The organism is Mucilaginibacter sp. 320_HR, assembly GCF_059691875.1.
On record NZ_JCAWAI010000003.1, the window covers coordinates 519,045 to 576,715 of the forward strand.

Annotated in this window: 50 protein-coding genes, 1 tRNA gene and 1 pseudogene (2 of these 52 cut by a window edge); 24 read left to right on the top strand and 28 right to left on the bottom strand. The window is 44.3% G+C overall.

Features of this window, described 5'->3' with window-relative positions:
* The 6 genes from AC59GT_RS12885 to AC59GT_RS12910 all read left to right on the top strand — a co-directional run.
* Window positions 1-686, top strand: partial view of a GMC family oxidoreductase gene (locus AC59GT_RS12885; RefSeq protein WP_497238017.1) — the 3' portion only. It extends 1,048 nt beyond the left edge of the window; only the last 686 of its 1,734 coding nucleotides appear in the window; the start codon falls outside the window, past its left edge; the stop codon is at window positions 684-686.
* 3 nt (window positions 687-689) lie between these two features.
* Window positions 690-1,322, top strand: a complete 633-nt coding sequence (locus AC59GT_RS12890) for a gluconate 2-dehydrogenase subunit 3 family protein (protein WP_117383394.1) — start codon at window positions 690-692, stop codon at window positions 1,320-1,322.
* A gap of 499 nt (window positions 1,323-1,821) precedes the next feature.
* Window positions 1,822-2,565 (top strand): YdcF family protein, encoded by a 744-nt coding sequence (locus tag AC59GT_RS12895; RefSeq protein WP_497238018.1) that lies wholly within the window; start codon window positions 1,822-1,824, stop codon window positions 2,563-2,565.
* Between the two features lie 2 nt (window positions 2,566-2,567).
* The gene (locus AC59GT_RS12900; protein WP_497238019.1) at window positions 2,568-3,554 is read left to right on the top strand and encodes a glycoside hydrolase family 43 protein; all 987 of its coding nucleotides are present in this window, start codon (window positions 2,568-2,570) and stop codon (window positions 3,552-3,554) included.
* 13 nt (window positions 3,555-3,567) lie between these two features.
* Window positions 3,568-7,368 carry a T9SS type B sorting domain-containing protein gene (locus AC59GT_RS12905; protein WP_497238020.1) on the top strand — a complete coding sequence of 1,267 codons (3,801 nt, stop codon included), beginning with the start codon at window positions 3,568-3,570 and terminating at the stop codon, window positions 7,366-7,368.
* Window position 7,369: 1 nt separating this feature from the next.
* Window positions 7,370-11,242 (top strand): T9SS type B sorting domain-containing protein, encoded by a 3,873-nt coding sequence (locus tag AC59GT_RS12910; RefSeq protein ID WP_497238021.1) that lies wholly within the window; start codon window positions 7,370-7,372, stop codon window positions 11,240-11,242.
* Window positions 11,243-11,295: 53 nt separating this feature from the next.
* On the opposite strand, the gene AC59GT_RS12915 is transcribed toward AC59GT_RS12910, so the two are convergent.
* Window positions 11,296-12,690 (bottom strand): Gfo/Idh/MocA family oxidoreductase, encoded by a 1,395-nt coding sequence (locus tag AC59GT_RS12915; RefSeq protein WP_497238022.1) that lies wholly within the window; start codon window positions 12,688-12,690, stop codon window positions 11,296-11,298.
* 174 nt (window positions 12,691-12,864) lie between these two features.
* Between AC59GT_RS12915 and AC59GT_RS12920 the strand changes: the two genes are divergently transcribed.
* The gene (locus tag AC59GT_RS12920; protein WP_497238023.1) at window positions 12,865-14,769 is read left to right on the top strand and encodes a beta-N-acetylhexosaminidase; all 1,905 of its coding nucleotides are present in this window, start codon (window positions 12,865-12,867) and stop codon (window positions 14,767-14,769) included.
* A 74-nt stretch (window positions 14,770-14,843) separates the two neighbouring features.
* Here the strand turns inward: AC59GT_RS12920 and AC59GT_RS12925 are convergent, their stop codons facing one another.
* The 8 genes from AC59GT_RS12925 to AC59GT_RS12960 form a co-directional block, all read right to left on the bottom strand.
* Window positions 14,844-15,275, bottom strand: a complete 432-nt coding sequence (locus tag AC59GT_RS12925; RefSeq protein ID WP_497238024.1) for a hypothetical protein — start codon at window positions 15,273-15,275, stop codon at window positions 14,844-14,846.
* 33 nt (window positions 15,276-15,308) lie between these two features.
* Window positions 15,309-16,214: a TonB family protein gene (locus AC59GT_RS12930; protein WP_497238025.1), complete on the bottom strand. Its 906-nt coding sequence runs from the start codon at window positions 16,212-16,214 to the stop codon at window positions 15,309-15,311.
* A 62-nt stretch (window positions 16,215-16,276) separates the two neighbouring features.
* Window positions 16,277-16,945, bottom strand: coding sequence for a helix-turn-helix transcriptional regulator (locus tag AC59GT_RS12935; RefSeq protein WP_497238026.1), 669 nt, complete (start codon window positions 16,943-16,945; stop codon window positions 16,277-16,279).
* Window positions 16,897-17,127: a hypothetical protein gene (locus AC59GT_RS12940; protein ID WP_497238027.1), complete on the bottom strand. Its 231-nt coding sequence runs from the start codon at window positions 17,125-17,127 to the stop codon at window positions 16,897-16,899. Before AC59GT_RS12940 ends, AC59GT_RS12935 begins: the two co-directional genes overlap by 49 nt.
* 62 nt (window positions 17,128-17,189) lie before the next feature.
* Window positions 17,190-17,567, bottom strand: a complete 378-nt coding sequence (locus AC59GT_RS12945; protein ID WP_497238028.1) for a DoxX family protein — start codon at window positions 17,565-17,567, stop codon at window positions 17,190-17,192.
* 71 nt (window positions 17,568-17,638) lie between these two features.
* Window positions 17,639-18,022, bottom strand: a complete 384-nt coding sequence (locus AC59GT_RS12950) for a DoxX family protein (RefSeq protein ID WP_497238029.1) — start codon at window positions 18,020-18,022, stop codon at window positions 17,639-17,641.
* A gap of 24 nt (window positions 18,023-18,046) precedes the next feature.
* Window positions 18,047-18,457 carry a VOC family protein gene (locus AC59GT_RS12955; protein ID WP_497238030.1) on the bottom strand — a complete coding sequence of 137 codons (411 nt, stop codon included), beginning with the start codon at window positions 18,455-18,457 and terminating at the stop codon, window positions 18,047-18,049.
* A gap of 26 nt (window positions 18,458-18,483) precedes the next feature.
* Window positions 18,484-18,693, bottom strand: coding sequence for a hypothetical protein (locus AC59GT_RS12960; protein WP_497238031.1), 210 nt, complete (start codon window positions 18,691-18,693; stop codon window positions 18,484-18,486).
* 109 nt (window positions 18,694-18,802) lie between these two features.
* On the opposite strand from AC59GT_RS12960, the gene AC59GT_RS12965 reads away from it, so the two are divergent.
* The 3 genes from AC59GT_RS12965 (at window position 18,803) to AC59GT_RS12975 (ending at window position 20,914) form a co-directional block, all read left to right on the top strand.
* Window positions 18,803-19,789 carry a GlxA family transcriptional regulator gene (locus AC59GT_RS12965; RefSeq protein ID WP_497238032.1) on the top strand — a complete coding sequence of 329 codons (987 nt, stop codon included), beginning with the start codon at window positions 18,803-18,805 and terminating at the stop codon, window positions 19,787-19,789.
* A 71-nt stretch (window positions 19,790-19,860) separates the two neighbouring features.
* Window positions 19,861-20,505 (top strand): DUF47 domain-containing protein, encoded by a 645-nt coding sequence (locus AC59GT_RS12970; RefSeq protein WP_497238033.1) that lies wholly within the window; start codon window positions 19,861-19,863, stop codon window positions 20,503-20,505.
* A gap of 109 nt (window positions 20,506-20,614) precedes the next feature.
* Window positions 20,615-20,914, top strand: a complete 300-nt coding sequence (locus AC59GT_RS12975; RefSeq protein WP_497238034.1) for a hypothetical protein — start codon at window positions 20,615-20,617, stop codon at window positions 20,912-20,914.
* Window positions 20,915-20,967: 53 nt separating this feature from the next.
* On the opposite strand, the gene AC59GT_RS12980 is transcribed toward AC59GT_RS12975, so the two are convergent.
* From AC59GT_RS12980 to metG, 4 genes are all read right to left on the bottom strand, one after another.
* A complete protein-coding gene (locus AC59GT_RS12980; protein ID WP_497238035.1) occupies window positions 20,968-22,071 on the bottom strand; it encodes an acyltransferase family protein in 1,104 nt (367 codons plus the stop codon).
* 87 nt (window positions 22,072-22,158) lie between these two features.
* Window positions 22,159-22,878, bottom strand: coding sequence for a cell division protein ZipA C-terminal FtsZ-binding domain-containing protein (locus AC59GT_RS12985; RefSeq protein ID WP_497238036.1), 720 nt, complete (start codon window positions 22,876-22,878; stop codon window positions 22,159-22,161).
* 64 nt (window positions 22,879-22,942) lie between these two features.
* Window positions 22,943-23,014, bottom strand: a tRNA-Arg gene (locus AC59GT_RS12990).
* A 61-nt stretch (window positions 23,015-23,075) separates the two neighbouring features.
* Window positions 23,076-25,142: a methionine--tRNA ligase gene (gene metG, locus AC59GT_RS12995; RefSeq protein WP_497238037.1), complete on the bottom strand. Its 2,067-nt coding sequence runs from the start codon at window positions 25,140-25,142 to the stop codon at window positions 23,076-23,078.
* A gap of 135 nt (window positions 25,143-25,277) precedes the next feature.
* Between metG and AC59GT_RS13000 the strand changes: the two genes are divergently transcribed.
* The 3 genes from AC59GT_RS13000 to AC59GT_RS13010 all read left to right on the top strand — a co-directional run bounded on the left by AC59GT_RS13000 (window position 25,278) and on the right by AC59GT_RS13010 (window position 27,404).
* Window positions 25,278-26,189, top strand: coding sequence for a S66 peptidase family protein (locus AC59GT_RS13000; protein WP_497238038.1), 912 nt, complete (start codon window positions 25,278-25,280; stop codon window positions 26,187-26,189).
* A gap of 17 nt (window positions 26,190-26,206) precedes the next feature.
* Window positions 26,207-26,614, top strand: a complete 408-nt coding sequence (locus AC59GT_RS13005) for a DoxX family protein (RefSeq protein WP_497238039.1) — start codon at window positions 26,207-26,209, stop codon at window positions 26,612-26,614.
* Window positions 26,615-26,699: 85 nt separating this feature from the next.
* Complete coding sequence (locus AC59GT_RS13010) at window positions 26,700-27,404, top strand: toxin-antitoxin system YwqK family antitoxin (RefSeq protein ID WP_497238040.1); 705 nt, start codon at window positions 26,700-26,702, stop codon at window positions 27,402-27,404.
* Window positions 27,405-27,478: 74 nt separating this feature from the next.
* On the opposite strand, the gene AC59GT_RS13015 is transcribed toward AC59GT_RS13010, so the two are convergent.
* From AC59GT_RS13015 to AC59GT_RS13025, 3 genes are read right to left on the bottom strand one after another with little or no spacing between them, the layout of a single operon-like run.
* Entirely contained in the window at window positions 27,479-28,450 is a 972-nt protein-coding gene (locus AC59GT_RS13015; RefSeq protein ID WP_497238041.1) for a DUF1735 domain-containing protein, read from the bottom strand.
* 22 nt (window positions 28,451-28,472) lie between these two features.
* Complete coding sequence (locus tag AC59GT_RS13020) at window positions 28,473-30,044, bottom strand: SusD/RagB family nutrient-binding outer membrane lipoprotein (protein WP_497238042.1); 1,572 nt, start codon at window positions 30,042-30,044, stop codon at window positions 28,473-28,475.
* 10 nt (window positions 30,045-30,054) lie between these two features.
* The gene (locus AC59GT_RS13025) at window positions 30,055-33,198 is read right to left on the bottom strand and encodes a SusC/RagA family TonB-linked outer membrane protein (RefSeq protein ID WP_497238043.1); all 3,144 of its coding nucleotides are present in this window, start codon (window positions 33,196-33,198) and stop codon (window positions 30,055-30,057) included.
* A 184-nt stretch (window positions 33,199-33,382) separates the two neighbouring features.
* Between AC59GT_RS13025 and AC59GT_RS13030 the strand changes: the two genes are divergently transcribed.
* The 4 genes from AC59GT_RS13030 (at window position 33,383) to AC59GT_RS13045 (ending at window position 38,313) form a co-directional block, all read left to right on the top strand.
* Entirely contained in the window at window positions 33,383-33,718 is a 336-nt protein-coding gene (locus AC59GT_RS13030) for a PadR family transcriptional regulator (protein ID WP_117383360.1), read from the top strand.
* 24 nt (window positions 33,719-33,742) lie between these two features.
* Window positions 33,743-35,413: a PspC domain-containing protein gene (locus AC59GT_RS13035; RefSeq protein ID WP_497238044.1), complete on the top strand. Its 1,671-nt coding sequence runs from the start codon at window positions 33,743-33,745 to the stop codon at window positions 35,411-35,413.
* 4 nt (window positions 35,414-35,417) lie between these two features.
* Complete coding sequence (locus AC59GT_RS13040; RefSeq protein ID WP_497238045.1) at window positions 35,418-35,639, top strand: hypothetical protein; 222 nt, start codon at window positions 35,418-35,420, stop codon at window positions 35,637-35,639.
* A 211-nt stretch (window positions 35,640-35,850) separates the two neighbouring features.
* Complete coding sequence (locus AC59GT_RS13045) at window positions 35,851-38,313, top strand: TonB-dependent receptor domain-containing protein (RefSeq protein WP_497238046.1); 2,463 nt, start codon at window positions 35,851-35,853, stop codon at window positions 38,311-38,313.
* Window positions 38,314-38,486: 173 nt separating this feature from the next.
* On the opposite strand, the gene AC59GT_RS13050 is transcribed toward AC59GT_RS13045, so the two are convergent.
* Window positions 38,487-40,991, bottom strand: coding sequence for a M14 family zinc carboxypeptidase (locus tag AC59GT_RS13050; RefSeq protein ID WP_497238047.1), 2,505 nt, complete (start codon window positions 40,989-40,991; stop codon window positions 38,487-38,489).
* Window positions 40,992-41,446: 455 nt separating this feature from the next.
* Between AC59GT_RS13050 and recQ the strand changes: the two genes are divergently transcribed.
* Together recQ and AC59GT_RS13060 are read left to right on the top strand one after the other, a co-directional pair.
* Entirely contained in the window at window positions 41,447-43,591 is a 2,145-nt protein-coding gene (gene recQ / locus AC59GT_RS13055; RefSeq protein WP_497238048.1) for a DNA helicase RecQ, read from the top strand.
* A complete protein-coding gene (locus AC59GT_RS13060; protein ID WP_497238049.1) occupies window positions 43,588-44,943 on the top strand; it encodes a UDP-N-acetylmuramoyl-tripeptide--D-alanyl-D-alanine ligase in 1,356 nt (451 codons plus the stop codon). The genes recQ and AC59GT_RS13060 overlap by 4 nt, the downstream gene beginning before the upstream one ends.
* Here the strand turns inward: AC59GT_RS13060 and AC59GT_RS13065 are convergent, their stop codons facing one another.
* A complete protein-coding gene (locus AC59GT_RS13065) occupies window positions 44,944-46,086 on the bottom strand; it encodes an NAD(P)/FAD-dependent oxidoreductase (protein WP_497238050.1) in 1,143 nt (380 codons plus the stop codon).
* Between the two features lie 105 nt (window positions 46,087-46,191).
* Here AC59GT_RS13065 and AC59GT_RS13070 point away from each other — a divergent pair, with 105 nt between their 5' ends.
* A complete protein-coding gene (locus AC59GT_RS13070) occupies window positions 46,192-46,920 on the top strand; it encodes a zinc metallopeptidase (protein ID WP_497238051.1) in 729 nt (242 codons plus the stop codon).
* Window positions 46,921-46,985: 65 nt separating this feature from the next.
* Here the strand turns inward: AC59GT_RS13070 and apaG are convergent, their stop codons facing one another.
* Both apaG and dusB read right to left on the bottom strand, forming a co-directional pair.
* Complete coding sequence (gene apaG, locus AC59GT_RS13075) at window positions 46,986-47,372, bottom strand: Co2+/Mg2+ efflux facilitator ApaG/CorD (protein WP_117383344.1); 387 nt, start codon at window positions 47,370-47,372, stop codon at window positions 46,986-46,988.
* A gap of 45 nt (window positions 47,373-47,417) precedes the next feature.
* A complete protein-coding gene (gene dusB / locus AC59GT_RS13080; RefSeq protein WP_497238052.1) occupies window positions 47,418-48,410 on the bottom strand; it encodes a tRNA dihydrouridine synthase DusB in 993 nt (330 codons plus the stop codon).
* 37 nt (window positions 48,411-48,447) lie between these two features.
* Between dusB and AC59GT_RS13085 the strand changes: the two genes are divergently transcribed.
* From AC59GT_RS13085 to AC59GT_RS13100, 4 genes and pseudogenes are all read left to right on the top strand, one after another.
* A complete protein-coding gene (locus AC59GT_RS13085) occupies window positions 48,448-49,371 on the top strand; it encodes a CPBP family intramembrane glutamic endopeptidase (RefSeq protein WP_497238053.1) in 924 nt (307 codons plus the stop codon).
* Window positions 49,372-49,584, top strand: a complete 213-nt coding sequence (locus AC59GT_RS13090; protein WP_117383338.1) for a putative signal transducing protein — start codon at window positions 49,372-49,374, stop codon at window positions 49,582-49,584.
* Window positions 49,581-50,393, top strand: a complete 813-nt coding sequence (locus AC59GT_RS13095; protein ID WP_497238054.1) for a phosphatidate cytidylyltransferase — start codon at window positions 49,581-49,583, stop codon at window positions 50,391-50,393. Before AC59GT_RS13090 ends, AC59GT_RS13095 begins: the two co-directional genes overlap by 4 nt.
* Before the next feature lie 36 nt (window positions 50,394-50,429).
* Window positions 50,430-51,083, top strand: a pseudogene (locus tag AC59GT_RS13100) (phosphatidylserine decarboxylase family protein); the annotation flags it as partial.
* Between the two features lie 229 nt (window positions 51,084-51,312).
* On the opposite strand, the gene porN reads toward AC59GT_RS13100, so the two are convergent.
* The 8 genes from porN to tatC form a co-directional block, all read right to left on the bottom strand.
* The gene (gene porN / locus AC59GT_RS13105; RefSeq protein ID WP_497238055.1) at window positions 51,313-52,542 is read right to left on the bottom strand and encodes a type IX secretion system ring subunit PorN/GldN; all 1,230 of its coding nucleotides are present in this window, start codon (window positions 52,540-52,542) and stop codon (window positions 51,313-51,315) included.
* A gap of 70 nt (window positions 52,543-52,612) precedes the next feature.
* Entirely contained in the window at window positions 52,613-52,960 is a 348-nt protein-coding gene (rplS, locus tag AC59GT_RS13110) for a 50S ribosomal protein L19 (RefSeq protein ID WP_117383334.1), read from the bottom strand.
* Window positions 52,961-53,166: 206 nt separating this feature from the next.
* Window positions 53,167-53,841 carry a tRNA (guanosine(37)-N1)-methyltransferase TrmD gene (gene trmD, locus AC59GT_RS13115; RefSeq protein WP_497238056.1) on the bottom strand — a complete coding sequence of 225 codons (675 nt, stop codon included), beginning with the start codon at window positions 53,839-53,841 and terminating at the stop codon, window positions 53,167-53,169.
* Window positions 53,842-53,894: 53 nt separating this feature from the next.
* Complete coding sequence (locus tag AC59GT_RS13120) at window positions 53,895-54,272, bottom strand: VOC family protein (protein WP_497238057.1); 378 nt, start codon at window positions 54,270-54,272, stop codon at window positions 53,895-53,897.
* 6 nt (window positions 54,273-54,278) lie between these two features.
* The gene (locus AC59GT_RS13125; RefSeq protein WP_497238058.1) at window positions 54,279-54,704 is read right to left on the bottom strand and encodes a VOC family protein; all 426 of its coding nucleotides are present in this window, start codon (window positions 54,702-54,704) and stop codon (window positions 54,279-54,281) included.
* A gap of 118 nt (window positions 54,705-54,822) precedes the next feature.
* The gene (locus tag AC59GT_RS13130) at window positions 54,823-56,382 is read right to left on the bottom strand and encodes a M28 family peptidase (protein WP_497238059.1); all 1,560 of its coding nucleotides are present in this window, start codon (window positions 56,380-56,382) and stop codon (window positions 54,823-54,825) included.
* Window positions 56,383-56,407: 25 nt separating this feature from the next.
* On the bottom strand, window positions 56,408-56,842 hold the full coding sequence (gene rpiB, locus AC59GT_RS13135; protein WP_497238060.1) for a ribose 5-phosphate isomerase B: 435 nt from the start codon (window positions 56,840-56,842) through the stop codon (window positions 56,408-56,410).
* Window positions 56,843-56,899: 57 nt separating this feature from the next.
* Window positions 56,900-57,671, bottom strand: partial view of a twin-arginine translocase subunit TatC gene (gene tatC / locus AC59GT_RS13140; RefSeq protein WP_497238061.1) — the 3' portion only. Its footprint extends 95 nt past the window's final position; the window shows 772 of its 867 coding nt (coding positions 96-867); its start codon lies off the right edge, out of view; its stop codon occupies window positions 56,900-56,902.

Genomic DNA, 57,671 nt, shown 5'->3' on the forward strand with positions numbered 1-57,671 from the left:
GCAGCGTACATATTTATTCGCCCTGGTGGTTGGATAATAAAAAACTAAACTTCCCTCGTGGGTACCACATAGAATACGGCGGCGGCATGCACATGCCATCTTATGGTTTTGGCTTTGGTATGGAAGGCATGAACGGCGCAGTAGCAGGTCGTGATGGTAAAATAAAGCAAGCCGGAGGTTATGGCGCTTCTCTTAAAGATGACTACCGCCGTTTCTTTGGTACAGGCGTTGGCATGGCAGGCCGAGGCACTGCTATAGCCCGTAAGGAGAACTACTGTGAGATTGACCCGAATGTGGTAGATAAGTATGGTATCCCGGTACTGCGCTTTAACTACACCTGGAATAACGACGAAATTAACCAGGCCAAACACATGCAGGACACATTTGAGGAGATACTGCACAATATGGGTGCTATACATGGCCCGAAACAAGGCCCTGAAACCAATTACGGTTTAGAGGCGCCGGGTAAGATCATCCATGAGGTAGGTACTATCCGTATGGGCGACGATCCAAAAAAATCAGCGCTTAACAAGTACTGCCAGGCTTGGGATTGCCCTAACCTGTTTGTGGTAGATGCCGCTCCGTTTGTACAGCAAGGCGATAAGAACGCCACCTGGACCATCCTGGCATTGAGCATGCGCACAGCAGAATACATTTTATCGCAACGTAAAAAACTTAACGTATAAGCCATGAACAGACGCGACTCCCTAAAAGCCCTTGGCTTTGGTACATTATCGGCAACGGTATTGCTTGACGCCTGTAAACCTACAGACAAGAACGCTCCGCAAAGCACCGAACAGGCTAACGAAGCTACTGCCGGCCGCCAGCCCGAAGAAGTAGAACGTGACAAAAAGCTACAGGCAGAGAAATATTTTAACGAGCATGAGATGGCAACTATTGCTATCCTTGCGGATATCATCATTCCTAAGGATGGTAAGTCTGGCAGCGCAACAGACGCTAAGGTGCCCGACTTTATTGAATTTATTGTAAAAGACATTCCCGACCATAAACTGCCAATGCGTGGAGGTATACGCTGGCTGGATACACAGTGCCTGCACAGGTATGGTAAGGCTTTCACCGCATGCTCGGAAGCGCAGCGCCTGGAAATAGTAGACCAGATTGCTTATCCTAAAAAGGCAAAGCCCGAAATGCAGCAGGGTGTCGCCTTCTTTAACCGCATGCGTGACCTTACCGCAACTGGTTTTTTCACCAGTGAAATAGGCATTAAAGACCTGGGATTTGCCGGGAATGCACCTAACCGCTGGCAAGGTGTACCTGCTGATGTATTAAAGCAATACGGGCTGGAAAACTTTGTTATGTAATACTTGCCGCTATGCTAATGGAGGCTTCTTAACAAAAAGGGTGGACAAGTATATTTGTTCCACCCTTTTTAATTTTGACCTTTAGCAAGTAAAAAGACAAAACCCGAAGCTAAAACGCCCTGGGCTTGCCTCTTACATCACCCTCTATTTGATGTTCCTTACCGAATCTATATCAAACTTGTTGTTTTCTGTTTGCGGTTGTCCGGATCAATTATCTATTTTCTGTCCAAGGCTGTATTTATCTTACTTGTTTCTAGCTGCCTTACATCCTCTGAGCTTGTTTACGCATAAACTCATAGAAGGTTTGCTCCGCTGGGCTTGGCTGGTAAATAATCATTTCAGCTCACTTCAACCACTGATAAGTACCACTCCTCGTGTGGATACAATACTCTCATTCACTTAGATTATTACAAGTTTGGCAAGTTTGACGTATAGAATTAATTATTGGTTACATGCAGTTACATAAAAATGAGTTAAATTGTACCGCCAATATAAAATCATGTATTTTATACTCTCCAAAGTGCTCTACATCCTTATACTGCCGTTTTTGTGGGCCTTTGGCATGTTGGTTTACGCCATCATCACCAAAAGTCCTAAAAAACGGTATAAGCTGCTTATTGCCGGCGTGGCATTGTTATATGTGTTTGGCAATCCTTTGCTTTTAAACCTTTACGCACGCGGATGGGATGAGGAACCTTATAATCCCGGCAACAGAAAATTCAGCTGCATTATTTTGTTAGGTGGCTTTGTTTCTGAGGACGAAAGCGGGCATGGTTTTTTAAACGACTCTAAAGATCGTTACACGCAGGCTACCCTGCTGCTAAAAAACAAAACAGCATCTCACTTGCTCATGACCGGCGGCAATGGGAACCTGAACCCTTCGGCTTTTTCGGAAGGGGCGTATGTCCGCGAACTTTTACACAAACAAGGCTTTGTAGACTCTGCCGTTTTGATTGAGAGCAAAGCACGCAATACTTTTGAGAATGCATCTTTATCGCACGCAATTATTAAAAAAGCAGGTTTAAAGCCGCCCTACTTGCTGGTAACCTCTGCTTTTCACATGAAACGTGCTGAACTTATATTTAAAAAGGAAGGCTTACAGGTAGTTGGTTACCCATGCGACTATAAAACATTAAAGAGTGCCTTATCTTTATACGACTTTTTACCCTCCTCTGTCACGTATGATAAGTGGAACCTCTATATAAAAGAGCTAATAGGCTACGTTGTAGCTGTACTAAAATAACTATGAAACGACTATTTATACTCGCTGTCTCGGCTTCAATTTCGTTTAACACTGCGTTTGCACAAAAGCCGGTGAGCAAAACAACATCAGGCAATCCCATTTTTCCTGGATGGTATGCAGATCCGGAAGCTACCATTTTCGAAAAACAGTATTGGATCTATCCAACATATTCAGACAAGTACAACAGCCAGGTACATTTCGACGCCTTCTCCTCGCCCGATTTGGTACACTGGACCAAGCACAGCAACGTACTTGACTCATCAAACGTTAAGTGGGCAAAAAGAGCAATGTGGGCGCCGGCAATTGTAAAAAAAGAAAACAAATACTACTTTTTCTTCGCCGCAAACGACATACAGAATGACGAGACTGTAGGCGGGATAGGAGTAGCTGTAGCCGACAAACCAGAAGGCCCGTTTAAAGACTATTTAGGTAAACCACTGATAGATAAGTTCCACAACAAAGCCCAGCCTATTGACCAGTTTGTGTTTAAAGATGACGATGGGCAATACTACATAATTTATGGTGGCTGGGGTCACTGTAACATTGCCAAACTTAAAGCTGATTTTACTGGGATATCTACCTATAAAGATGATATATCCTATCAGGAGATTACCCCTGAAGGATATGTAGAAGGCCCGGTGATGTTTAAACGCAACAAAAAGTATTATTTCATGTGGTCTGAGGGCGGCTGGACTGGTCCTGACTATCGTGTAGCATATGCTATAGCTGATAACATCAACGGTCCGTTCAAGAGAATAGGCACTGTACTGGCGCAAGATGCTAAAGTTGCAACCGGTGCAGGCCACCATTCGGTAATTAATGTACCAGGAACAAACGACTGGTATATTGTTTATCACCGTCGCCCTTTAACCGAAACAGATGCTAACCACCGGGTAACCTGTATAGACAAGATGATATTTAACGCCGATGGCACAATTAAGCCCGTTATAATTACCAACGAAGGGGTAACTGCCAGAAAGATAAAGTGATGCCTAAAACTTTGTGAGGGGTATATGCAATATTGCCGTATTCATAATTGCCTTAACGGCAGTATGCAACAGCTATGCACAAGCTCCAAACATCACCTATCCGGATCAGAGCTATAAAAAAGGCGTACCAATAACTCCGGTATTGCCTGTTAACACAGGAGGCGCGGTGCCTGCAACGCCTTTTGGCCAGGTGACAAATTACGCCGGCGGAAGCACACTCCCCGGCTTTGTTAATGCGCACCGGCTTGCTGCACGTTTTAACGCGCCTTATGATATTAAACAGGACGCCAGCGGCAATTTGTACATAGCCGATGCGGGAAACAACGTAATACGTAAGATTGATGCCGCCGGCGATGTAACCACCTATGCAGGTACAGGTGTAGCTGGCAGCCTGGATGGTGCAAGGCTCCTGTCAGCTTTCAATGGACCAACAGGTTTGGTTTTTGACAAGGAGGGGAACCTGTTTGTTGCCGACCGCAAGAACCACACTATTCGCAAAATAACACCCGACGGAAGTGTTACAACGCTGGCAGGGCTTGCCAATGCATCCGGGTTAATAAATGCTCAAGGGGAATTCGCGCGTTTTAACCTGCCTACAGGTATAGCTGTTGACGATAACGGAGGCTTGTTTGTAACCGACTATGGCAACAATGTAATACGGCATGTTGCACAGGATGGTAATACCAATGTAACATCGGGAAGTGGCGCCAGTGGGTGGACAGATGGCAGCAATACCATTGCGGCATTCAACAATCCAAACGGCATAGTTAATATTGGTGCCGGCATATTCTACATTACCGATGCATCGCACATACGTTCCATGGACAACGACGGCAACATAGTTACTGTGGCCGGGAACTTTTTTACAGGCAGTGTGGATGGTTATGGTAAAGGAGCACTATTAAACGGTTGCACTGGCATGGTTAAGGATGCTGCAGGCGTAGTGTTCTTCACCGACCGAACAGGTTCTTCTATACGCAGGTTTGATCCTTCCGGTGAAATAAAAACAATAGCAACAGCGCCGTTTGTTGCACCCGCCGGATTAACAATTGACAAAGACGGAGTATTGTACGTTGCCGATGAAGGTGCACATGTTATACGTACCGTTTATACAACGGGTTATTCAATTAGCCCTGCATTACCTGCCGGGCTGATATTTGATCGCACTACAGGTCAGATAAGCGGCACTCCTACAGAGACGAGGCAATTATCCAACTACACCGTAATAGCTTATAACACCACTGGAAAAAGCGTGTTTGGTTTTCAGCTAGAGGTACGCGAAGCAGTGCTTAAACCACAGCAAATAACGTTTGGTCCATTACCTACAGTAACTGTTGGTGATCAGGACTTTCCACCGGGTGCAACAAGCAGCAATCCAAACATTCCCATAGAATACGAGAGTAGCAATCTTAATCTTGCTTTTATATCAAATGGCAAAATACACATGGTGGCACCTGGAAAAGTCACCATTACTGCCAAACAACGCGGCGACGTTGACTATGCTGAAGCTACTCCGGTACCACAAGAGCTCACCATCTTACCACCGCCTGAGCTGGACAAACCCGACGTGGTTGCCAAAGCCGGTCCGTTTGTGTTTGCATTAGATAAGTTTGGAACACTTACTTTAACGCCCGATCAACTAGCTACGATCACGCCGGGCCCTCAAAAACCTGATATCACCAAAACCATCAGACCAACCGGCACTTTTACATGTGAGGATCTCGGTGAGCAGGATATTACTGTCGGCGCGGGTTACGGCCCCGATCCGGCCGACCCGCTTAACGCGCAATTTGACCAGCCCGCGGCACTTGCCTTTGACAGGTTTGGGAACTTTTACGTTACGGATCAGGCTTTTTATAAAGTAAGAAAGTATGATCTCGATACACGCGTTACCACTATAGCCGGGGGCATCTCAGGCTTCAGGGATGGTAATGGCGGTAACGTTGCCTTTGGCAGAGGGTTATCTTCAATCGCTACAGATTCTCACGGGAACATTTTTGTGTGCGACTATTTTAATAACGCCGTACGAAAGATAGACCCCGATGGCAATGCTACAACGTTTGCGTTTAATGAGCTTAAGACAGCTAATGGTGGTAATTTTGCCGCAAATGCCATAGCGGTTGACAAAAACGACAATATATTTGTTGCGAACGCCACTAAAATATTCAGGATAACGCCGGACGGAAGTACAGTAACGTTATTTGCCGGTAGCGGAAACGCAATCAATTTAGATGGTGTTGGCGCGACTGCGAGCTTTAGCGGTATACGAGGTCTGGCGTTTGACGGCTCTGGCTTTTTATACGTAAGTACCAGCGACCTCAATAATGTAAACACAGTAAGAAAAATAGCAGCCAGCGGCGCTACCGCTACAATTATTTCATTGCCTTACGCAGCTAACTTCACTCGCCTTGTAGTAAATAGTAAAGGGGTCATCTTCATTGCATCATCGCTGCCGGTTATATATCGCCTTACCGATGCAGGGGATTTTACTAAATACGCCGGCGGTCAGGAAGGCTTTGCCGATGGGCCGAAAGCTACAGCACAATTCAGGAATCCGCAGGGGATTGGCATAGATAGTAAGGACAATATATACATCGTTGATTCAGACAATCACCGCATCCGGATGATCTCGACAACAGGCAAAGTAACCACCATAGCCGGTAGCGGAGAGCCTGGTGACAAGGACAACACCAATAGGAGCAATGCTACCAAAGTTACTGTAAAAGTAAAGATTGTTAGCGCGCTTAATATAACAGGTACGTATGCCGATGTTAACATGCCGGTAGCTCCGCAGTGCCCTGCACTTTTGCCAGATTACGCAACTAACGCACATGCAGAAAGCACATGTGCACACAATATCACTATAACGCAATCGCCGCAGGCTGGTGCCACAATTGTTGCGGGGCAAACTATAAAAGTAACACTCACCGCCACCGACGATTTAGGCCAATCGTCAACTGCTAATTTTAATGTTAATGCAATACCTGTTGCTTCACCTACGGTGACTATAGCGCCTGTTAGTAGTGCGGTATGCGATGGCTCGCCTATTACATTCAAAGCTACAGCGGCTGATGAGGGAAACAGCCCGACATTTCAGTGGCGCGTTAACGATGCTTTACAAGCTGCAACAGGCAGTACCTTCATTTACAACACGCCGGCCAACGGCGACAAAGTTACCTGCACGGTGTTAAACACCGATTACTGCACCGACATACCATCAGAGCAGCCTGCGCTATACGTAGTTTCTACTGAAGCGTCCATTGTCACCGCTCTGATTATAACGCCTTCTACGACCGACGCGATATGCCCAGGTGTGGCACTTTCTTTTACGGCCGTGCCGTTAAACGTGCAAACCGCAACACAAACACCGGATTATCAATGGAAAGTAAATGGCGATTTAAAAGGCAGTAATTCGGCAACTTTTACCAGCACCACCTTGCGCAATGGCGATATAGTAACTTGCCAGATGGACAGCCATGTAAAATGCTCTGCATTGCCAATAACTATATCTAACCCGATAACTGTACAGGTAAAAACAGATGCCGAATGCGCCATTACCATTGCCAATACTTTCACCCCAAATGGAGATGGGCGTAATGATCTCTGGGATATCCCGGAGCTTGTTAACTTTCCCGACTGCGTGTTCTCTGTATATAACCGCTATGGTAAAGTAGTCTACCGTTCCATTGGCTATACTAAGCCATGGGATGGCACTTACAGCGGTAACCGGCTTGCACCCGGTACTTACTATTATCTTATAGACTTAAAAACAGGCAGGCCACCACTTTCTGGTCCGGTAACAATTCTGAGGTAGTGTGAAGAGGATAGCTTACATATTTACTTTGTTTTTTGTTGTTATAGCAGCACAGCAAACTTATGCCCAGCTTCCTCGTTTTCGCGATCAGCCCGCTCAGCAGTATTTCACAGGCACACCTATCACCCCCGTTGCTCCCATTTACCGGCCTACCAGTGGTACTGTACCTCCAAACATATATGGCGAAGTAACTACTTTAGCGGGCAGCGGATCACCAGGCTTGGTAAACGCAAAGGGCCGAAATGCAGCATTCACATCTCCGTCAGACGTTAAGATGGATGCCGCAGGGAATCTGTACGTGTCTGATGCTGGTAATAATTGCATCCGAATGATAGCGCCCGACGGTACCGTAAGTACCTATGCAGGCAGCGGGGTGGCGGGTTACGCTGACGGAAACGGCACCTCGGCACGGTTTAATAATCCTGCTTATATCATGTTTGATAAGCAGGGCAACCTATTTGTTACTGACAAGGACAACAATGCGGTACGCCAGATAACACCAACCAGAGATGTAAGTGTTTTTGCAGGTATTCCAGGTACAGCGGGGCTGACCAATAACACATTTATGCAACCCACAGGCCTTACATTCAACCTTTCGGGAAGGTTGTTTGTGGCCGATGTACCTCAAATTCGGGAAGTACCCGGCGGCTATGTAACTTTTTTTGCTGGCGGCGGCTATCGTGGCCCGGCTCCCAATTTTAACGGGCCTGGCGTCACTGCCAAGTTTGCTGCGTTATACGCGATGATCACCGGCCCTGATGATATCATGTACGTAGCAGATGGTGAAATGATACGAACCGTTAATCAAAGCGCTATAGTTGGCACGGCAGCCGGCGTTAACTATAACACCGATCCGTTTGAGGGTACTGCAGCAAACGCGACATTCAAAAGAATCATGGGCCTCGCGCTAGATAATGCAGGCAACATGTTTATAGCAGATGGTGGCGGGCATGAGATTAAACGGTTTGGCAAGCGGGAGCAATATATAAGCGTACTTGCCGGAAATAATAAAAACCCCGGGTATGTTGATGCTATCGGCCCAAATGCGCAGTTTGGCAAGCCTATGGGCATGTGTATAGATGCACAAGGCTTTATTTATGTTGCAGATGCAGACAACAACGTAATTCGTAAGATATCTACCACTGGATTTAAGGTAATACCCGATCTCCCACCAGGGTTGGTGCTGGACCAGCGAACCGGCATAATCAGCGGGACACCTACGCAGCCCTGGCCTTCTACAGATTACACCATATTTGGTTACAATACTGAGGGAATGGGGTCGTATACGTTTAACATTCAGGTGAATGAATTAATAAGAAAGCAGCAGGTAATCAAATTTGATCCGTTACCAGTAATGAAAGATACCGATCTGGATTATCCACTTAACGCCACAGCAGTTGGCCCGTCAAATTCCAACCCCATCCGGTACGAATCAAGCGACATTACTGTAGCATCTATTTTCGACGGCAAAATTCACATCTTAAAAGCCGGCACCGTTACCATAACCGCGTATAAAGACGAAGATCCCTTTTATTTCGCGGCTACTCCGGTGGCACGCACCTTTGTTATACAGGAAGTACCCGAAGTTTTTGTTTACCCGGATGTTGTGCCCAAGGGCAACCCTGTAAGGATAAAGCTTGACCCAACCGGGAATACTAAAATAAATTATGACACGGTTGCCAACGTAACGGGCGAATATCAACTTCAGCAGCCATCTACAACCCTGCAGGATAGTTTGTATAGTTGCGCCGATGTAGGTCCGCAAACATCAGTATTGAAGACCGGATTTGGGGCTGACCCTGTCGATCCTTTAAGTGCCAGGTTCAACTATCCATCTAACATTGTGTTCGACTCTCTAAGCGGGAAAATGTACATCTCCGACAAGGGCAATTACCGTATAAGATCAATAGGCGTTGACGGCCGTGTTGGTACACTTGCGGGTAATGGAGGTCCCGGGAAAGTGGATGGAAAAGGCGGTATAGCGAGTTTCTCCAAAGACCTGCTGAGCATTACAACGGATGCACAAGGGAACATATATGTTTGCGACGTTGCTAATTTTTTAATACGGAAGATTACACCTGATGGTACAGTGAGCACCTTTACCACAGAAGCGCTTACCGGCTTAAACGACTTTGATCCTATAGAAGGAGCAGCCATAGCTATTGACAAAAGCGGGTATATTTATATAGCTGATAAAACGAGAATATATAAAGCAGCACCGGATGGCTCCTCGGCAATAGTTTTTGCAGGAAGCGGCAAGCAGGCCTTTACAGATGGGATTGGTGTACTTGCCGACTTTGATGGTATCAAAGGGTTGTATTTTGGACCTGACGGAACTTTATTTGTAACTAGTTCTGCTGCAAACGATGTAAGTAGCGTTCGTAAAATAACACCTGCAGGGGTAGTAACAACGTTATTCCGCAAAACTGATCCGCTTTTACGATTTACACGCCTGGTGGTAGATAGCAAAGGCAACTCGTTTATAGCATCAACAGAGCCTAAGATTTATAAAGTGGCTGTTGATGGCAAGTTTACAATATACGCAGGCAGTGCAAGCAGAATTGGCCGGGCAGATGGAGATGGCGCCACCGTCGCGTCTTTTAACAACCCACAGGGTATCGGCATTGACCCGGCAGATAACCTCTACATAGCCGATCAGGATAATCACATTATCCGCAAAATAACGCCCGCTGGCATGGTAAGCACTATAGCAGGCAGTGGCACTGCCGGCTATTTTGATAACAAAGGTAAAAGCAACAAGAAAACCGTTAATATCCCGATAGTTATTATTAACCCTATCACAATTACCAGCAAATATCAGCCCGTAACGTTGCCTTTTCTTGATGCATGCCCTGCTATATTAGAAGACTACGCTGCAAAAGCAACCGGCACAAGCCCCTGTACAGGTAATATAACTTTCACGCAGGTACCTGCAGCCGGCCGTGTTCTTAAAGACGGTGAGAAGGTTTATGTGAAACTAATTGCAAGTGACGGTTTAAGCCCATATGATACCGTAAGTGTTACGTTTTCAGTTACCGCCAATAAGCTGCCCGCCCCTACAGTAAAGATAACTCCGGACTATTATGCCAGCTGCGAGGGATTGGAAGTAAAATATACAGCCAGCGCAGTGAATGGAGGCAACGCGCCAACCTATCAGTGGTTTGTAAATGGTGCTCCTGTTTATAGTGGCGGCCCTGAATTTACCAGCAGTGCGTTACTTACAGGAGATAAAATTACCTGCATAGTAACCAATCATGATGGATGCGCCGATATATCATCTCTACCGTCGGCACCAGCTACACTTACCGCGAATCCATCTGTAACAACCTCCGTGATGATATTCCCTTCCATTACCGGTGCATTTTGCCCCGGCAGCAAGGTAACTTTCACCGCTGTGCCTACTAACGTACAAACCGCTAACGGTGACCCATCTTACCAATGGCACATTAATGGTAATAATACCGGCACCAACAGCAGTACCTTCAATACTAAAAATCTTGCAGATGGTGATGTAGTTACCTGCACCATGGTAAGCAGTGGTAAATGTGTTGCCAACCCGGCTACAGAATCAAACGCGGTTACCGTTGCTGTGCTTGCAAATACAGCGTGCAATATCATTCCGCCAAACACCTTTACGCCTAATGGCGATGGTATTAACGACTACTGGCAAATTCCTATTTTAAGTAACTACCCTAACAGCACTGTATCTATTTATAACCGTAATGGCCAGTTGCTGTTTCAATCGACAGGGTACAGCAAACCATGGGATGGCACCTACTCCGGCAAGCAAGTACCAGCAGGAACTTATTATTATATGATAGATACCCACTCCAATATTAGCGTGCTATCCGGCTGGGTTGCTGTTATAAGGTAAACAAAAACGGCCGCTGGTATACACCGCGGCCTTTTTTAAAAAAGTAGTTGCTGTTACGCTATGATTTTCATGTTTTCTGCATCCCAGCGGATAACTTTATTCTCAAAATAACTGTCGTTACAAGCCAGGCAAGGTGCGGCGGCTCTGAAACCAAATTTGGCGTCTTCCACTGCAGGTATACCGTTCCGTATTGAGTCAAAAAAGTTTGCGAAATGCTCGTTAGATGAGTTATACCCTTCGGAGGCGCGATAAACGGTATCGGGTTCGCGGGTGCGTTTTTTCTGCTCTTCTGTCCATTTCTTATTATAATCGTCCAGCAAGACTTTCTGCTGCGCTTCGGTATAAGTAAATAGTGAGTCCCATCCGCCAATACCTGGTGCCTCGGGCATTTTATTTCGTTTTATGGTAAAGTTATCTCCGTCGCCAAGATCAATCACACCTTCAGAACCAGTTATTGTAGTTCTGCCGCTTCCGCCATCGCCGCTAACAAAGTTTACCCTTAAGGTTACCTGGAATGCCGGGTGTTCCTTGGTTTCGCCGTATTGCACCACGGCACTCATAACATCAGGCACGTTCCTGCCATCCTTCCAGTATGTAAGACCTCCTATCGAGTATATCTTTTCCGGCCCCTTAGATCCGGTGATAAAATGTATGCCACTGAGCAAGTGTACAAACAGGTCTCCTGCTACACCAGTACCGTATTCGCGGTAGTTTCTCCAGCGGAAAAAGCGTTTAGGGTCATAATCGTGTTTTACCTTGGCATTTGCCTGGTATCGTGCCCAATCTACGTTAGCCAAAGTGGCATCCATAGGTATGGTATACTGCCAGGCGCCTAGTGCATCCTGCCGGTTAAATGATGCTTCAATAGAGTTTATTTTACCGATAGCACCTGCCTGGTACATTTCTTTCGCTTTTTTATAGGCGATGCTGCTCACACGCTGGCTGCCTACTTGCATTACCATTTTGGTATCCTGCTGGGCTTTTATCTCAGCGAGTCCCTGGCTTATCAGGTGCACCATTGGCTTCTCGCTGTAAACGGCTTTCTTGCTGTGCATGGCATCAATGGCTATTTGGCTGTGCCAATTGTCGCTGGTAGCAATAATTACAGCATCTATGTCCTTCCGGCTTAGTATTTCGCGGTAATCCATAGTAGTAAACAGGCTTTGGCCGTAAAGTTCTTTGGCGCGGTCCAGCCGGCCCTTATAGAGGTCGCATACACCCGCCAGTTCCACACCCGATGTAGTCAGCGCCGCACGGGTATCATTAAAGCCCATAATACCCATGCCAATGGTGGCTATACGTATCTTGTCGTTAGGCCCGGCAATTCGCTGTGCGCGTTGCAGCCGTACTTCATTTTCCTCTTTCGCGGCCCAGGAGGTTAGCGAAGCGGAGGTAAGCAGCACCGAAGTACCCAGGTGCTTGAGAAACTTTCTGCGATCAGTTGACATGGTAGTAGTATTAATTGGTTAATAATTGCAGGCGCAATTGTGAGATATACTTAGGCAATTTAGCAAAAAACTTTCTGCATAATCTACTAGTATAAAGCAAAATAAAAACTTTTTAATTTAATTTAAAAAGCCATAAATTGCAGGCGATACCTCGTTAAAACCTCAATTATCTGTATGAAAAAATTTACTGCACTGGCATTGTCCTGCTTATTTGCCGCAACAGCCCTGGCACAAAGCACGCCCAACATTGCCATTATTCCAGAACCTGTTAAAATCACCAAACATCCGGGACTATACACACTGCCAGCTGCTATAACGGTGCAGTCGGCACCACAACAGGAGCTTAACCGCGTGCTGGATTTGTTAAAAGAGAAGTTTGCTACAGCAACCGGTAAACAGATATTGGTTAAAGCCAGTGCGCCTGCCGCAGCAATAAAACTGGTGCTAAACAAAAAAGCAGACGCGGTGCTGGGAAAAGAAGGGTATTATTTATCTGTAAAATCAACCGGCATTACTATAAGCGCAAACGAGCCTGCCGGCTTGTACTATGGCGCACAAACACTAATGCAATTATTGCCCAAGGAAATTGAAGGTTTAAAAGTTGCTAAGGGGGTAACCTGGAGCGTACCGGTTGTAGACATATACGATTACCCGCGTTTTGCCTGGAGGGGATTGATGTTTGATGTATCGCGCCACTTTTTCACCAAGAAAGAAGTAATGCGCTTTATTGACGATATGGTTAAGTATAAGTTTAACCTGCTGCACTGGCACCTTACAGATGACGAAGGATGGAGGATTGAGATAAAAAGCTTGCCAAGGCTAACAACAGTTGGTGCTTACAATGTGAAGCGTGAAGGCACCTTTGGTGACTTTATTCCACCAAAGCCTGACGAACCACGTAACTATGGTGGCTTTTACACGCAAGATGACATCCGCGAGATTGTAAAGTATGCCCAGGAAAGGTATGTAAACATTATGCCGGAAGTAGATGTACCCGGGCACAGCCTTGCAGCTGTTACTGCTTACCCGCAATTATCAGCCACTGCAGGTGCTGACAAATATGTGGTGCGTTCGGGAGAAAAGATAATGGATTGGTCTAAGCCGGGTCATCCCGCGTTGGTAGATAACACGCTAAACCCTGCCGGCGATTACACTTACGAGTTTTTAGACAAAGTTACCACCGAGCTGGCGCAGCTATTCCCGTTTGAGTACATGCACCTGGGCGGCGACGAATGTGCCAAGAACTTCTGGGAGCAGAGTGAACAGGTAAAAGCATTAATGGCCAAAGAGAACCTTAAGAATATGGAGGAGGTGCAGAGCTATTTTGAAAAGCGTTTGGAAAAGATAGTAGAGAGCAAAGGCAAAAAATTTATGGGCTGGGACGAGATACTTGAAGGTGGTCTTGGCCCTAACGCGGCGGTAATGAGCTGGCGTGGCATTAAAGGTGGCATAGAGGCTGCCAAGCAGGGTCACGATGTGGTAATGAGCCCAACAACCTTTGCCTACCTGGATTACATGCAGAGCGACCGTATTATGGAACCACCTGTGTACGCCACCTTGCGCCTGAACAAAACTTACGAGTTTGAACCAGTTCCAGAAGGTGTTGATGCGAAACTGATAAAAGGAGGACAGGCAAATCTTTGGACAGAACAGGTTTACAACTTCCGCCAGGTAGAGTATATGATATGGCCACGTGCGCTCGCAGTATCAGAGTCTGTTTGGTCACCCCCTGCAAAAAAGAATTTTGCAACGTTCTTTCCGAAGGTAGAGAAGCAGTTTGAGCGTTTTGATCAATCAGAAACTAAATATGCGCCAAGTGTATATGATCCTATATTCCAGGTAGGCCGCAACCCTGATAAAACCATTAAGGTTACACTTACTACAGAAGTACCCGGGTTGGATATTTATTACAGCTTCGATAACTCCTACCCTGACAAGTTCTATCCAAAATACACCGCACCTTTAACCGTGCCAATAGACGCAGCGCTGCTTCGTGTGATCACCTACAAGAACGGTAAGCCGGTAGGCCGCATGAACAACATGCCGATAACTGAACTAACCAAGAGAGCTGGGAATTAACCACCTTTAGTGTAAAACAAAGGCCACAGAGGTAAATCTCTGTGGCCTTTGTTTTTATTAGTTGATCGGGACGTTTAGTTGTTAGGCTTCATTCTTGAGAAGGGGAATCCGTTACAACCTGTTTTCGGACGGCTGCGATCAGGCTTGGCCATACTTTCAGCCAGGGCTTGTGTTTTTGCCTCGTAAGCAGTGAGGCAATAGCCCCATTTCCATGGCGACATATTGCTGAACTGCATATAATCTATTTTGGTATACAAACCACCTTCGCCGGGGTTACCGTTGTCGTTGCGGGCAAGCAGATACTGCTCCTCGTTGTTCCATTTAATAATGTGGAATTTTGTTTTTGGCAGCTGTACCCAAAGCGTATCGCTTACTTCGTACTTAATACCATAGTCGTCCTTAAATTTCCCCTTCATAAAATCAGGAGCGGTATCAGCACGATGCGCGTTCTTACCGGTAACAGTAATTACCGAAAGAAGGCCAAATAGCAGCAGCAGTTTTTTCATCGGGCTAATATAGGCCATTCATGCGCAACCATGCTACTTTTGCTTATACGGAAACGGTAGCTTTACGCGTATGGCACGGTCTTCTCCGGTAGCGTTCGTAAACTTAGCGGTCTTCATTATGTTTAATGCTTCTTCATCGCACCCATATCCAAGCGACCTCACAACGGATAGGTCTTTAGGGCTACCGTTCTTATCTACAGTTAGCTCCAGCATCACATCCCCACTTATGTTGTTCTCTTTCGCCTTTTCGGGATAAGCAAGCTTTTTATATAGCGCTTCGTACCCGCCAATCAACTCTATTGATGGCAGCTCCGGGGCATGATAGTAAATGTCCGGCGGGTTTTGGTATCCGCCTGTAGGCACCTTGTATTTGATGTTCCACTCTTTAAGATATTGCTCCAACGGCGGAAGCCCTACCGCTGCGCGCCTAACATTTACATTAGCTTCGTCCTCTATAGGCTGGAGTTTAACGCCTTGTGGGGTTTCATGTAGTTGCGATCCGTAAACCTGCTTTTCGCCTTTATCAACTTTATTACGGTCGATCATGATGGCTACTGACGATGCTCTAAGTTCTCCCTTCTTAGCGGCATCTAACATAAGCGGCAGGTATTTTTCACGTGCCTCCGGCTCGCCATGCTGTACTACCATAAATGCAACCGACATGTACTTTTCACCTACGAGCGATTTGCCAGGATATCCATAACGCGCTATTATCTTGTCTATTTTAGCAAGATTCTCTGCGTCTATACCACCCTGTTTTTGCATGTTTTTGTCATCTTCGTGGGGTGTACGTGCCGCAAGTTGTACTGCCTTACTTCGATATTGCTGATCGGCACGGTTAATACTATCCAACTGTAACATTAACTTTTTATTGGGCGATTGCGCATCTACATTGCTGCTCAAGGCACTTAACAGGGCTATTACTACTATATTTTTCATCGTTGCTGTATATAGTACAAATCAACTGAATAGTAATTCACAAAAATTGTATTTTTCGGACATCAGCTCTCCATAAACCTAAATACCAGCCTTTCATCAGCCAGCGTCTCTATCTCATTATAAAACCGGTGAGGATTGCTACCGGTTAGCTCTTTATAGATTTTATTGAAATAGGCTTGGTCATAATAATTACTTTGATAAGCAAGTTCAGTCATGCGGGTAAATTGGTTTTCTACCAACTTGTTTTGTAACGAATGTCTGAAGCGGGCCACCTTGCGATAGCTTGCAGGAGAGACGCCCAAGTGCTTTCGAAATAGCCGGTGAAGTGTGCGAGTTTGTACATTTAGCTCCCTGCAAATGTCCTCTATGGGCAGGCTTTCGTCAAAATCACTAAGCCGGGAAATGAAACGGCTTAACAGGTCGTGCTCCGGGAACGAACGATAGCGAGCAATCAGAAAACTCTCCAAAATTTCACAGCGGTTATCCAGGTCGCTTTCACCGAAAAAAGCTTTAGTAAAGCTTTCATATGCCGGCAAATTGTCCCATGAGGTAAACAGCTGGCTCGGCCGGGTAATAACGCTGGCAAATGGCTGATCGAGAAAGGCGTTTAAACCCAGTGGTTTAAATAAGATGGTCACCTTATCTATTACGCCTGTAAGATTGACGTCTAAAGGGTGTTCCCTTATACCTTGTACTGAGACAACAGGTTCAAAGCAGCCGGTTCCGTGCACATTTGTGGAATGATAACCAAAGTTTTTATTGCTCCGCGGTGAATATTAAACACCGTGTAGGTATGCGGAAAGGCATAGTAGCGGGAGGCAAAACGGTCGTTATCCGTTTGCATAAAGTAGTAATAAGCAATATGCTTTTGCAGTATGGCACTGCGCGGCTCGCGCGTTACAGGGTTAAGCATTACCGCCTAAGTTAACAAATGCAGTATAGTAAACGGCAGGCCAAGCCTGCCGTTTGCATATATTATTTTGCAGCGAAAAGCGTGGCGTAGTTCCTCCGGTAGTAATAAGCCAAAAAGAACTCTCCAAACAAAAGGAATAAGCCGGGCCCTAATCCTGATGGCATTACCACTCCGTGGAAAAGCACGATGTTGATAACAATAGGAAATATCAGCACTACCGCAAGGGTAACGTACCTCCCTATCAGGAACATTAAGCCGCAAAGCAGCTCAACAGCCTTTACAAGGGTCATTAGCTTTACAATGGCGAGGCCTTCATTGTAAGTTATAGCCGGCTGAGGCATATTTGTTGGCGGAGGTGTGAGGTTAAAAAAATAACTGACCGAGGCAAAGAGCAGCAGCAGGCCCATAAGCGTCCGGATAACAATCATCGCGATCTTCATAATATTAGGGTTTAAGGGTTTACGTATTGGCTTGCTTCTAAACAGTTTAAGTTGATGCGACAAATTTAAAATTACAATGTAGCTTGTGTTTGTTCGTAACGTTTCCAAAAATAATAAGTAACAAAAGTAATCAACAGGAAAACAAGTGGCGGTATCAGCAAACCTATACCGTCACCAATAAACGCTCTTGATGCAAATGCACCAATGGCGTTAATCACAAATCCTGCAAATGCCCATTCTTTAATGGTCCGGAACTTGTTTTGCAGGATAGCCAGCGCGCCTAACACTTTGGCGATCCCGGTAATTACCATCAAGTAAACCGGGTAACCCAGGTGGGCCATTACCTCTCTTCCTGTTTTTTCTTTAGCAATACCAGCGCCGCCATCTGCTAGTGACGAGAGTACAAACAGGGTAATTAGTATCCAATAAATGATCTTGATCGTTTTCGGGCTCATAATTGTTAAAGGTGAGGTAAGTTATTATTTTTCAGCGGTAAATACACCCCACCTTATTCCAAATTTATCTACAAGGTTACCCATCGTTCCTGCAAAAAACACCTCGGGCTGGCAGGTAACGGTACCTCCATCGCTCAGTTTAGCAAAAGCATCAAACATCGCTTCCTTGCTGTCGCAACTCAAGGTAAGTGATACCGGCCCGCCTGTTTTCTCGGCTACGCTCGGGTCCTGCATATCAGATGCAAGCAAGTTCAGGTCACTGGCGGTAAGGTCGGCATGTAATACGGAGTCCTGCATCTCGGCAGGAAACATCTCTGCCATTGGCGAATTTTTAACAATGATGAGTTGCAGTTCGCCACCAAGGCATTGCTGGTAAAAGGTCATGGCCTCACGGCAGGTGTTCTTGAAATTAATGTATGCGCTAATTTTGGACATGATAAATTGTATAATGGTTAATAATCCTAAGTAAGTATTTCGCAATAGTGCCCGTTCAGTTTAATTAGTTCCATTATGCGATTGGGGCAAAACTCCCGGCCTTCTACCCGCAGCACCTTATCGCAGTCCTCCAAATCAAAGTTTATCCGGCACACCGGAAAATGCTTTTTCAGCAAGCCGATCAGCATCTGCGACCGGCCCGCATCATCCACATTCGTTTTAAAAACTTCTATCATAACTTATCCGAACATAACAAAGGTGCAGCGCTTTAACTTAATGACAGGGGTGTAATTACGACATTCTGTGGGGTTGATTACGACAGTACTTCCGCTTACTTTTGATATCATGAAACACGTATCGATACTTATTCCCAGAGGCGAGACCAGCCTGAGCAATATTGAGGCGACCTACAAGATGTTTACCAAGGTAAATGAGGCGATGGACCGCATGAAAAAGCCGCCGGTGTTTAAGGTTCAGCTGGTAGGGTTAAGTAACGAGACCACACTCACCAACGGCTTGTTCATTATCAAGCCCGATCTCACCATTCACGAGGTAAGCAAGACAGATATGGTGATCATCCCGGCGGTACACGGCGATATGGCAAGAGTAATAAACGACAACGCCGATTTTGTACCCTGGATGATCAAGCAATACAAAGCCGGTGCCGAGCTGGTATCATTATGCATCGGCGCGTTTCTGCTTGCCTCTACAGGCCTTTTAAAAGGCCGCAGCTGCACTACGCACTGGCTGGCGGCAGATGAGTTCAGGCTGATGTTCCCTGACGTTAAAGTGATGCCGTACAAGATAATTACGGACGAAGGTGGCATATACACCAGCGGCGGAGCATATTCTTCACTCAACCTTATCCTTTACCTGGTAGAGAAATTTGCGGGAAGGGATATGGCTATAAAATCATCAAAAATGTTCGAAATAGATATTGAGCGGAACAGCCAGTCGTTGTTTATGATGTTTCACGGCCAAAAAGATCATGATGACGATGTTATAAAACGAGCGCAGGAATTTATAGAACACAATTATTCCGGGAAGATAACGGTTGACCAACTGGCATCTAACCTGGCGCTCAGCCGCCGGCACCTGGAGCGACGGTTTAAAAAGGCGACATCAAATACAGTGGTAGAATACATGCAGCGCGTACGTATAGAGGCCGCTAAAATGAGCCTCGAGACCATGCGCGAAAATGTTAATGAAGTTATGTACAATGTTGGCTATACCGATACGAAAGCATTTCGCGAAACTTTTAAACGCATAACAGGCGTATCACCTATAGAATACCGTAACAAGTACAATAAAGATGCAAAAGCGACTGTTTAGCCTCTCAATTTTAAAATGGAATATTAACACGCCCTTAATATCCCTTGCGTATGTTTACAACAAACATACCTATGGCATCTAAGCTCCTTAAATTTTTTATACCGAAAAACCAGCTGTTCTTCAACTTGTTCAACCAGTCGTCTGCAAATAATCTTGAAATGAGCAACCTGCTTTACAAGATAGTAAGCGGCGAAAACAAAGCCGACAGTACTAAACAACTGTACGATTTAGACAGGCTGAAACAAACCGGTAACGAACTTAAACATAAAGTTTACCTGGCGTCTGCAAAGGCGTTTGTGTCGCCGTTTGAGCGTAACGATATGTACGCGCTTGCCTCATCCATCAATCATATTTGCGATTATATACATATTTCCTCGCGCCGGTTTAGCCTTTACCAGGGCGATATGGCTGCACCTGCAATTAAAGAGCTTTCGGGCATTATAATTGAGACCAGCACAGAGTTGGACAATGCTGTAAAAGGCCTAAGTAATTTAAGCAACGCCGACAGCATAAAACAGAGCTGTAACAAGGTTAAAGAGCTGGAAAATTACGCTGACAGGATTTATAGCAAAGCTGTTGGTTCTATTATGTCTTCAGACGGCGATTCCATAGAACAAATAAAATTTACCGAAATCTTAGCTGCACTGGAACGCACAACAGACAAGTGCGAAGACGCCACTAACGTGATTGAAAGCATTATTATTAAGAACCAATAGCATCGCCCCTACTATTTGCTTCAATGTTAACCACTTATGCGGCAGTTAACACAATGATAACATTGCACTAACCTTGGCTTCACATATCTTTGCGCTGTAATTTACAGATATGAAAAAAAATAAACTTAAATCTTTGGTCAAGTCCGCGCGTAAATCAGCTAAAGAAAGCATAAGGCAAACCATCCTGTCACAGCTAAAAGAAACAACAGAGAAGCTGGGCGTTGCATCTAAAAAAAACGAGAAAGAAATTGCGAAAGCCTCGCGAAAGCTGGCAAAAAAACTTTCTTTAGAGGTTAAAATAGACAAGGAAACACTAGCAAAAACAGTTGCCGAAAAACCTGCAAAAGAACCCGCTGAAGCTAAGCCTGAAGCCACTGCGGAATCAAAAGAAAAAAAGAAATCAGCTTAACTTAGTTGATCGCTCCCGACCGGCATCATACTAATTGGTCGGTCGGTTATAAGCTACTTGCCAGCATTTGCCGTCTGTTGCTTTCCTGAAAGAAATCGTCTTAGAGGGATATCATAAAACACCATAACCACCCAGGCGAAGCACAGCAACAAGAGCACCCCTGCTACTATTACCATTGCCAATGTGCCTGTTGCCGGCTTATACGCGGCATAGTAGTTGGCAAAGGCCCATATGGCGGTATAGTGGGTCATGTAAAGGGGATAGGATATATCTCCCGAGAACTTACAAAGTTTTTGCAAGCCTGAAGAAACTGCAGATCCGGCACCTAATGCAACCAGCAGCGGGAAGTAGGCTATTACAACCAGCGGCTCGGTTAACCAGTTGTAAGCAGAAAAGGGTATAACAAAGCCCAACGCCACCAGCACACCTAGGCCAAGAAAGCCGAGCTTATTCTTAATGATCAGGTTATACCGGTAAACCAACATCCCTGCGGTAAAAGAATAGCAGACGCGCGCGCAACCGTCCCAAAAGTTGTCACCGCTCCAGCCGCCCATTAAGGAACCCGACTTGTACACAACAAAACAGAGCCAGGCTGCTGATGCTATAAGTAAAGGTATCAGCCAGCGCCTGTTAATACGCGATAGTACCAAAGCGTATACTATATTGGCTATATACTCCCAAAACAAAGACCAGGCTGGCGCATTCAGCCCGAAATTGTTAAATGCGCGGTCCTTCATCACGGGGAAGGGTATTAAGAATACGGAACAAAGGAATATCACCACCATCCTTCCGGTGCTGTATAGCCCGGCATTGCCAACAAACGGATCAAACAATAAGGCTAACAACCCAAGTACGCTGCCCAGGATAACTAACGGGTGCAGCCTGATAAGCCGCGCCTTAAAAAAGTTTAGCATGCCGATGCTTGCTATCCGGCTGTCGTATGCGTAGGCAATTACAAAGCCCGACAAACAAAAGAAAAAGTCGACAGCCAGGAAGCCATGGCCAATAAAGTTTTTGGTGTAATCAGTATACGCCACCTCCATAAAATGGAAAGTGACCACGCTGATGGCGGCTATACCGCGCATGCCGTCCAGCACTTCAAAGTGTTGTTTGCTTTTAAGTAGTGAAGCTTTTGGCGATTGAGTTACGTTATTCATTGGTACCGCAATATAGCCATGCTGTTGTAAAAGGGAAGGTATTTTTGCTAAAAGCCGGGGTGCTAAAAGGTATTCGCTACAACTAGGTTAATAGCTTAGTAAAGCAGGGTTTGATCCCGGCACAATTCCTTTACTTTTCAGGTCCATAATTAGCGCATTTAAATTCCTGCTGGCTGATAACTCGTCAAGCGGGTGCATATTTGCATCCAACATTTTACCACCCAAACGTTTTTGGCAATACTTAACAGCTGCGGTCATTACCTTAAATACATTTTCCGGGTCAGCACTCCTCGGTACAGAAAAGCCAAACACCAGATCATCAGGGTTCATTTGTCCTTGCTTTACACTTTCCGGCAAGAAGTAGCCGGGATCAGTAGTGGTCCAAACACTAAAAAGCGCATTATCCCCGTAATTCTGATTTGAATTTCCCCAGTGAAAGAGGTCGCCGTCGCCCCATTTTAAACCAACACTTTGCAGTACATCCCAAACCTTCTTTCCGTCGAACTTAGTATCGCTTTTTAACACAATAATGATATCCTGGTCCAACTCCGCTATTTTTGGTGCCTTATCATTAGTATCAATCTTGTTATTGCTGTTTCTGTCGAAAGGGATCTTTAATTTACGCACATCCAAAATGTAAGAAGCATCTTCCGAAGCTTTATCCAAGCCTAACTTTCTTACCCTTTCGTTGGTCTCGCTTTCACTGGAGATAAAGTAATCCTCTTTTGGTGCCTTTTTGTCGCTATTACCACAGCTTAATGTTGTAACTACAAAAAGAACTAATGGAATCAGTTGCTTAGCATTCATTCTGATGTAACAATTGAGGATTGTAATTTAATAAAAAAGCCTTCAGCAATCTGAAGGCTTTTTGTGGTCCCGACGAGAATCGAACTCATATCTAGAGTTTAGGAAACTCCTATTCTATCCGTTGAACTACGGGACCAGTATGAAATGCAAAGGTGCAAATTATCGTTGAGTTGGTCAACAGGCATTTGCACTTCGGTTTACCGTACTACCGAGCCATTGTTGAAAGCATTGGTCGGACTTACAAAGCACAACTTACCTTCAGCATTCTCGGCCATCAGTATCATACCTTGCGACATGATGCCTTTTATCTCCCGCGGTTCCAGGTTCACTAATATGCTTACCTGTTGCCCGATAATGTTCTCCGGCTCGTAATGCTCAGCAATCCCCGACACTACCGTGCGTTCGTCGATGCCGGTATCAATGGTCAGCTTTAACAGCTTCTTGGTTTTAGCTACCTTTTCGGCAGTTAGAATGGTTCCTGTGCGGATATCCATCTTTACAAAATCATCAAAGCTGATGTTTTCTTTCGCCGGTGCAATAACGGGCTTCTGCGCCGCTAACGATGCTTGTTTTTTATCCGCAAGTTTTTGCATCTGCGCTTCTATTACATCGTCCTCCACTTTAGCAAATAGCAGTGCGGCAGGATTGAGCTGATGACCGTTTGCAAATTCAATCTCTTCGTCAAATGCAACAGCATGCACGTTCAGCATCCCGAAGATCTTCTCTGCGGTACCTGGCAAAAATGGCTGTAAACATGTGGCTAAATGCCCTATTAATACAAGGTTGTTATGCAGTGCGGTTTTTGCGGATTCCGGATCGCTCTTTATTGTTTTCCAGGGCTCCTGCTCGGTAAGGTAACGGTTACCAATACGGGCTATGTCCATCACATTCTGCATCGCCGCCCGGAACCGGTAGCTCTCCAGGTTCTTACCCAACTCGTCATAATATCCGCCAAGCTCATCTTTAAGAGCCGCATTAGTAAGTGTTACAGGGCCGCCAGCAGTCTCTACCTTACCGTCATAATACTTGTGCATCAGTATCATCACGCGGTTAACGTAGTTGCCTAAAATTGCTACTAATTCGTTGTTTACGCGTGCCTGGTAATCTTTCCAGGTAAACTCGCTGTCGCTGGTTTCGGGCAGTATAGAAGTTAGTACATAACGTAATTCATCCTGCTTATTGGGGAATTCTTCCAGATACTCGTGCAGCCATACCGCGTGGTTGCGCGAGGTAGATAGTTTATCGCCTTCCAGATTCAGAAACTCATTTGCAGGTACATTCTGTGGCAGTATATAATCACCATGCGCTTTTAAAATAGCCGGGAAAATTATACAATGGAAAACAATATTATCCTTGCCGATAAAATGCATCAGGCAGGAGTCATCCTCAGTATTCGCCTGTTTCTTCCAATATAATTGCCAGTCTTTGTTGTTATCTGTAGCCCATTGCTTGGTTGCGGAGATATAACCAATCGGCGCATCCATCCACACGTATAGCTTTTTACCTTTCGCTTCTGCAAGCGGCACATCTATACCCCAATCCAGGTCGCGTGTCATAGAACGCGGTTGCAAGCCCGACTTTAACCACGAGCGGCACTGCCCAAATACGTTCACCTTCCACTCTCCCTCTTTAGTATCTATCCATTGCTCCAGCCATGGCTGATATTTATCTAATGGCAGGTACCAATGCTTCGTAGGCTTCAGCACAGGCGGCTGGCCACTCAGAGTAGATATCGGCGTAATGAGATCAGTTGGGTTTAATGATGTCCCGCAGTTCTCACACTGGTCGCCGTAAGCTTTATCGTAGCTGCAAACCGGGCAGGTGCCTGTAATGTAGCGGTCGGCCAGAAACTGGTCGTACTCCTGGTCGTAATACTGATCGGTAAATTTCTCTACAAACTCACCTTTTTCATACAGGTTCAGGAAAAACTCCTGGGATAGGTCATGATGAATGTCAGATGATGTACGATGATAGATGTCAAAAGATATTCCAAACTCTTCAAAGCTTTCTTTTATCTGGTTATGGTACTTATCTATAATGGCTTTAGGCGTTGTATTCTCCTTTTTAGCCTTTATGGTGATGGCGGCGCCGTGCTCGTCGCTACCGCAAATGTATACCACATCCTTTTTCATCAGCCGCAGGTAACGTACAAAAATATCAGCGGGCAGGTACGCACCGGCAAGATGGCCAATATGCAACGGACCGTTGGCATACGGCAAAGCCGAGGTAATGGTATATCTTTTATATTTGTTGAGTTGCGACATGAAAACAGGCGTATTAAATAATTCGCAAAGATAGGCTTTTAAGCGGGAATGTTCTAAAACAGACACCACCGAACAGAAGGAAAGCGATAGTTGTTTGGTTAAGTGTTTTAAGCAACAAAGAAACTTACAGCATCTATGCGTACACCGGCGGCACCCATCATACCCCCATTTCTCAAACCAGGCGACAAAGTGGCTATTACATGCCCGGCAAAAAAGCTTCCTATACCAATGGACGATGCAGTAAAGCTATTAACCAGCTGGGGGCTCACGGTGATAGTGGGAGAGACGGTAAATGCCAGCTACAACCAGTTCGCCGGTGACGATGACCTACGCGCATGTGACATGCAGCGCTTTATTGATGACGACAGCATCAAAGCGATTTTTGCCGCACGGGGCGGTTATGGCACTATTCGCATGGTGGATAAGGTAGACTTCAGCAAGCTAACTACCAGTCCCAAATGGCTCGTAGGCTTTAGCGACATCACCCTCTTGCATGCGCATATAATCAACAATTACAATGTAGCCTGCATACACGGGCAAATGCCCCTGAACATTCCGGATGCGTCAAAACACTCACTGGACACTTTGCGCATGGCGTTGTTTGGCAAGACATTAAGCTATAATTTGGCACCTAATCCGTTGAACAGAATGGGTGAAGCATCCGGTATTGTCATCGGCGGCAATTTATCTTTGCTGGTAGCTATATCAGGCTCTATTAGCGACGTTGACTATACCGATAAGATCCTGTTTTTGGAGGATGTTGGTGAATATCTGTACGCTATAGACCGTATGCTGCGCTGCCTGGACAGAGCCGGTAAGCTACAGAACCTGGCAGGTCTTATTATAGGTGGTTTCACCAGCACCAAAGACAACGACATTCCTTTTGGTCAGACTATCCCCGAGATGGTAATGGACATCGTTGGTAAGTATAACTACCCTGTTTGCTTTGGTTTCCCAGCAGGGCATATAGATGATAATTGCAGCCTTGTGTTAGGTGCCACTGCAAACCTTGCTGTCAAACAAGATGGTGTGGTTGTAAGTTATTAGCTTTAAAACACATCATTATGACTATATGGCACACTCTAAATAAACACCGGGATTTTGGCTTACTTGTCATCCGTGTGGGTCTCGGCGCTATGTTCATCTATCACGGCTATCCCAAACTTATGGGCGGCCCCCAACTATGGGCCGGTCTCGGAGGGTCCATCAAATATGTTGGCATTAACTTCGCTCCGGTTTTCTGGGGTTTTATGGCCGGTCTAATCGAAGCTGTCGGTGGACTCCTACTGGTATTGGGATTATTATTTAGACCCGCATGCCTGTTTTTACTTATTAACATGGTGGTAGCAGCAATGTCGCACCTCGGCAAAGGTCAGGGCCTCGGCGAAGCGGCACATGCTATTGAAGATGCGGTAATGTTCCTGGGGTTATTTATTATTGGGCCGGGGAAGTATAGTGTGGATAGGAAGTGATCAATATTCACCTCTACAGAAATTTCATGTTTGTTAATAATTTTATAACTAGATATTTAGTACATTTAATAAAATATTAACCACCATGAAAAAAATCACAGCCCTTACATTGCTGCTTACACCATTGGCAGCTTTGGCTCAAGACAAGTTAGTTAAAAAGAAAATTTCGTTAAATCTAACTGAAGAATATCACGTTTCTGCCAAAAACAAAGATCAGCGTGAAGGTTTGTATATGGTAACTGATCCAAATGGCAGTGCTGTTGTACGCGGTAAGTATGACAATGGCAAAAAAGTGGGTACCTGGTTTTTTTACAACCCTGATAATAAGCTTAGCCAACAATATGACTATAATACAGGTAAGTTGTTATACACTGATCAGGATTCCGGCTCTTACGTAAAAGTAGATTACTCCATTGCAGCGCCTGAAAATGCGCAAGTACAGCCCCCTGTTAAAATAGGCGGAGCAACGCTGGCGTTTTTAACATTCTTTAACAGCAAAGATATCCCCGCTACTATACTTAAGGAAAAAACAGACGTTAGTGTTAAATATACTATAAGCGTCGACGAAGCTGGCCATATAGCTGACGCCTGGGCAGATTATGAAAGCGCCGGAACAATAGAAAGAAAAAGATTAAGCGTGCGTCCCAACTCATCCGGGCTGCTGGACTTTATTCCTGCACAAATTAACGGCAAGCCAGTTAAAAGCACAGTAATAATGGCTACTACATTACCTATGGATGTTAACAAGCAAAACTCCTATAATATGATGATGTCTAATCAAAAGCAATAAGACTACTTCTTTTTGGTAAGTACATTAATAAAAAAAGCACCTCAATTGAGGTGCTTTTTTTATTAAATAACGGGTTACGGCCTTGGGCCTTCATAAACCCATGTCTCGTCAAACTTTGTTCTAACAGTACTTCCTGGTTGTAATAAAAAGTACTTAACCTTAAAGGTAGCACCCTTTGTTCCTGGAGTACCTGAAGTAAACTTGTTTTCTCCAGATGGATCCAGTTGTGCAGATCTGCCGTTTGAAGCAGGCTGACCGTAGAAGTTTACTACCTTGGTAATATTACCTGCATCGTCAAAAGTAAACACAGGAGAGAAAGAACCATAATAGCTATCTGCCCCAGAGCTTAAAAACCTATGACCATAAGTTTTGGCGTAACCATAATCGAACATTACTGCGGTGCTTGATGTCATGGTATAAAGGTCAAACCCAGTAGGAGACTTCGCTGTAAATGCAGCGTTTGTTAAGTCCACCATTGTACCGGTAACTGTATACCTGCCGTCATATTTATTTTTAGCACCAATAGAATACAGTACTGATCCAAAATTACCGCTTATGGTACCCATTGAAGCAGATTTTATGGTAAGTGGCAAAGCATATGCTTTAGAGAAATCAAATGTTGATGTAATTGCTACGTTAACAGGGAAAGTAGCTCTTCTTTCTCCTTTTTTGATAACCACAGTAGTAGTTGGGATGGTATAGTAAGTGCTTGGAAGCAACTCATACCCGTCCGCATCGTTTGCCTCTGCCTTGGTATTATATTTTGCCAAAGCGGCTTCATCAACACCCACCTCTACAGTAATATCCTGAGGAGCTACATCAGTACCTGAGTAACTTACAGTAACATCGAATGATCCAGGCGTTCCTGCCACATATTGTTTAGCGTAAACTGCATATTGATCATTAACACCCGAGATATAACCATCGGTGGTATAAAACTCAACAATATTTTGAGGTTTGTCACCAATTTCAGCTCTGTCTTTCAGACAAGAAGAGATTCCCGTCACAAGCGCTATAGCTGAAACAATGCTTAGAAATTTTTTCATTTTCTTTTAATTAAATAGTTAATTATTTAGCCCAAAAAATCTTATCACTGAAAGGATTTATTCCACTAGGGGTATTTGCGCTATTGTATGAATACTCAGATACCGGATAAAGGATACGGGTTGGCAATTTGTTAGGAGCGGTTGAAACTGATACAGTAGATGCAAATGTGGTTGTAGGCGTGTTACCTGTTATAGCAGGGTAGCCTGTTCTCCTGAATTCGTTCCACGCTTCTGCTCCAAAAAGGTAAGCTAACGCTATATACTTCTGGTTAATAATTGCTTCAACTTTTTGTTCGTTAGTACCCGCAAGATCAAAGTTAACCAAACGGTTAGTTGAGTTGTCTGACAGGTAAGTTGCATAGTCGCCATTAGCATCGCCAACTACTGTACCTGATGCATCCTTGTACAGATAATTGAAAGAGGCTTTAATTCCATTGTTGAACAATGCCTTTGCATCCGCTCCTGAAATTATTCCTCTAACAGCCGCTTCTGACTGAAGCAAGTAGCTTTCAGCTGCCAGCATTAAAGGTTGGCCAGCCGTTTCGCCTTTTAAAATACCCTTACCTGTACTTCCAGAACCCTGTACAGTAGTACCTACATCGCGTAATGTATAAAAGAACGCAGGTGTTGGAGCTTTTGATGCAGACGCGCTGGTGTTACCCAACTGGTTCGATAACGTGCTATTGCCGTTGTAACCGAAAAAGATCACTTTACCACGGGCTGGGTCACTAATTTTAGTTCCGTTAAAGAAGCTTAATATCCATGGAGAAGCAAGGTAAACGTTAGCAGCACCTCTTACAGCACCAGTTTCTGAGAAAGCCCATTTATCCCACATTGGGTTTTGTTTACCTACTGTTTTAGTGTAACCCGGGTTAACGAGTGCATCAGTAGTTAAAAAGCCTACTGTAGCATCCGGTGTAGGTTTAGTAAATGCAACCTTGCTGCCTGCACGAACGATTAAACGAAGCTTAATTGTATTAGCAAATTTCTTCCACAGGCTAAGATCACCTTTAAACAATACATCGCTGGTACCAAAAACACCACTGGTTGTTCCGGCGTTTAATGTAGCTATTGCAGCATCTAATTTGTCGCCAAGGTCTTTGTATATTACTTCACCATCTGTATAAGTTGGTTGAAGAACACTAGATCCTTTTAATGCGTCTAAGTAAGGCACCTTATTGTAAGTATCAACAAGCATTTGGAAGTCATAAGCCCTCATTATGTTGGCTGTTGCATTCTCAATAGATGCAGGGTCGGTGTTATCAATAATGTATTGGTAATCCTCCAGGTTGTCATATGTATTCTGGAACAATCCGTTAAAATCACCTGTGGTGAAGTTGTAAGATATTAAGTTACCTAAACTTCCAAAACCACCCGCATTACCAAAATACCCGTTCAAACGTGAGCCATACTCATTGTAGTCGCCACTGTTAGAGATTAACGATGCCGTCGCCGTTAGCGCCTGCGGAAATACAAGCGCAGGCGTAGCCGTGGTTGGCTGATTGGGGTTAGTGTTGATATCCAGATATTTCTTGCAAGATGTTGCAGAAACAATACAGATACCTGTTAAAACTATACTAAATATTTTTTTCATGATATTTTACTTAAAATGTTACTGAGATTGTACCACCGAAATAACGAGACGGAGGTGTTTGTCCCAAGCCTGTCAGACCAATAGCGTTACCGCTTGCGCTCGCGTCACCATCACTATACTCAGGGTCTGTGTACATATTTGATTTAGGAGTGAACAGGAACAAGTTACGCCCTTGTACACTTAACGTTACACCCTTAATAGCTTTAGTTTTAGAGAACAATGATTTTGGCAGATCGTAAGCTAATGACGCTTCACGAATCTTCCAGAACGCACCAGAGTATACGTAGTTAATATCTACCGCGTTGCGTGATGCATCTGTCCAGTAACCGGTACCACCATCACGTACAGTAATGTTAGTATTAGCAACATACTGGTTAGTAGCAGGATCTAGGTAAGATGAATTAGGAATAACAAAACGGTCGCGATTGTAGAAACCACTTACGTAAGATGAACCAGAGAAGTCAAGAGTGAATGCACCCCTGTTGTAAACGCTGTAACCACCGCGGTATTCAGCTAACGTAGAGAAACGGAAACCTTTCCACCTTACACTTAAATTTAAACCTAAGATGTCAGTCGGGTTGGCATTAGCTAACACAGTGATCTGATCTGAAGGAGATGGATAACCTGTGATTGGGTCAACAATTATGCGACCCTGATCATCACGTTTAGCATCATGACCCATAATAACAGGGAACGATTCTCCAGCTTGAGCATAAGATCCAACACCTGAACCATATGTTGCAAGGCTTAACCTTTGGATATCTGCGCTTATAGACTCAACCCTGTTTTTGTAATGAGCATAGTTAGCACCTATGGTTACATCCCAGTCGCGGTTACGATAAGCTGTAAAGTTAATTGAAGACTCGATACCTTTTGAGCTGGTTTCACCTACGTTAGTGCGGAAGGTGTTAAAGCCCGTAGCTGTAGATACACCTGTCTCAATTGTTTGCGCGGTAGTTCTTGAGCTAAAGTAGGTAAACTTAGTAGCAATTCTGTTGTCCCAGAAGTTAGCGTCGAAACCAAGCTCGTATGCTTTGGTAATTTCCGGTTTAAGGCTGTTAGACACAATTGTATTACTCAAAGAAAAACCACCCTGGCCATTGTAAGGGAAACCTGAGTTTTGGCTGAAGGTTGGTAATAAGGCGTAAGAACCAAAGTTTGAGCCCAAGTTAACCTGGCCTACCTTTGAAACACCACCACGAAGTTTGATGAAGTCAATGCCTTTAATATCCTTTAACTCACGGAAAGCGTCGGTAACTACGAATGATACGTCGGCAGCCGGATAGAAGAATGAACGGTTTTCAGGAGCTAAAACTGAAACCCAGTCGTTACGACCTGTAGCATGCAAGAACAAATAATCTTTGTAACCAACTGTCAAATCGCCGTAAACGCCTTGTTGGTGAGAAGTGTAATAGTTAGATGTTGCGGTTGGTACGTTTGTACTGTTAGACAAGTTGAACAATCCAGGAACAACTAATCCGTTTACAGTAGCTCTCAAGTCCTTTTGCGTGTCGTTACGGATACTTGCGCCTAAGATCAACTTAAAGCTAAAATCTTTTACGTTTTGGCGTATACCAACAAGAAAGTCAGAGTTAACACGTGTGTTATAAAACGAGTAATCTTCGTTAGATCCCAATATATCAGTTCTTTTGTAAGTACCTGCAAACTCAGGACGAGCGCTAGATTTTACGTAATCATTGAAGATGAATTTATCAACAAATGTTTTTTCAGATTGGTTACGGGTAGAAATACCTACACGGTAAGTGAAATCTAACCACTTAAGCGGGTTGTATTTTAACTCCACGTTACCTACTAAATAGTCATTCCTTGTTTTACGACGGTTATTATCTGCAATAAAGTAAGGGTTGTTATAGTAAGCGTTGAAGTAACCGTTAGGATTAGCATACTCATTGTTTCTCCAGTCTTTATAGCTGGTGATATCAATCTGACCAGGGCTGTTCAGCAAGTTGTCATATATAGTTGCTGTCTGGCTGGTTTGGTCATAACGATTTTGAGTATAACCAGCGTTATAGGTCAGGTTAAGATTGCTGTATATCCTTTGAGTACCATTAACCCTTAAGTTAACACGGTCGAATTTATCACCCGGGGTTGTACCGCTAATTTTAGCGTACTGACCAGAAGTGTAAATAGTAGAACGATCATTACCCGATGACAGGTTGAAGTCGGTCTGGTTAGTTAAACCATTTTGCCAGAAATCAGTTTTTTTATCTGACCATTGGTACGGCAGCATCTGCTGATCACCGTTCACAAGAGGCAAACCAACTGGCCTTATCACACCGTCAAATGCAGGACCATATTGCTGATTTTCATAAGCTATGTATTCCTGTATATCACCGGTAGAACCTGAACCAAATCCTTTTTGAAATTTAGGATTGAAAGATACCTGCTCGATTGTGGTAGTTTGAGATACACGAATAGCAGTATTACCGCGCTGACCTTTTTTGGTCGTAATGATTAACGCACCGTTTGATGCCTCAGAACCATATAACGCAGCAGCACCGGCACCATTTAGCACCTGTACGTCTTCAATATCCTCAGGGTTGATGTTACCCAGAATAGAGTTAGGCACAATTACGTTATCTACCACAACAAGCGCTTCGTTATTACCTTTTAACGAACGAAGACCGCGCAAAACGATACGGTAGTTAGGGTTAACACCGCTGCTGGTAGCACTAATACGTAAACCTGCAACTTTACCGTTCAAACCAGCAATAGCGTTAACAGGCTTTGCAGCAGTTAAAGCCGACGGGCGAATTGTAGTTGAGTTATAGCCTTGCTCTTTCTTACGGGCTTCAATACCACCGGCTGTTACAACAACCTCGCTCAACTGGCTGGCGCTTGAGCTTAATGAAGCATTAACCACGTTGCCAGCACCAACAGCTAGCTGCTGCCTGCCGAAACCAATAAAAGAGAAAGTAAGAGATTTTGCCGATGCCGGCACACTTAAAGAGTACTTACCCGTTGCATCGGTTTGAGTACCAACGGAAGTTCCTGTCACTGTAACACTTACCCCAGGTAACGGCAAGCCGTCATCCTTTGAAGTAACTGTACCAGTAACCGTACGATTTTGTGCATAAACCTGGGTTACGCATAACATCAGGAAACACAAACTTACTAGTAGAAGTTTTTTCATGTTTGTTAATAATAAGATCAGTTAATAGTTAATTAATCATAAAAGTAGTGTTACGGTATCAATAAATCAAATCATTTCAAAAAAAAAGGACGTTTTTGTTAAAAAAAGTTAAACAAATAAAAAAAACTGATAAATTTAGTACTATGTATTGCATAATACATTCTTAAACATATATCTTTGCATTATGATTGTTGAGAATACACAAACCCAAATGAGGAAAGGCATACTGGAGTATTGCATACTTTCCATTATAGCGCAGGGTGAGATATATGCTTCAGACATTATAGCTGAACTTAAAAAGGCCCGCCTGCTTGTGGTAGAGGGTACCTTATACCCGCTGCTTACCCGATTAAAGAACAACGGCCTATTATCTTACAACTGGGTGGAATCCACCTCCGGTCCTCCGCGGAAGTATTACGTACTAAGCGAGGAAGGCCGTAAGGTGCTGGAACAACTGGATACTACCTGGCAGGAGCTCTCCTTTGCCGTACAAACAGCTATCGGAGAAAGAAAAAAATAACTACCCTATAAACCATCACCCATCATGAATAAGACTATTATTATAAATATTAACGGCACTGTCTTCCATATTGAAGAGGATGCTTACGAAATACTTAAAGCGTACATGACCGATGTTACGCGCCACTTTATGAACTCGGCCGATAGCCTGGAGATAACTACCGATATTGAGAACCGTATTGCTGAAATGCTTACCGACATACTGGTTCGCGAAGGCAAGCAGGTTGTTGTAGCACAGGATGTGCGTTATGTTACGGAACAAATGGGCTCCGTGGCTGATTTCGAAGCCGAAGCTAACGGCGAAACGCCTGGCACAGGGTTTTCAGCTTTTGCTGGCACTAATCGCCGCCTTTTCCGCAATCCCGACGAACACCTGATTGGTGGCGTTGCTGCCGGTATAGCCAATTACTTTGATATCGACGCCATTTGGGTCCGCCTTTGCTTTGTGCTGCTATCGGCTATGGGCGGTTTTGGTTTGTTACTTTACATAGTACTCTGGATAGTTGTGCCAAAAGCGGTTACCCGAGCAGACCGTATGGCTATGAAGGGACAGCGCCTGGACCTGCAAGGATTTAAAACCAATTTTGAACAGGAAATGAGCACCTTAAAAGGTAACCTGCACACCCTGAGCCACGATGCCAAACCTTTGGCCTATAAAACCCGCGATTTTGCAGGCGATGTATTCAGCCATACCGGTTCGTTCATACGCACAGCAGGCAAGCTGGTTTTTAAAGCTTTCGGTATAGCCATTATTGCCTCATGTTTTGCCGGCATTATAGCCCTTATAGTAGCTATTATATCTTTTGTGGTATATGGTAACCCGGGTATGCGCCACGTATTTCCGTTTAACATTGTAAGTCATGACGTTAATACTATATTCCTGGTATGCACATTCCTGATGGCGGCCTTGCCTTTGCTGGCTATTATGCTTGCACTCATCAACGTTATCTTTAAAAGCAATAGCATTGGCCGCACAACCGGCACCGCTTTGTTAATGACCTGGGTTGTAGCCCTGTGTATAGTTATCTATTACACTGCAAAAGCGGGTGCAAACTTCCGTGAGGGTGCCACTATCAGCCAAACAATTAAGGTAGCCCCAATGGCCGACAGCACTTATTATTTAAAGCTGAACGATGTTAAACTCCTCTCTCGTGAGGACAGCGTAAGGTTGAACATAAAGGGCAAGCTGGATGGCCGTGTTATTTTGGATGATGATTATGACAACGACATGGATATGCCAAACAAGAACATCGACCTCTATATAGAAAAAGCTGATGTTGCGCAGCCTACACTTGTAGAATCGTTTACAGCACGCGGATCAGACTACCAGGAGGCGCTGGATAATGCACGTGGCATCCGTTACCAATTTGTACAGCAAGGTAGCACGCTTAAGTTTAACCGCCGCTTTGAAAAAGACGAAAACCAATACTGGCGCGCACAGGAAGTGCATCTGACACTTAAGATGCCGCTTAATTCCAAACTGGTTATTGACGAATCGCTCGGCCGTTTTTTAAGGAATATCGATATTTGGGATTGCAAGAACCAAAACAAGCAGGAGAATGCAAGCTTTGCTAAGTTTATCATGACCGACAACGGCCTGCAATGCAAGGTGGATACTTTGGTTATACCTAAAACAGACAAGCGCCTGGCACCCGCAGACACCACAAAGGTCGATACCGTAACATCCGGCAACTAACAACATGAAAACCTTATACAAGTATATAAGCCTGCTGATCATCGGCGGGCTTATATTACCTTTCTGCTCCTCCGGAATAAAAATTTTTTCGTCATCAGTACCGCTGCAAATACAACCGCAAACACAACCGCAACAGGTTGTAAGTGAATACCAAAACAGCTTTTCTGTATACCCTACCCTAATAGAAAACCTGTTCCCCGTGCTTAAAAATCAAAATAGTTTGTAACCTACTGCCTCTTTTAAGCATCTTATACACAAACGCACAAACAATAATTAACAACCACAAACCCTACCATATGTATAAATACATCTCCGCTAATACTTCCCGCAGCCGCAGCTAACACCTGCCCGCAAGGCTGAACCAACTCAAATTTTACCGGCGCTAAAAAAACCGGGGGATTCCCCGCAGGAACTTTATTGCCCAAATTTTACTAAACATGAAAAAACTTATCCACTCTCTATATATCCTAATGGTTGTGCTATTTGCCGCTAATGCGCAGGCCCAACCACAAAATAAACAACAGCAAACGCTTAGTCTTTCGGGCGCGCTGGTAAACGAACAAGGCAAACCACTGGATTATGCAACCGTTACCCTGCTGCGAGCAAAAGATTCGTCTGTTGTAAAAGGAACCTTAACCAGTGAAACCGGCTCTTACCTGTTCGACAAGTTGCAGGCCGGCAAATACATTGTTGCGGCTACAAACATTGGCTACAAAAAAACCTACAGCCCAGCAGTAGAGATAACAGGCGATCAGGCTACAACTACAGTACCTGCAATTAAAATGCTGCAAAGCAGCCAAAGCCTGCAAACGGTTAACGTGGTAGCAGCCAAGCCACTGATAGAACGAAAAATGGACCGCACCGTGATGAATGTGGAGAACAGTGTACTTGCAGCAGGCAACTCTGCGCTTGAAGTGCTCGAACGTGCACCGGGTGTATCTATAGATAAAGACGACAACATCAGCCTCAAGGGGAAGCAAGGTGTTACTGTGATGATAAACGACAAGCTTACGTACATGTCGGCTTCGCAGTTGACTACCATGCTAAAGTCGATGGATGCATCAACCATACAGTCTATCGAGATCATTACTAATCCATCAGCTAAGTACGATGCCTCAGGCAACTCCGGCATCATCAACATAAAGCTTAAAAAGAACAAACAAACAGGCACCAATGGCAACCTGAGCTTAGGTGTTGTTAAAGGACGCAACTGGCGAAATAATACCAGCCTGAGCCTGAACCACAAACAAGGCAACCTGAACCTTTTTGCTACTTTAAGCAGGGGGGATCAAAAACGCGAGAATATCCTGAACATTGACCGCCGGGTAGACAGCGCGCAAAGCAGTACTTATTTTAAACAAAGCACCTCGCTTCTATCAGAAGTACATTATAATAACTACCGTTTTGGGGCCGATTATGCCACATCCTCAAAAAACACCGTTGGCTTTGTAATTAATGGCGATTACACAAACGAGTATAACAATCCAAATAAGACTACAACGCAGTTGGGCCGCACACCAGATGCAAACGACTCCTACCAAACAACACTTGCCAACATTAAACAAACCTACCGCAACTTTGCAGCTAATGTTAATGATAAATTACAGCTGGATACCAACGGACAAGAACTAAGTGTAGATTTAGATTACTCTATCTTCCATAATGGTTCTGATGCCCGGTATGAAACAAACTTTTTACTGCCGAACGGTTCAACACAGCGCCCGCCGCAGTTTATACTTAACCAAACCCCTGCAACTATAACCATCTGGACACAAAAAGCAGACTATGCCCTACCTTTAAACAAAACCATGAAACTGGAAGCCGGTGTAAAGTTTAGTTCTGTAAAAACAGATAACGACCTGCAGGCGCAGATAAACAGCGGCAATATATTTATAAACGACACCAGCCGAACCAATCACTTTATCTACGAGGAGAAGATTGCCGCCGGTTACTTAAACCTGAATAAAAGTTTTAAGAAAACTTCGATACAGGCAGGCTTACGTGCAGAACGCACATCATCAATGGGTGATCTGGTGACCAAGAACCAAGTGGTGGACCGCAAGTACCTTAACTTCTTCCCAAGCGTTTTTATTAACCATACACTGTCTGACAAGCATGAATTAGGCTTAAGCTACAGCCGCCGAATAGACAGGCCAGGATATGATCAGCTGAACCCTTTCCGCTTTTACCTGGACCAGTATACCTACGAGCAGGGCAACCCGTTCCTGAAACCACAATACACCAACTCATTTGAGCTAAGCTATACCTATAATAAGACCATAAACCTTACTTTGGGCTATGCTAAAACTACCGACGTAAGTACAGAGATCATCCTCACCGATACCATTAGCAAGGCAACTTACCAAACAAGGCTTAACTTAAATACGCAAAACTCTTACTCCGTTAACATCAACTCGCCGTATACCATTACGAAATGGTGGACAGGTAATGTAAACTTTAACGGCTTTTACCAGCAGTATAAATCTGCCGATCTGTTAGGAGCTAATTTGAACAATGGCAAGGCCACCTTTATATTACGTAGTACCCAAACCTTTATGGTAGCCAAAGGCTGGAAAGCGGAAGCGACAGGTTACTACCAGTCGCCGCTATCCTTTGGAATATTTGATATCAGGCAGCAATATGCTGTAGATGCAGGTGTGAGCCACTCCTTCTATCAAAAGAAAATGAACGTAAAGTTTGCCGTGAGCGACATTTTTAATACCCGCCGCAATGCTGTTAGCAGCCACTACCAAAGCGTAAACCTGGATGTGCACCAGAAAAACGAAACACGTTTAGCCAGGCTAACCTTTACTTACAACTTCGGTAACAGCAAAATTAAAATGCGCCAGCACCAAACCGGAGCTGACGATGAAAAGAACAGGGTAAAGAGCGGGAATTAAAAGCCCCCTAGCCCCCTGAAGGGGGAACAGAAGTTTAATTACTGAAATGAATAAGGCCTGCTGATGAGTGATCAGTAGGCCTTGTCATTATTAACCTTAACGTCGAGCTATCGCTTGTAAATCTTGTTCCCCCTTTAGGGGGTTAGGGGGTTGCGGCTAGGTTATCGGTGGGTTTACTGCCCCACCATAAACACCGCGTTGCTGAACAGCAGTTTGCCGTTTTCCCAAAAGCTGCGGAACAATGGATCATCAGCAAGGTACACTACCGATCCGCGGCCCATCTCCTGAACGCCGATCACCATACCATTTGCCATTTTCTTTTTGGTTTCGGCACCCACAAAGCCGGATACATACGCATTGCCCTTTAAAGTACCTACGTTCCAACCGTCATCATCGCTAAAGTAGTCGTATATCTGGTCGTTCATCTTTAGCGTGTAATAAAAGTTTGGCAAGCCAAAACCCAGGGGATGTGTATTATCAAGATTAAGCTTATAAATAGCACCCGGGATGTTTGATGAGATAGCTTCGCGTTCCCGGTTGGCATACAACTTGGTTTGCTGCTGTTTATCTTTTGCTTTGTCGTCCTTCTTATCTTCTTTACGCTTCAGCCCGAAATCTTTCTTGTCTGCCAATAACGATACCGCGTTTTCCATTGCTATTAACCTGCCGCCATCACGTATCCAGCTTTGTAATTTGTCTGACGGGAAATTATCATAACGCCCATCTGCAAAAATAGCTACGTCGAAGTCTGCTATTTTGGTGCGATTAAGGTCCTGGTAGCGAACAAGGCTTATAGGATAGCCTATCTGTTGTTCAAACAAGTGCCACACCTCTCCCATTGATTCGGAGTTTACACCATCTCCGGCCACCAGCATTACCCGGGGCTGTTTGATGTAATGAACCATGTCCGATCCTATGTCATAACCTTTGTCCACAAAGCCTGAGGTTAAAGGTGTAAGTTCGTGCTCCATCTCGGCAGCGGTTGAGGTAACCACCTGGTCAAAGTCTGCACGATCGTTCCCGGCTTTGGTGATAAGCAGCGAACCTGCCATGAATTTTTTACCCGCCGATTCGAACGGTTGTTCTGCGTACCGCACTTTTATACCCTTCTTTAACAATGCCGACAGGAACCTAACATCAGCAATAGACTGCCATGCAGATACATAAGCATACGCCTTAGTATTAGTAAGTACTTGTGGTTTAATAACATTCCAGGAGGTAGTTGCCGGTTTTAACGACTCCTTTAAGCCATAAGCCCGCAGCCCGAAAGCATAGGGCAGCGCCCATGCAGTAATATCATAAGTGGCCGAATCTGCAATAAAGGTTTTAGGCTCCATTAACACATTTAATAATACAGCTTTAGATTGCGCTGCATTAATCACCAGGTCATTGCCATCTACACTGGCCGTTTCGGTTTTACCGGTAAAATAATCAAACCCGGTAACGCTTTTTGAAAACAACCCGTAACCAAATTTTATACCATTGCGGCTAAGCATTTCGGCCAGTTTGCGTGTCTTCTCGTTATTATCGTTCTTCACAACGTAGGTCTTAAACTCTCCGGGAGGATTGGCGATCCCATTATCATGAAACTTCTTGAACTCGCTTAAAAGCTTTGAAGCGTTTGCTGATACCGTTTGTATAGTGCTGATGCTGGTAGAATGGTGATGCGCCACGCGCTGCACAAGTGTAAGTGTGTCGCCGCTGCGGGTTTGTACTGCAAGCCCTCCGCCAATGCCGCCTTGTTCGTAGGTCATGCCTATTGCGCCATTGTACAACGGGTAGGTATCGCCATAAGATGGGTACAGCAGATCAAATATCTGTTTGGTAAAGTACATCCAGCCATTCTTATCAAAATCTTTAGCGTTACCTTTTCCAATGGTCACCTGGAAATCTCGCTGCCATTGCGTAATATCTTTATGAAAGGGTTCTGCAGCAGGTGCAAAATAATAAGGCGCGTTGTAGCCTTGCTCGTGGTAATCAACATGCACTTCGGGAAGCCATTGATTGTACAGGCCAACACGGTTTTGTGTTTCTTTTTGTGCCTGCCATGCCCAATCCCGGTTAAGGTCGAAGTAATAGTGATTCACCCTGCCACCAGGCCAGGGCTCAGCATGTTCGCGCGCGGTTGGCGTAGGGTCTGGTTTGCCTGCTTTTACCGAGTTATAGAAGTTTACGTAACGGTCGCGTCCGTCAGGGTTCAGGCAGGGGTCTATCACCACCAGCATATTCTTAAGCCATTCTTTATTTTGGCTGTTGGCAGGATTCACCAGGTCATACAGCGTCCACATAGATGTTTCGCTGGATGCAGGCTCGTTACCGTGTACGTTAAAACTCAACCAAAGTATCACCGGCGCATTGCTAAGATTCGCCGCTCCGCTTTCCATACCTGCAAGCTTCAAGTTGTTGTGGCGAATATCTTCTAACCGGCCAATATTCTCGTCAGATGCTATAAACATAGCCAGCTGCGGGCGGCCCTCGTTTGTAGTACCAAACTGTTGCAGTTTTACATTTTTAGATGCCTGCGCTACATATTTAAAGTATTCTACAATGCGGTAATGCGGGGTAAACTGCTCTCCAAGCTGGTAACCAAGGAACTCCGCAGGCGATTGTATGCTCTGCGCGTAGGTTGATGCCGTGAAAACAAAAGCAGTAAAAACTAAAAGTAGCCTTTTCATCATATTGATCAGTTTAAGGGGCAATGCAATGGCTAATCTAAATAAAAGCCGTCAAAATTTGCTATTCACCATTAATTTACAGCCAAAAGCTGCTATTTACAATTGATTGTTACTAATTATCTCGATATCTATTAACATTTTTTAAAGACACGCAATTTATTCAGGCAGAAGTCATGGGTATATCATTAGGGTGTTTCAAAACTGTTTCGCTTTTCATCAATTCACCGCAAGGTTGAAATTTAATGTATTTGATATATCAGCTTAGTAAATAGCCTCTTATAAGGCCTTTCTCAAGTTTTTATACTGTTTCGGTCTGTTTCGCTTACAAACACAAGTACCTAGTTATCAGCAATATGCGTAATAGAGGTGTTTCGGAGTGTTTCGCTTTCAACCGAAACACTTTGCGGTAAACAGGTTTGCAGCAATGCTTCCAAAAAAATGCACATTTGTAACGGCAAATGGAACCTTTAGCAGCGCTTCAAAAATATTTCGGGTACACACAGTTCAGGCATTCACAGGAAGCCATTATTAACCATGTGCTGGATAAGCGCGATGTAATGGTGTTAATGCCCACGGGTGGTGGTAAATCTATTTGCTACCAGTTGCCGGCAGTGCTGCTAAACGGGTTAACGGTGGTCATTTCGCCACTTATCGCCCTAATGAAGGACCAGGTAGACAGCCTTAACCTAAGCGGTATACCTGCCGCGTTCCTCAACTCCAGCCAATCGCCGGAGGAGCAACGTGATATAGCGCTGCAGCTGCAAAACAATCAACTGCGGCTGCTGTACGTAGCGCCGGAACGTTTGTTTGGTGCCGAAAGCAGGTTAATGACTTTTTTAAAGACGCTTAACGTTGTACAAATAGCTATTGACGAAGCGCATTGTATATCGCAGTGGGGCCACGATTTTAGGCCGGAGTACCTTATGCTTGCAGGTTTGAAAACGGAGTTTCCGGATGTGCCTGTAATTGCCCTTACCGCTACCGCGGACAAGCTAACGCAGAAAGACATTCTTGATAAACTTAACCTGAACCATCCTGCGGTTTTTGTTTCCTCTTTCAACCGCGAGAACATAACGTATCGCGTCATCCCAAAAAAGAACAGCCTGCAGCAGCTTACCAACTTCCTGAACGAGCGACGGGAAGAGTCCGGTATTATTTACTGTCTTTCGCGTAAATCTACCGAAGAACTTGCCGATGACCTTAAACGTGCAGGCTTTGCAGCAGAAGCCTACCATGCCGGGCTTACCAATGAGCTAAAAGCCAGGAACCAGGAGGCATTCCTGCGGGACGATATCAGGATAATGGTAGCCACGATTGCCTTCGGAATGGGTATTAATAAATCTAACGTGCGTTACGTGGTGCATGCCGATCTGCCGAAGAACATCGAGGGCTACTACCAGGAAACCGGCCGCGCAGGTAGGGACGGACTTGCATCAGACGCCCTGCTGCTGTATTCACCCGGCGATGCAGTAAAGCTAAAGCGTTTTGCAATGGTGGAAGACAATCCGCAGCAAAGCGCCATAATGCTTAAGAAACTGGATGATATGGTAAACTACTGTCAGCTGCATGCCTGCCGTCGCCAGTATTTACTCAACTATTTTGATGAGCAGTTCCCCGATAATTGCGGCTCCTGCGATTATTGCTTCAGTGAATTTGAAACTTTTGACGGTACACTCATCGCACAAAAAGCTCTATCTGCCGTGGTCAGGTTGAAGGAGCGTTTCGGGATAAACTATATTATTGATTTTCTTCGCGGCTCAAAAGCCGAAAAGATCCGGGAGGAGCACAAACAACTTAAAACCTACGGCGCAGGTGCGGATATCAGCAAAGCCGACTGGCAACGCTATATGCGTGAACTTATAGCACAGGGTTATTTACGCGTTACTGATGATGAGTACGTATCCTTGAAACTTACTCCCAAGAGTGAATTAGTGTTGAAGGGCGTTGAGAGAGTGGAGCTTATCTCTTCCCAAACCATCGAAGAACGTGATGCAGCTACGCTGGATTTTGAGCCACAGCTCCTGGCCGATCTGAGGAAAATGCGTTACGACATGGCGCAGTTGGAAAACGTAGCACCATACATTATCCTTTCTGATGCCGGTTTGCAAGAGATGGCGACCTACCTGCCGCAAAAAATGGAGGAACTGAGGCAGATCTCCGGCTTTGGAGATATTAAACTGGCAAGATACGGCAGAGAGTTTCTGCAGGTAATAACTGGCTACAGTAAAGCAAACGGACTAGAGTCGCGCATTAACTTGAAAGCGGCAAAACCTATCCGTAAACCTAAAGCTGACAAGGTTCCCGAAACGGCTAAAGTAAGCCTGGAACTTTTTCGGCTTGGCAACACCGTGGCCGAAATAGCTTCTGCAAGAAGCCTCTCTCCTGTTACGATAGAATCGCACCTTACTAATTTTATACAAACAGGCGAACTTGATGTACATACATTTGTTGATGAGAATAAAATACCAGCCATTAAGGACGCAATAGATAGTTATGGAAATGAGCGCCTTGCTCCATTAAAAGAAGCTTTAGGCGATGATTATACATACTCTGAAATTAAGGCCGTTGTGGCTTATTACAAATTTAAAGCAGCGCAATTATGATAACCATACCAGACCTATACGCTATATACCAACGGCACCCTGTTATTAGTACAGACACGCGGAAGATAGCACCCGGCAGTTTGTTCTTCGCGCTTAAAGGTGATAAGTTTGACGCCAATACCTTCGCTGAGAAAGCTATAGAAGCAGGCGCCGCCTACGTTGTGATTGACAACCCGGAGTATGCTTTAGACGAAAGGTACCTTTTAGTTGAAGATGGTTTAACTGCGTTGCAGCAACTTGCGGCTTATCATCGCAGCTTGTTAGATATACCTGTAATAGCGCTCACCGGCAGCAACGGGAAAACTACCACCAAAGAGTTAATAAACGCTGTTTTGTCGCAGCGATATAAGACGCTTGCTACAATCGGCAATCTTAACAACCACATTGGGGTACCTTTAACATTATTGAGCATTAGTACTGCTCATGAGATGGCCATAGTAGAAATGGGGGCTAATCACCAAAAAGAGATTGCGTTTTTGTGTACCATAACCCAGCCAACTCACGGGTTGATAACAAATGTGGGTAAGGCGCACCTTGAAGGATTTGGTGGTGTAGAAGGTGTGAAGAAAGGAAAAGGCGAGATGTACGATTACCTCGCCAACATGCAGCCGGAGGACACCAACGATAAGCAAAGAATTGCCTTTATAAACAGCGATGACACCACCTTGCTAGCTATGCAGCAAGAGCGTGGACTCACCAATGCAATTTACTACGGCAAAAACGATGACGAAAGAAACCTTATAAGTGGTAAGCTGGTTGACAATTCGCCATTTTTGGTAGTAGAGTGGGCGGACAAGTTTTGTGGTGAAAGCTTTACCATTGCATCTAACCTTACTGGTGCATATAATATAGATAATATACTGGTCGCCATTTGCATAGGAGCAACATTTGGAATGAGTGCTGCCGAGATAAACGATGGCATTGCAGGCTATCACCCTACAAACAATCGGTCGCAAGTAATGCAAACTGCAACCAATACCCTTATCTGCGATCTGTACAATGCCAACCCCAGCAGCATGTTTGTGGCCATTGACAATTTAGATAAGATGGCAGGTGCGCGCAAAGTACTTATCTTGGGAGACATGTTTGAAATGGGCGAAGAATCGGCTGCAGAACATATAGCAGTAATTAAGAAGGCCCTCGACGCAGATGTACAGGAACGTATTTTCATCGGCCAAGATTTTGCTAGCCAGCAAACAGAAGTCAACGGGGCAGGAATAGCTAGCAGCACTTTCTATTTAACCGCTGAAGATGCTATTGCGGGATTGAAGAGCAATCCAATAACTAATGCTACTGTTCTAATCAAGGGTTCGAGGGGAATGGCGCTGGAGCGATTGATAGCATTATTGTAATCAGCTTTTGAGTAGCAGATCGGCAACTTCTTCACCAAGCAGGCTGCCCATGGCTACTCCCATGCCATTGCACCTAACCGCGCAGAAAACGTTAGGCTTTACTTGCTTTACTATTGGGCTTATATCGCTACCAAACCCCATAATACCACTCCACCATTGCTCCACCTCAAACGATTGATCGGGAAGGATGTTATCTTTCAAATAGGTTAGCAAGCTTTGGCGCACAACATTCGTATGGCCAAACTGGTGTGTCTCTTCATCTTTAAAGTTGAGGTTACGACCACCACCAAACAGCACACGCCCGTCTATATTGCGAAAATAGTAGTATCCTTCGTTGAAGTGATAGGTCCCTTTTAGTTTTAAGCCTTGTACCGGCTTTGTAACTAATACCTGGCCCCGGCCGGGCACTACGTCCAGTTCCGGATAAAGTTGGCTGGCAAACGCGTTTGTAGCTACTATGACTTTGGTTGACTTAAATAAACCAGATGAGGTTTGCAGTGAAATGCCGCTACCGTCCTCATCAATCGTATTGATCTCACAATTATTTAGTACCAGAATATCTTTAGCATAAACCCGGTTAAGCAATGTGCGCATCATTTTCCCGCTATGTAGCTGTCCCTCAAACGGGTTGTGGATCATGTGGCTTACGCCTTTTATGCCAAAATCAGCATTTTTTCCGTTAGCAACTGAATAAATGTCAGTAGCGCCAATGGCATTCCTTAGCAAGTTATTTAACAAGCTAATTTTATCTATGCATTCTTCTGCATGGCTCTTTTGTTCAGCAAAAAATATCTCGTTTCCCCCATGCTGCTGGAAGTCTATATTGGCATCTCCCAGATTTTCTCTTAAACGATGTAACCCCTTCCATTTGTAAGCCGCTAAGCGGGCCACCTCTTCCTCCGGAGCATGCTTTAAAGCTTCTAATTGTTCAGAAACCGTCCCGAAACACGCAAAACCAGCATTTTTTGTACTAGCGCCGCTTGGCAAAAAACCTCTTTCCAGCACCAACACCTTCATCTCAGGTTCGCATTGCTTTAGCTGCAAGGCGGCACTTAAGCCAACCAGCCCGCTGCCAATTACAATAACATCTGCATTGCCAGTAAAAGCCGTACGCTCCCAATAAGAAAAGTTTGCCCCATCCATACTCATCAAATATAAAAGGTAAAAGCACAAAGCTAAGCAGCACTTGGGCTTCTTCCTTTAAGATGGAATACTTTTTGAAATACATCCCTTAATAAATATAGAGCAATGTTAAACTTATCATTCATACTAGCTTTTATAGCACCAGGCTCTGCCTGGCTGCTCATGATTGTTGTCGCACTCATCAGTTTCTTCGTGCAAATGCGCTTTAAAAGTAAGTTTAGGCAGTACTCAGAAATGCCCCTGCTTTCGGGCTTGTCGGGGAAAGACGTTGCAGAGCGTATGCTAAAAGACAACGGCATTTACGATGTTCGCGTTATATCGGTTGAAGGCCAACTTACTGACCACTACAACCCTGCAGATAAAACTGTTAATCTTAGTCCGGATGTTTACCACAGCCGCAGCGTTGCAGCTGCAGCAGTAGCCGCTCACGAGTGCGGGCATGCTGTACAACATGCAAAAGCTTACAGTTGGCTCAGCCTTCGTTCGGCGCTGGTACCTGTTGTCAACGTGGCATCAACCCTTACACAATGGACTATAATGATAGGCGTGATGCTGCTAATTTTTTCCGGTAGTCCATACGTGCTGGCAATTGGAGTAGCGGCGCTGGCGTTAGTAACACTGTTTAGCTTTATTACCCTGCCAGTAGAATTTGACGCCAGCAATCGTGCACTGGCATGGTTAAATAACAATTACACAGTAATGCAAACCAGCAATGAGCACACACAGGCCGAAGATGCGCTTTGGTGGGCCGCAATGACGTATGTAGTTGCGGCACTGGGCTCGCTGGCAACATTGGTATACTATGCATCCTTTCTGAGTAATAGAAGAGATTAACACATGTGGTAAAAAATAAAAGGCTGCCTGAGTAATCAGGCAGCCTTTTATTTTAATTATTATATTTAATTATACCTGTAAGGAGCTATCAGATAAAATTCGGGTATTTGTACGTTAAATAGTGAATGATCGAGCAAACGCTCCATTTGATACTCTCCCTTCATGCTGCCCATATCTGTTTTTAAATTGCAGCCGGATACGTATTCGTGAGAGTTGCCAGGCTCAATTATTGGCTGCAGGCCTACAACACCCTCCCCTTCTACTTCGCGCTTGGCCCCGTTAGAATCAAAAATATGCCAGTGCCTGCTAATGAGGCGAACGGCGTAATTACCCAAATTTTCAATAACAACCCGGTAAGCGAACATAAAATGATCGTTAGCAGGGTTAGAGTATTCGGGTTGGTATATTGTTTCAACTGAAACTTTAACACCTTCAGTTATTGTAGTAGCCATTGTGATAAATCTCTTTGTGTCAAATATATACGATGGAAACAAATATTAAGCCATCTCTAAGGCATATTTTTTATCTACCTCGGCCAATATCTCCTCTATTTCTTCTACGGTTGCAGCCGTAACAAGTTTCATCCTAAATTCTTTAAAGTCAGGCACGCCTTTAAAGTAATTGCTATAATGGCGGCGCATCTCAAAAATACCTGTTCTTGGCCCCTTCCACTCCATTGATTTAATAAGATGCGTACGGCAAACGTCTATACGCTCAGCTATTGTAGGCTTATCAAGGTACTCGCCGGTTTTGAAGAAGTGTTTTATCTCCCTGAAGATCCATGGATATCCAATAGCTGCACGACCAATCATCATTCCATCTACTTCGTACTCCATGCGCCATGCCGCAGCCTTTTCAGGAGAATCAATATCACCGTTACCAAAAATGGGGATTTGTATCCTTGGGTTCTTCTTGATATCGCGTATTAAACGCCAATCGGCCTCTCCTTTATACATCTGAGATCGGGTACGCCCGTGTATAGTAAGCGCTTTAATGCCAACATCCTGCAGGCGCTCGGCTACTTCATATACATTCTTGGTGTTATCGTCCCATCCCAGCCTTGTTTTCACAGTTACCGGCAAATGTGTAGCCTCCACAACGGCTTTGGTCATGGCTACCATTTTATCAACATCCTGTAGCAAGCTTGCGCCGGCACCACGACATGCTACCTGTTTAACAGGGCAGCCATAATTTATGTCCATTAAATCGGGCTTTGCCTGCGTGGCGATCTCGGTAGCCTCGCGCATGTGCTCAATATCACTGCCAAATATCTGGATGCCTATCGGGCGTTCATATTCAAATATATCCAGCTTTTGCCGACTCTTCGCTGCGTCACGTATCAATCCCTCCGAAGAGATAAACTCGGTGTACATCATATCCGCGCCGTTTTGCTTACACACATACCTGAAAGGCGGATCGCTCACATCTTCCATAGGTGCTAGCAGCAGCGGGAATTCGCCCAGATCAATATTTCCAATTTGTACCGACATAGATTATATTCGTGCAAAATAACGAAAAATACGCTAAATGGTAAAAAGCGCTGATAATCAACAGTCACCGGCACTTCAATTTTTGATATTTACGCTGATGTCAATAGGCATTGTACTACTTTTTAACTTTATAGCGCTTGGTATTGTAGCAGCTATTTACGGCATGGCGCCGGTAATGCAGATAAGCCGAATGGACTTCTCGGATCCGGACTCAACCCGAGCCTTATACCTGCTGCAAATCATTAGCACCACATTTCCACTTTTTATAGCCCCGGTAATATTTGCCCGGTTTTCAGCTAAAGACACTACAACTTATCTTAAACCTACCGTACAGTTTCCCTGGTTGTTAATGATAATAGTTTTTGTTGTTATGCTGATTTCGGCACCGTTGGTAGAGGCACTTAGCAACATCAATCAACAAATGGTGTTGCCCAAATTTTTAAAGGGTATTGAAGACTGGATGCGCAGCAGCGAGCAACAGGCACAAAAGCTTACCAAAGCTATACTGAGAATGGATAGTATAGGTGATATGCTGAAGAACCTGTTCCTGGTAGGCTTACTTACTGCTATTGCCGAGGAGTTCATGTTTAGAGGGGTGCTGCAGACTATTATGCTAAAATGGACCGGCAATACTCATGCAGCTATATGGATAACGGCAGCGTTGTTCAGCGCGTTCCACATGGAATTTTTCGGGTTTTTACCCCGCATGCTGCTCGGTGGTTTATTTGGCTACTTTGTGGCATACAGCGGCAGTATGTGGCCTGCTGTTTGGGCCCATTTTATTAATAACGGAACGGCTGTTATTGTAACATATTTATTTCAGCACAAGAAAATTAAGCTAAACCCCGACGACTCGCATACTTTTAATGCGCCGGGCTATTTATTTAGCCTGATAATTGTTATACTTTTGCTGGTAGTTTATAAGAACGTTGCCCAGGGCAAAAAGCCGGCACTGAACTAAATGGAAAAGAATTGGGTTAAGATTTTTACCTCATCCAACTTTTATCAGTCAGAAATTGTTAAGCAGATGCTTACCGGGCACCATATTGACGCTGTTTTGCTCAACAGGCAAGCATCGTCGCATCAGGCTTTTGGCGATATAGAGGTTTACATTCACAAGGAGGACTTTAGCGAAGCCATTGAGCTGATGATACTGAATCAAATTAATACATGAAGACACGCGCCATCACAGGCTTCTTTTTTATAATTGTAATGCTTGCCTCGGTACTTTTGGGCCATTACACCTTCGGGGCTTTTTACCTTATACTCACTCTGCTCTGCCTGCACGAGTTTTACGGACTGAACATTAAAAGTGGTATAGAACCTAACCGCCTGGCAGGGTTTGTTAATGCCGCATTTATTTACGGCGTGTTTGCGTTTATTACATACAACAACAATCCATTAGCTTACAAACTGTCTTTACTGCTCACGTTTAGTATTAGCGGCGTTTTCATAGCCGAATTGTTCAAAATTTCAGTATCTCCGTTTAACAATATAGCATACACGTTACTGGGTTTAATATTGGTATGCTTGCCGTTTACGTTCTTTCATGCATTGGCATACGTACAGGGTGGCTTTAATTTTCACTTCCCGCTGGGCTTCCTGCTGATGCTTTGGTCTAACGACACCGGCGCATACCTAGTGGGCCGTGCTTTTGGCCGTACTAAGCTTTTTGAACGACACTCACCTAAAAAAACATGGGAAGGTTTTATAGGTGGCGTTGTAATCGCTGCTTTGGTAGGCTATGTATTAAGCCGCTACTTTACAGAATTGGAGTGGAAGCAATGGATGTCGGTAGGGATAATTATCGGCTGCTTTGGCACTTTGGGCGACCTGGTGGAGTCAATGTTTAAGAGAAGTATCAACATAAAAGATTCTGGCGGTATACTGCCGGGTCACGGCGGATTGCTCGACCGCTTCGACGGACTCTTAATAGCTGCACCAATTGTATATACTTACCTATACTTTGTTGTGAAACCTTAACTTTGTAATAGATAACCACATAAGACCATATAATAAATGACGATTCATAAAGAGGGGTACACCTCAATAGCCTTATGCGTGCTTTTCATTTTTATAGTGAACGCGTTACTTCAGTTTTACTTTCCGGACGCGCACACCATTAAATGGATCGTGTATATCTTATCGGCAATGCTGTTCTTCATCATATTACAATTCTTCCGCAGCCCTATACTTGCTATAAATGCTGCAGAGACACAAGTGCTTTGCCCTGCAGATGGGAAAGTAGTTGTTATTGAAGAAACAGAAGAAACTGAATTCTTTAAAGATAAACGTATACAGATATCTGTATTCATGTCGCCAATTAACGTACACATCAACCGTAACCCAATCAGCGGCGTTATAAAGTACTTTAAATATCACCCTGGAAAGTATTTGGTTGCATGGCATCCTAAATCTTCTACCGAGAACGAGCGTACCACTATAGTTACGGAGAATAGCGAAGGTGTAGCCGTACTGTTCCGTCAGATTGCAGGCGCGCTGGCCAGGCGTATAGTTTGGTATGTAAAACAAGGCGACGAGGTATTACAAGGCCACCAGTTCGGTTTTATTAAATTTGGTTCGCGGGTGGATATTTTTCTTCCGCTCAACTCTAAAGTGAACGTCAACATAAATGATGTTGTAAAAGGTGGCCGCACCGTACTTGCAGAATTGCCAACTGTAGGCAACTTTATTGATATTGACGAAGTGCCCGACGTAGTAGAAATCCCCAATTTTGTTAACCCAGTTGAGGCTGAATTATCTAACGAACATGGCGAGCCGACGATGGTTGTAGAACATGAAGCACCCGCTAAAACCCGCAAAGAACCGCAGGCTAAAAGGCCACCGAGAGAGAGATTTGCAAGACCTAAAAAGAAAGAGTGAAGTTAGAGTAAGCATTTGACTAGTAAGCCCACAGTCCAAGCTCCCAGTTCATTAGGTTCTTCTTTATACGGTCAGACTCATACAGCCTGTCTACTCCTTGAGTATAATCGCGTATGCGTTCATCCTTATCGTTGCTTTGTTTTACAATGTAGCTGCTGAATAATCGCTTCATAAATACATCATCGTAGCTTAACCCAGTTGCATCGTTATTACGGTTTATGGCTTCTTTAGTGGCCAACACGCTGCGTGCCTCTGGAAAGTATATCCAAAACGCAGGCTGATATTCGGCATTTGTTAACTCTACAACAGTTTTAACTTTTACAAGTGGTGCAATGCCAACAATTCTTGGCTCAAAAATACCACGCTGCTTATCAAACAGCCAATCCTCTTTTAGCCTAAATTTAACTACTTCATCTGGATTAAATTCACCGGCAACCACTTTGGACCCTATTTTATCTCCGGTTTTCTTGTCGAAAATATCCACTACGCTGCTGTCGGAAAGTTTACTTCGGGCCTGTTCTGCAGTTAACCTGGTGATAAAGCCATCGCCTCCCGGGTTGGTTTTTGAGTCAACAGCATCGTAGGCGAATATATCACGGGCGTCAATAGCCGAAAGCAATACATCTATTAACCGCCTTTTTGGAGATGCCATATATTGATTTACTTTTTCACAAAGATCTATCTCTCTCCAGATACGCCTGGCAAATACAGCATCTGCCTCCCTTATACCGGCGTACCCGGTTACCTTAGTAGAATTGGCGATGTTATTCTTACGATAATAGCCATCCAGCGGTCGGATAAAGGCCGGCCGAACGATAGTAAACAGACCGGGAGAACAAACGCTTTTTAGGTATTCTTTACCGTTATAGGAAAGATCACTCGTCCAGGTGCCATCAATAACGAATGTTGCTTTTAGCGAGTCGACATGGAAAGTGCCACGCATTTTCTTAAGGCAAAACTCATACTTGCCATCTTCACATTGGCAGCTTATAGCTTTAAACTCATCCAGGGTTATGTTTTTACCGTCTACTTTCCCTTTAAGCGCAAACACCACGGTATGGTTATCTGCCGTAACAAAGGTGGACGATCCGGTAAGTTCCTTACCTGTTTGCACGATGTCCAGTTCGAGCTTAAATTTTATCTCTTTATTGTTTTGAGGAAGTTCGCCCAGCCATTTGCCTGTGAGGTTTTGCCCGTAAGCGAGGGCACTGATAAATAGAAAACTAAGTACGCTAAAAAAGTTCTTCATCAGCAACAACCGTGTAAAACAAAAAGCCCCACTGCTGTTGCAGTGAGGCCTCAATATACAAAAATGTAAATTAAACTCGTTTTGATTTGATACGGGCTGCTTTACCGGTAAGGGCACGCAGGTAGTACAATTTAGCGCGGCGAACTTTACCTACGCTGTTCACCTCAATTTTATCAATGTTTGGTGAGTTAAAAGGGAATATACGCTCTACACCAATACCGTTAGACACTTTGCGTACAGTAAAGGTTTCGCTGTTTCCAACGCTGTTACGTTGCAAAACTACACCTTGGTAAACCTGAACACGTTCTTTATTTCCTTCTCTAATTTTATAATGTACGCTAACAGTATCACCTGCTTTAAAAGCGGGAAATTGATTTTTTACTACTGATTGCTCTTCTACAAATTTTACTAAATCCATGATTTTTAGCTCTTAAAGCGACTTTTAACCCGTAAAAATCGGAGTGCAATAATAGGGATTTTTTCTGAAATAAAAAAGCAACTTTAAAAAATTTAAACATTTATCACTTTGCTAACATTCTATTTACTAATTAGCGTGAGCAACAGCGTATTCACAGCAATAAACCACGCTCCAATTTAAGCGGTCTTTCTTATAGTAAAACGCCTTTATTCCAGCAAATCCGGCCGCCTTGCTTTAGTTCTCTCTACAGCTTGTTCAAAGCGCCACTTTTCTATTTCAGGAGTATTGCCGCTCAGTAGTATGTCTGGTACTTTGTGCCCATTCCAATCGGCGGGCCGGGTATAAACAGGAGCATCAAGAAGATCATTTTGAAACGAGTCCGAAAGCGCAGATGTCTCGTCTGATAATACCCCGGGAATTAGCCGCACTACGGCGTCAACCAAAACGGCTGCCGGCAGCTCGCCGCCTGAAAGAACGTAATCTCCTATAGAAACCTCCCGGGTTACATAAATATCTCGTATGCGTTGGTCTATCCCTTTATAGTGACCACAAAGGATAATAATGTTCTTTTTTATAGATAATTGGTTAGCTATTTTTTGATTGAGCGTTTCACCATCCGGCGACATAAATATAATATCATCGTATTCCCGCTCTGCCTTTAGCTTTTCTATACATGCAGCAAACGGAGGGATGGTCATTACCATGCCGCTTCCGCCGCCATACGGGTAATCGTCTACGCTTTTTTGCTTACCAGCTGCATAATCCCGCAGGTTGTGCACAACTATTTCCGATATTCCTTTTTTTTGCGCACGCTGCAAAATAGAATGAGCAAACGGGCTTTCCAGTAAACCGGGCAACACAGAAATGATATCAAAGCGCATACGCAAAGATAAGTTAAAAGCCTAACCCTTTAATAACGGAGGGAAATTTGCAGTTATTCGCTACCATGCTGGTAAATTGTCCAAACATTGCCACTGGGATCGGCAAAGCGTGCAATAGGAATATCTAACTGGGGATCAAACGACTCTATTATCGATCCTCCTACAGCGGCAATATCATCAAGAGTTTGCTGTGCATCATCTACCATTATAGAAACACGCATTCCGGAGGTAGTTACCGGCTCGTCTACTTTAAACCACATTCCGCTAACTCCCCCTGTCCCATCATCAAAGTTGGCATTACCCTGGTTATCTGTGCATATTTCCCAAGAAAATACTTTCCTATAAAATGTTATAGCCTGCTCAATGTCGAGGGCGGGAATTTCTACATAGCATATTTTGCCATGTTTGAAAATTGGCTCCTGTTCTTCCATATCCAATTAGATTGCTTTTTGAATTTGCCAGTTGTGACCAAATGGATCTACCACGTTTCCCTGGCGGTAGCCATAATCATAATCTTGTGCAGGTGAAGAAATAACTGCTCCCGCTGCTTTTGCTTTTTCCATAACAGCATCTACATCATCAACAAACAGGCCTATAATGACCGTCGTTGTTCCTGCGCTAGATGGAGATTGCTCCGCTTTGTTTGTAGACTCGTGCAGGTGAAACAATGTGTCGCTGTCCAATATAAACTCCGAAACATGTACACTCCCGTCATCGTTGACAAACCTGCGTAATTCAAAAGCGCCAAAAGCTTTCTCATAAAAGCTGACATCTGTTACACCATTCGGGATGGTAAGTACAGGGGCAAACTTCGCTTTTTTAGTATGCAGGTGAACAGGGCGTTCAAAGACCTTTACATTCATAGGGGTTTATTTATTAAGATGTATTCCGAAGTTACGTATTTGGCGTGGCGTTCAAGTACCTACAATAAAAAAGAGCAGCCTAAAAGCCGCTCTTTTTTTAATATTTAAGACCTGTATATTATTTTTTTCCGTCCACTACAGGGCGGGTATCGCGGTTAGCCAATTCCCAGCCGGTAAAAAACACCAGTTGAGCGCGTTTAGCTAATAACGGGAAATTGATCTTGCTTACTTCATCGCCCGGTTGGTGGTAATCAGCATGCACACCGTTGAAGTAGAAAATAATTGGCACGCCATAGCGGGCAAAGTTGTAATGATCGGAACGATGGTAGAAATCGTTAGGGTCATTCAAATCATCATACTTGTAATCTAACTTTAATTTGGTGTACGTGTTGTTTGCATCTTCACCAATTTTATGCAACTCGGTGCTTAACATTGCTGAGCCGATTGGATAAACATAGTTAGCAGAATCAGGATTGTTTAAATATTCCTGACCAACACGGCCGATCATGTCTATGTTAAGGTCGGCAATGGTGTTAGCCAAAGGGAATACAGGATGATCTGAGTACCATTCAGAACCCAATAAGCCTTTTTCTTCACCAACGTTACCCAGGAAAAGAATACTGCGTCTTGGGCCTTTGCCATCTTTCTTGGCTTTTGCAAAAGCTTGCGCAATTTCCAGCATACCGGTAGTTCCAGAGCCATCATCATCGGCACCATTATTCACCTTATCAGTTGTACCGGGCTTAGTAACTAAACCAATATGGTCGTAATGTGCCGATATCACCAAAACTTCATCTTTAAGCTTAGCATCGGAACCTGGCAGGTATCCTAGTACATCTACAGCTTTTACGTCCTTGTACTCGGTAGCATAAGCAACGTTCACAGCAGCTTTAACTGTTTGTGTTTGTTTACCTGCAGCCGTTGCCGTTTTTAAATCTTCGTAAGTTTTTCCCGTCGATTTTAATAAAGCATCTGCAACAGCAGTGGTTACGTTGAATACCGGCGCTGGAGCATTGGCGTCCTGCGCCCGTTTGATAGCGATAGATGATCCACCGCTTGGGTTTTGGCCACCGAAACGCTTCAATAAATTACTTAGCTCGCCATTTGCGCCAATGATTAGTGCGGGCTTTTGTTCGCGTATAGCCTTCAGAAAAGCCAGACGAGACGGTGTTGCACGATAGCTGGTGTTAGTTTTAGTACCTGCAACCGGCTTATCTTCGTTGATGAGCAGTACGATCTTGCCTGCGAGGTCGGTACCGGCTATCTCTTCCGGAGAGCCGTAACCAACATAAACGATCTCGGCGGCGTTTAAATTTTTATCCGGGAAGCTGCCGCGTACAAAAAAGTCCGTCCAGTTTGCAAAGGTTTGTCCGTTGATGCTAAAAGCATTTACATTGAACTTGCTCTCAGCTAATGGTATATCTAAAAAGTATGAGCCTTTAACAGGTGCCTGTAAGCCCATTTTCTTAAACTCACCAGCTATGTAATTCGCTGCTTTCTCTGCGCCTGGCTTACCGGTTTCACGGCCTTCAAATTCATCAGAAGCTAAAATGCTCAAATGCTTTTTAGAGTCGTCTGCGGTAATAAGTTTTCCGTACTTAACCGCTGTGGCATTCTGCTGCGCGCATGCGCTGGCTGCAAATGCAACTGCGGTCATTAATAATGATGCTTTCTTCATTTAATTTAAATTGATAATTGTTCTATTAGCAGCCAATTTTATCTACGCGACGGGCGTGACGGCCACCTTCAAATTCTTCTGTCAAAAAGGTTTCTATGATACTCTTTGCCTCATCAAGGCTTACATGTCTTGCAGGGATACAAAGCACATTGGCATTATTGTGCGTACGTGCCGGAACTGCTACATCTTGTTTCCAGCAAATTGCTGCCCTAATTCCCTGGTGCTTGTTGGCTGTCATGGCTACACCATTCGCACTACCACATAGTAAAAAGCCATATGTAAATTCGCCGCTTTCCACTGCAGAAGCCACAGCATGTGCAAAATCCGGGTAATCAGCAGATTCTACCGAGTGGGTACCAAAATCTTTGAATTCAATTTCTGGGAACATGGCCTGTATAGCCTGCTTGTACTCATAGCCGGCATGATCGGCACCTATTGCAATTTTAATTCCGGAGTTCATTATCCAAATGTATACTTTTTATACAAGGACAAACGTAAATATTTTGTTAGGAACTGACTAGGCGAGACCGTCTTCTTGCACGCGTTTTAATTTGCGTTTTTCAACAACACCTGCTACTACAATGCCTACTTCGTAAAGAATGAACAGCGGAATACTTACTATAGTCATGGTAAGCATATCCGGAGTAGGGGTAATAATTGCAGAGACAATAAGTATTACCACTACTGCATAGCGACGACCAGCTTTCATATACTTTGGTGTAAGTATTCCTAAACTGGAGAGTATATAGACAAGTATTGGTAACTGGAAAACAATCCCGGTTGCTAAAGTAAGCGTTGCTACGGATGACAGGTAAGAGTCCATGTCAAACAGGTTCTGGATCTGCGGACTTATTGTATAGCTGGATAGGAAATTTACCGACTCAGGTGTGATAACGTAGTAGCCAAACAAAATGCCGATAATAAATAATCCACTGGCATAAAACACAAAGCCACTCGCGGCTTTCCGCTCTTTTTCGTGTAAGGCCGGTCTAACAAACCGCCACACCTCCCACAACAGGTAAGGGAAGCCTAATGTAATACCAATCAGCAAAGCCGAGTTAACCTGCAGTGTGAACTGACCGGCCATTTCGGTATTGATCAACTGAATGTTGATTTTATTGATACAAAAACCATCGCTGTGAAGCAAATCGCCAAGCTTGCAAAGCATGCGATAAGTCCAAAAGTTAGGCCGGCTTGGACCTAAAATTATGGTATCAAAAATAAAATCGTAGAAATAAAAAGCTCCAATAGTGAAAATAACAATAGCAATTGCAGAACGGATTAAATGC

Excerpts from the sequence above, each read along its gene's own strand:
- AC59GT_RS12985 (WP_497238036.1), bottom strand. The coding sequence starts at position 22,878 with ATGAATGCTAAGCAACTGATTCCATTAGTTCTTTTTGTAGTTACAACA.
- AC59GT_RS12930 (WP_497238025.1), bottom strand. The coding sequence starts at position 16,214 with ATGAAAAATATAGTAGTAATAGCCCTGTTAAGTGCCTTGAGCAGCAAT.
- AC59GT_RS13060 (WP_497238049.1), top strand. The coding sequence starts at position 43,588 with ATGATAACCATACCAGACCTATACGCTATATACCAACGGCACCCTGTT.
- AC59GT_RS13050 (WP_497238047.1), bottom strand. The coding sequence starts at position 40,991 with ATGATGAAAAGGCTACTTTTAGTTTTTACTGCTTTTGTTTTCACGGCA.
- AC59GT_RS12950 (WP_497238029.1), bottom strand. The coding sequence starts at position 18,022 with ATGAGCCCGAAAACGATCAAGATCATTTATTGGATACTAATTACCCTG.
- AC59GT_RS13035 (WP_497238044.1), top strand. The coding sequence starts at position 33,743 with ATGAATAAGACTATTATTATAAATATTAACGGCACTGTCTTCCATATT.
- trmD (WP_497238056.1), bottom strand. The coding sequence starts at position 53,841 with ATGCGCTTTGATATCATTTCTGTGTTGCCCGGTTTACTGGAAAGCCCG.
- rpiB (WP_497238060.1), bottom strand. The coding sequence starts at position 56,842 with ATGAACTCCGGAATTAAAATTGCAATAGGTGCCGATCATGCCGGCTAT.
- AC59GT_RS13010 (WP_497238040.1), top strand. The coding sequence starts at position 26,700 with ATGAAAAAAATCACAGCCCTTACATTGCTGCTTACACCATTGGCAGCT.
- AC59GT_RS12895 (WP_497238018.1), top strand. The coding sequence starts at position 1,822 with ATGTATTTTATACTCTCCAAAGTGCTCTACATCCTTATACTGCCGTTT.
- AC59GT_RS12955 (WP_497238030.1), bottom strand. The coding sequence starts at position 18,457 with ATGTCCAAAATTAGCGCATACATTAATTTCAAGAACACCTGCCGTGAG.
- porN (WP_497238055.1), bottom strand. The coding sequence starts at position 52,542 with ATGAAGAACTTTTTTAGCGTACTTAGTTTTCTATTTATCAGTGCCCTC.
- AC59GT_RS12965 (WP_497238032.1), top strand. The coding sequence starts at position 18,803 with ATGAAACACGTATCGATACTTATTCCCAGAGGCGAGACCAGCCTGAGC.
- AC59GT_RS13125 (WP_497238058.1), bottom strand. The coding sequence starts at position 54,704 with ATGAATGTAAAGGTCTTTGAACGCCCTGTTCACCTGCATACTAAAAAA.
- AC59GT_RS13005 (WP_497238039.1), top strand. The coding sequence starts at position 26,207 with ATGACTATATGGCACACTCTAAATAAACACCGGGATTTTGGCTTACTT.
- AC59GT_RS13000 (WP_497238038.1), top strand. The coding sequence starts at position 25,278 with ATGCGTACACCGGCGGCACCCATCATACCCCCATTTCTCAAACCAGGC.
- AC59GT_RS12945 (WP_497238028.1), bottom strand. The coding sequence starts at position 17,567 with ATGAAGATCGCGATGATTGTTATCCGGACGCTTATGGGCCTGCTGCTG.
- AC59GT_RS12900 (WP_497238019.1), top strand. The coding sequence starts at position 2,568 with ATGAAACGACTATTTATACTCGCTGTCTCGGCTTCAATTTCGTTTAAC.
- AC59GT_RS12940 (WP_497238027.1), bottom strand. The coding sequence starts at position 17,127 with ATGCTTAACCCTGTAACGCGCGAGCCGCGCAGTGCCATACTGCAAAAG.
- dusB (WP_497238052.1), bottom strand. The coding sequence starts at position 48,410 with ATGTCGGTACAAATTGGAAATATTGATCTGGGCGAATTCCCGCTGCTG.
- AC59GT_RS13030 (WP_117383360.1), top strand. The coding sequence starts at position 33,383 with ATGATTGTTGAGAATACACAAACCCAAATGAGGAAAGGCATACTGGAG.
- AC59GT_RS12980 (WP_497238035.1), bottom strand. The coding sequence starts at position 22,071 with ATGAATAACGTAACTCAATCGCCAAAAGCTTCACTACTTAAAAGCAAA.
- AC59GT_RS13065 (WP_497238050.1), bottom strand. The coding sequence starts at position 46,086 with ATGGATGGGGCAAACTTTTCTTATTGGGAGCGTACGGCTTTTACTGGC.
- AC59GT_RS13040 (WP_497238045.1), top strand. The coding sequence starts at position 35,418 with ATGAAAACCTTATACAAGTATATAAGCCTGCTGATCATCGGCGGGCTT.
- AC59GT_RS13090 (WP_117383338.1), top strand. The coding sequence starts at position 49,372 with ATGGAAAAGAATTGGGTTAAGATTTTTACCTCATCCAACTTTTATCAG.
- AC59GT_RS12925 (WP_497238024.1), bottom strand. The coding sequence starts at position 15,275 with ATGAAAAAACTGCTGCTGCTATTTGGCCTTCTTTCGGTAATTACTGTT.
- apaG (WP_117383344.1), bottom strand. The coding sequence starts at position 47,372 with ATGGCTACTACAATAACTGAAGGTGTTAAAGTTTCAGTTGAAACAATA.
- AC59GT_RS13085 (WP_497238053.1), top strand. The coding sequence starts at position 48,448 with ATGGTAAAAAGCGCTGATAATCAACAGTCACCGGCACTTCAATTTTTG.
- AC59GT_RS13130 (WP_497238059.1), bottom strand. The coding sequence starts at position 56,382 with ATGAAGAAAGCATCATTATTAATGACCGCAGTTGCATTTGCAGCCAGC.
- AC59GT_RS12920 (WP_497238023.1), top strand. The coding sequence starts at position 12,865 with ATGAAAAAATTTACTGCACTGGCATTGTCCTGCTTATTTGCCGCAACA.
- AC59GT_RS13020 (WP_497238042.1), bottom strand. The coding sequence starts at position 30,044 with ATGAAAAAAATATTTAGTATAGTTTTAACAGGTATCTGTATTGTTTCT.
- AC59GT_RS13095 (WP_497238054.1), top strand. The coding sequence starts at position 49,581 with ATGAAGACACGCGCCATCACAGGCTTCTTTTTTATAATTGTAATGCTT.
- AC59GT_RS12970 (WP_497238033.1), top strand. The coding sequence starts at position 19,861 with ATGGCATCTAAGCTCCTTAAATTTTTTATACCGAAAAACCAGCTGTTC.
- AC59GT_RS13120 (WP_497238057.1), bottom strand. The coding sequence starts at position 54,272 with ATGGAAGAACAGGAGCCAATTTTCAAACATGGCAAAATATGCTATGTA.
- recQ (WP_497238048.1), top strand. The coding sequence starts at position 41,447 with ATGGAACCTTTAGCAGCGCTTCAAAAATATTTCGGGTACACACAGTTC.
- AC59GT_RS12960 (WP_497238031.1), bottom strand. The coding sequence starts at position 18,693 with ATGATAGAAGTTTTTAAAACGAATGTGGATGATGCGGGCCGGTCGCAG.
- AC59GT_RS12975 (WP_497238034.1), top strand. The coding sequence starts at position 20,615 with ATGAAAAAAAATAAACTTAAATCTTTGGTCAAGTCCGCGCGTAAATCA.
- metG (WP_497238037.1), bottom strand. The coding sequence starts at position 25,142 with ATGTCGCAACTCAACAAATATAAAAGATATACCATTACCTCGGCTTTG.
- AC59GT_RS13045 (WP_497238046.1), top strand. The coding sequence starts at position 35,851 with ATGAAAAAACTTATCCACTCTCTATATATCCTAATGGTTGTGCTATTT.
- AC59GT_RS12915 (WP_497238022.1), bottom strand. The coding sequence starts at position 12,690 with ATGTCAACTGATCGCAGAAAGTTTCTCAAGCACCTGGGTACTTCGGTG.
- rplS (WP_117383334.1), bottom strand. The coding sequence starts at position 52,960 with ATGGATTTAGTAAAATTTGTAGAAGAGCAATCAGTAGTAAAAAATCAA.
- AC59GT_RS13070 (WP_497238051.1), top strand. The coding sequence starts at position 46,192 with ATGTTAAACTTATCATTCATACTAGCTTTTATAGCACCAGGCTCTGCC.
- AC59GT_RS13025 (WP_497238043.1), bottom strand. The coding sequence starts at position 33,198 with ATGAAAAAACTTCTACTAGTAAGTTTGTGTTTCCTGATGTTATGCGTA.
- AC59GT_RS13015 (WP_497238041.1), bottom strand. The coding sequence starts at position 28,450 with ATGAAAAAATTTCTAAGCATTGTTTCAGCTATAGCGCTTGTGACGGGA.
- AC59GT_RS12890 (WP_117383394.1), top strand. The coding sequence starts at position 690 with ATGAACAGACGCGACTCCCTAAAAGCCCTTGGCTTTGGTACATTATCG.